General features: G+C 72.6%; 51 protein-coding genes and 1 tRNA gene (1 of these 52 cut by a window edge). 29 read left to right on the forward strand and 23 right to left on the reverse strand.

The window, feature by feature from the left end:
* Positions 1 to 128 precede the first annotated feature (128 nt).
* The 4 genes from Sru01_RS23200 (at position 129) to Sru01_RS23215 (ending at position 7387) form a co-directional block, all read left to right on the forward strand.
* Positions 129 to 2093, forward strand: a complete 1965-nt coding sequence (locus Sru01_RS23200; protein WP_239137670.1) for a hypothetical protein — start codon at positions 129 to 131, stop codon at positions 2091 to 2093.
* A 224-nt stretch (positions 2094 to 2317) separates the two neighbouring features.
* Positions 2318 to 5380 (forward strand): ATP-binding protein, encoded by a 3063-nt coding sequence (locus Sru01_RS23205; RefSeq protein ID WP_239137671.1) that lies wholly within the window; start codon positions 2318 to 2320, stop codon positions 5378 to 5380.
* 74 nt (positions 5381 to 5454) lie between these two features.
* Positions 5455 to 6684 (forward strand): MurT ligase domain-containing protein, encoded by a 1230-nt coding sequence (locus Sru01_RS23210; protein WP_203989806.1) that lies wholly within the window; start codon positions 5455 to 5457, stop codon positions 6682 to 6684.
* Entirely contained in the window at positions 6674 to 7387 is a 714-nt protein-coding gene (locus Sru01_RS23215; protein ID WP_203989809.1) for a type 1 glutamine amidotransferase, read from the forward strand. Before Sru01_RS23210 ends, Sru01_RS23215 begins: the two co-directional genes overlap by 11 nt.
* Positions 7388 to 7511: 124 nt before the next feature.
* On the opposite strand, the gene Sru01_RS23220 is transcribed toward Sru01_RS23215, so the two are convergent.
* From Sru01_RS23220 to Sru01_RS23230, 3 genes are read right to left on the reverse strand one after another with little or no spacing between them, the layout of a single operon-like run.
* Positions 7512 to 8156 (reverse strand): NADPH-dependent F420 reductase, encoded by a 645-nt coding sequence (locus Sru01_RS23220; protein ID WP_203989811.1) that lies wholly within the window; start codon positions 8154 to 8156, stop codon positions 7512 to 7514.
* A gap of 49 nt (positions 8157 to 8205) precedes the next feature.
* Positions 8206 to 8544 (reverse strand): winged helix-turn-helix transcriptional regulator, encoded by a 339-nt coding sequence (locus Sru01_RS23225; protein WP_203989813.1) that lies wholly within the window; start codon positions 8542 to 8544, stop codon positions 8206 to 8208.
* A 7-nt stretch (positions 8545 to 8551) separates the two neighbouring features.
* Positions 8552 to 8914: a DsrE family protein gene (locus tag Sru01_RS23230; protein WP_203989815.1), complete on the reverse strand. Its 363-nt coding sequence runs from the start codon at positions 8912 to 8914 to the stop codon at positions 8552 to 8554.
* 125 nt (positions 8915 to 9039) lie between these two features.
* On the opposite strand from Sru01_RS23230, the gene Sru01_RS23235 reads away from it, so the two are divergent.
* The 3 genes from Sru01_RS23235 to ygfZ all read left to right on the forward strand — a co-directional run bounded on the left by Sru01_RS23235 (position 9040) and on the right by ygfZ (position 11538).
* Positions 9040 to 9528, forward strand: a complete 489-nt coding sequence (locus tag Sru01_RS23235) for a heme-binding beta-barrel domain-containing protein (protein ID WP_203989817.1) — start codon at positions 9040 to 9042, stop codon at positions 9526 to 9528.
* A gap of 472 nt (positions 9529 to 10000) precedes the next feature.
* Positions 10001 to 10414 (forward strand): Fur family transcriptional regulator, encoded by a 414-nt coding sequence (locus Sru01_RS23240; protein WP_203989818.1) that lies wholly within the window; start codon positions 10001 to 10003, stop codon positions 10412 to 10414.
* A 35-nt stretch (positions 10415 to 10449) separates the two neighbouring features.
* On the forward strand, positions 10450 to 11538 hold the full coding sequence (gene ygfZ, locus Sru01_RS23245; protein ID WP_203989819.1) for a CAF17-like 4Fe-4S cluster assembly/insertion protein YgfZ: 1089 nt from the start codon (positions 10450 to 10452) through the stop codon (positions 11536 to 11538).
* A gap of 18 nt (positions 11539 to 11556) precedes the next feature.
* Here ygfZ and dtd read toward each other — a convergent pair whose 3' ends face one another.
* On the reverse strand, positions 11557 to 11982 hold the full coding sequence (gene dtd / locus Sru01_RS23250) for a D-aminoacyl-tRNA deacylase (protein WP_203989820.1): 426 nt from the start codon (positions 11980 to 11982) through the stop codon (positions 11557 to 11559).
* An 89-nt stretch (positions 11983 to 12071) separates the two neighbouring features.
* Here dtd and Sru01_RS23255 point away from each other — a divergent pair, with 89 nt between their 5' ends.
* The gene (locus Sru01_RS23255; protein ID WP_203989821.1) at positions 12072 to 13034 is read left to right on the forward strand and encodes an asparaginase; all 963 of its coding nucleotides are present in this window, start codon (positions 12072 to 12074) and stop codon (positions 13032 to 13034) included.
* A gap of 137 nt (positions 13035 to 13171) precedes the next feature.
* Here the strand turns inward: Sru01_RS23255 and Sru01_RS23260 are convergent, their stop codons facing one another.
* Positions 13172 to 14845 (reverse strand): DUF2207 domain-containing protein, encoded by a 1674-nt coding sequence (locus Sru01_RS23260; protein WP_203989822.1) that lies wholly within the window; start codon positions 14843 to 14845, stop codon positions 13172 to 13174.
* A 195-nt stretch (positions 14846 to 15040) separates the two neighbouring features.
* The gene (locus tag Sru01_RS23265; protein ID WP_203989823.1) at positions 15041 to 17143 is read right to left on the reverse strand and encodes an NACHT domain-containing protein; all 2103 of its coding nucleotides are present in this window, start codon (positions 17141 to 17143) and stop codon (positions 15041 to 15043) included.
* Positions 17144 to 17330: 187 nt separating this feature from the next.
* Here Sru01_RS23265 and Sru01_RS23270 point away from each other — a divergent pair, with 187 nt between their 5' ends.
* The 3 genes from Sru01_RS23270 (at position 17331) to Sru01_RS23280 (ending at position 24921) form a co-directional block, all read left to right on the forward strand.
* Positions 17331 to 17654 (forward strand): PadR family transcriptional regulator, encoded by a 324-nt coding sequence (locus Sru01_RS23270; protein WP_203989824.1) that lies wholly within the window; start codon positions 17331 to 17333, stop codon positions 17652 to 17654.
* Positions 17651 to 18640, forward strand: coding sequence for a hypothetical protein (locus Sru01_RS23275; RefSeq protein ID WP_203989826.1), 990 nt, complete (start codon positions 17651 to 17653; stop codon positions 18638 to 18640). The genes Sru01_RS23270 and Sru01_RS23275 overlap by 4 nt, the downstream gene beginning before the upstream one ends.
* 446 nt (positions 18641 to 19086) lie before the next feature.
* Complete coding sequence (locus tag Sru01_RS23280) at positions 19087 to 24921, forward strand: ThuA domain-containing protein (RefSeq protein WP_203989827.1); 5835 nt, start codon at positions 19087 to 19089, stop codon at positions 24919 to 24921.
* Between the two features lie 131 nt (positions 24922 to 25052).
* Here Sru01_RS23280 and Sru01_RS23285 read toward each other — a convergent pair whose 3' ends face one another.
* From Sru01_RS23285 to Sru01_RS23310, 6 genes are all read right to left on the reverse strand, one after another.
* Positions 25053 to 25388, reverse strand: a complete 336-nt coding sequence (locus tag Sru01_RS23285; protein ID WP_203989828.1) for a DUF2516 family protein — start codon at positions 25386 to 25388, stop codon at positions 25053 to 25055.
* A gap of 172 nt (positions 25389 to 25560) precedes the next feature.
* A complete protein-coding gene (locus tag Sru01_RS23290; RefSeq protein ID WP_203989829.1) occupies positions 25561 to 26028 on the reverse strand; it encodes a hypothetical protein in 468 nt (155 codons plus the stop codon).
* 3 nt (positions 26029 to 26031) lie between these two features.
* A complete protein-coding gene (locus Sru01_RS23295) occupies positions 26032 to 26511 on the reverse strand; it encodes a helix-turn-helix domain-containing protein (RefSeq protein ID WP_203989830.1) in 480 nt (159 codons plus the stop codon).
* A gap of 64 nt (positions 26512 to 26575) precedes the next feature.
* A complete protein-coding gene (locus Sru01_RS23300; protein WP_239137672.1) occupies positions 26576 to 27493 on the reverse strand; it encodes a M56 family metallopeptidase in 918 nt (305 codons plus the stop codon).
* A gap of 2 nt (positions 27494 to 27495) precedes the next feature.
* Positions 27496 to 27852 carry a BlaI/MecI/CopY family transcriptional regulator gene (locus Sru01_RS23305; RefSeq protein ID WP_203989832.1) on the reverse strand — a complete coding sequence of 119 codons (357 nt, stop codon included), beginning with the start codon at positions 27850 to 27852 and terminating at the stop codon, positions 27496 to 27498.
* A gap of 104 nt (positions 27853 to 27956) precedes the next feature.
* Positions 27957 to 30182, reverse strand: a complete 2226-nt coding sequence (locus tag Sru01_RS23310) for a transglycosylase domain-containing protein (RefSeq protein WP_203989833.1) — start codon at positions 30180 to 30182, stop codon at positions 27957 to 27959.
* Between the two features lie 119 nt (positions 30183 to 30301).
* Here Sru01_RS23310 and Sru01_RS23315 point away from each other — a divergent pair, with 119 nt between their 5' ends.
* The gene (locus tag Sru01_RS23315) at positions 30302 to 30820 is read left to right on the forward strand and encodes an O-acetyl-ADP-ribose deacetylase (protein ID WP_203989835.1); all 519 of its coding nucleotides are present in this window, start codon (positions 30302 to 30304) and stop codon (positions 30818 to 30820) included.
* A 95-nt stretch (positions 30821 to 30915) separates the two neighbouring features.
* Here Sru01_RS23315 and Sru01_RS23320 read toward each other — a convergent pair whose 3' ends face one another.
* A complete protein-coding gene (locus Sru01_RS23320) occupies positions 30916 to 31764 on the reverse strand; it encodes a class I SAM-dependent methyltransferase (RefSeq protein ID WP_239137673.1) in 849 nt (282 codons plus the stop codon).
* Entirely contained in the window at positions 31761 to 32507 is a 747-nt protein-coding gene (locus tag Sru01_RS23325) for an SDR family oxidoreductase (protein WP_203989837.1), read from the reverse strand. Before Sru01_RS23325 ends, Sru01_RS23320 begins: the two co-directional genes overlap by 4 nt.
* Positions 32508 to 32657: 150 nt before the next feature.
* Here Sru01_RS23325 and mshA point away from each other — a divergent pair, with 150 nt between their 5' ends.
* The 3 genes from mshA to Sru01_RS23340 all read left to right on the forward strand — a co-directional run bounded on the left by mshA (position 32658) and on the right by Sru01_RS23340 (position 35294).
* Positions 32658 to 33947 carry a D-inositol-3-phosphate glycosyltransferase gene (gene mshA, locus Sru01_RS23330; protein ID WP_275412205.1) on the forward strand — a complete coding sequence of 430 codons (1290 nt, stop codon included), beginning with the start codon at positions 32658 to 32660 and terminating at the stop codon, positions 33945 to 33947.
* A gap of 82 nt (positions 33948 to 34029) precedes the next feature.
* Positions 34030 to 34524 (forward strand): type III secretion system chaperone family protein, encoded by a 495-nt coding sequence (locus Sru01_RS23335; RefSeq protein ID WP_203989841.1) that lies wholly within the window; start codon positions 34030 to 34032, stop codon positions 34522 to 34524.
* Between the two features lie 26 nt (positions 34525 to 34550).
* Positions 34551 to 35294, forward strand: coding sequence for a phosphoglyceromutase (locus tag Sru01_RS23340; RefSeq protein WP_203989843.1), 744 nt, complete (start codon positions 34551 to 34553; stop codon positions 35292 to 35294).
* Between the two features lie 119 nt (positions 35295 to 35413).
* On the opposite strand, the gene phoU is transcribed toward Sru01_RS23340, so the two are convergent.
* Entirely contained in the window at positions 35414 to 36073 is a 660-nt protein-coding gene (phoU, locus tag Sru01_RS23345; protein ID WP_203989845.1) for a phosphate signaling complex protein PhoU, read from the reverse strand.
* Between the two features lie 157 nt (positions 36074 to 36230).
* Here phoU and Sru01_RS23350 point away from each other — a divergent pair, with 157 nt between their 5' ends.
* The gene (locus Sru01_RS23350) at positions 36231 to 37364 is read left to right on the forward strand and encodes a sensor histidine kinase (RefSeq protein WP_203989893.1); all 1134 of its coding nucleotides are present in this window, start codon (positions 36231 to 36233) and stop codon (positions 37362 to 37364) included.
* The gene (locus Sru01_RS23355; protein ID WP_203989847.1) at positions 37361 to 38050 is read left to right on the forward strand and encodes a response regulator; all 690 of its coding nucleotides are present in this window, start codon (positions 37361 to 37363) and stop codon (positions 38048 to 38050) included. The genes Sru01_RS23350 and Sru01_RS23355 overlap by 4 nt, the downstream gene beginning before the upstream one ends.
* Positions 38051 to 38059: 9 nt before the next feature.
* Here Sru01_RS23355 and Sru01_RS23360 read toward each other — a convergent pair whose 3' ends face one another.
* Positions 38060 to 38695: a copper chaperone PCu(A)C gene (locus tag Sru01_RS23360; RefSeq protein ID WP_203989849.1), complete on the reverse strand. Its 636-nt coding sequence runs from the start codon at positions 38693 to 38695 to the stop codon at positions 38060 to 38062.
* 262 nt (positions 38696 to 38957) lie between these two features.
* On the opposite strand from Sru01_RS23360, the gene Sru01_RS23365 reads away from it, so the two are divergent.
* The 3 genes from Sru01_RS23365 (at position 38958) to Sru01_RS23375 (ending at position 40438) form a co-directional block, all read left to right on the forward strand.
* Complete coding sequence (locus tag Sru01_RS23365) at positions 38958 to 39440, forward strand: CarD family transcriptional regulator (protein ID WP_184978896.1); 483 nt, start codon at positions 38958 to 38960, stop codon at positions 39438 to 39440.
* Between the two features lie 17 nt (positions 39441 to 39457).
* Positions 39458 to 39949: a 2-C-methyl-D-erythritol 2,4-cyclodiphosphate synthase gene (gene ispF / locus Sru01_RS23370; RefSeq protein ID WP_203989851.1), complete on the forward strand. Its 492-nt coding sequence runs from the start codon at positions 39458 to 39460 to the stop codon at positions 39947 to 39949.
* Between the two features lie 219 nt (positions 39950 to 40168).
* A complete protein-coding gene (locus Sru01_RS23375; RefSeq protein ID WP_203989852.1) occupies positions 40169 to 40438 on the forward strand; it encodes a GlsB/YeaQ/YmgE family stress response membrane protein in 270 nt (89 codons plus the stop codon).
* A 597-nt stretch (positions 40439 to 41035) separates the two neighbouring features.
* Here Sru01_RS23375 and Sru01_RS23380 read toward each other — a convergent pair.
* A complete protein-coding gene (locus Sru01_RS23380; protein ID WP_203989853.1) occupies positions 41036 to 42484 on the reverse strand; it encodes a DUF2637 domain-containing protein in 1449 nt (482 codons plus the stop codon).
* A gap of 324 nt (positions 42485 to 42808) precedes the next feature.
* On the opposite strand from Sru01_RS23380, the gene cysS reads away from it, so the two are divergent.
* The 4 genes from cysS (at position 42809) to Sru01_RS23400 (ending at position 46390) form a co-directional block, all read left to right on the forward strand.
* The gene (gene cysS / locus Sru01_RS23385) at positions 42809 to 44206 is read left to right on the forward strand and encodes a cysteine--tRNA ligase (protein WP_203989854.1); all 1398 of its coding nucleotides are present in this window, start codon (positions 42809 to 42811) and stop codon (positions 44204 to 44206) included.
* 21 nt (positions 44207 to 44227) lie between these two features.
* The gene (rlmB, locus tag Sru01_RS23390; RefSeq protein ID WP_203989855.1) at positions 44228 to 45193 is read left to right on the forward strand and encodes a 23S rRNA (guanosine(2251)-2'-O)-methyltransferase RlmB; all 966 of its coding nucleotides are present in this window, start codon (positions 44228 to 44230) and stop codon (positions 45191 to 45193) included.
* 76 nt (positions 45194 to 45269) lie between these two features.
* The gene (locus Sru01_RS23395) at positions 45270 to 46229 is read left to right on the forward strand and encodes a Rossmann-fold NAD(P)-binding domain-containing protein (protein WP_203989856.1); all 960 of its coding nucleotides are present in this window, start codon (positions 45270 to 45272) and stop codon (positions 46227 to 46229) included.
* A gap of 88 nt (positions 46230 to 46317) precedes the next feature.
* A tRNA-Thr gene (locus tag Sru01_RS23400) sits at positions 46318 to 46390 on the forward strand.
* A 65-nt stretch (positions 46391 to 46455) separates the two neighbouring features.
* Here Sru01_RS23400 and Sru01_RS23405 read toward each other — a convergent pair.
* Entirely contained in the window at positions 46456 to 47052 is a 597-nt protein-coding gene (locus Sru01_RS23405; RefSeq protein WP_203989894.1) for a tyrosine-type recombinase/integrase, read from the reverse strand.
* A gap of 36 nt (positions 47053 to 47088) precedes the next feature.
* The gene (locus Sru01_RS23410; protein ID WP_203989858.1) at positions 47089 to 47787 is read right to left on the reverse strand and encodes a site-specific integrase; all 699 of its coding nucleotides are present in this window, start codon (positions 47785 to 47787) and stop codon (positions 47089 to 47091) included.
* A gap of 171 nt (positions 47788 to 47958) precedes the next feature.
* On the opposite strand from Sru01_RS23410, the gene Sru01_RS23415 reads away from it, so the two are divergent.
* Positions 47959 to 50661: an RICIN domain-containing protein gene (locus tag Sru01_RS23415; RefSeq protein WP_203989860.1), complete on the forward strand. Its 2703-nt coding sequence runs from the start codon at positions 47959 to 47961 to the stop codon at positions 50659 to 50661.
* A 261-nt stretch (positions 50662 to 50922) separates the two neighbouring features.
* Here the strand turns inward: Sru01_RS23415 and Sru01_RS36640 are convergent, their stop codons facing one another.
* From Sru01_RS36640 to Sru01_RS23435, 3 genes are read right to left on the reverse strand one after another with little or no spacing between them, the layout of a single operon-like run.
* Complete coding sequence (locus tag Sru01_RS36640; protein ID WP_373869540.1) at positions 50923 to 51840, reverse strand: GNAT family N-acetyltransferase; 918 nt, start codon at positions 51838 to 51840, stop codon at positions 50923 to 50925.
* The gene (locus Sru01_RS23430; RefSeq protein ID WP_203989862.1) at positions 51837 to 52622 is read right to left on the reverse strand and encodes an aquaporin; all 786 of its coding nucleotides are present in this window, start codon (positions 52620 to 52622) and stop codon (positions 51837 to 51839) included. Before Sru01_RS23430 ends, Sru01_RS36640 begins: the two co-directional genes overlap by 4 nt.
* On the reverse strand, positions 52619 to 52990 hold the full coding sequence (locus Sru01_RS23435) for an ArsR/SmtB family transcription factor (protein ID WP_203989864.1): 372 nt from the start codon (positions 52988 to 52990) through the stop codon (positions 52619 to 52621). Before Sru01_RS23435 ends, Sru01_RS23430 begins: the two co-directional genes overlap by 4 nt.
* Positions 52991 to 53078: 88 nt before the next feature.
* On the opposite strand from Sru01_RS23435, the gene Sru01_RS23440 reads away from it, so the two are divergent.
* The 4 genes from Sru01_RS23440 to Sru01_RS36315 all read left to right on the forward strand — a co-directional run bounded on the left by Sru01_RS23440 (position 53079) and on the right by Sru01_RS36315 (position 55255).
* A complete protein-coding gene (locus tag Sru01_RS23440) occupies positions 53079 to 53552 on the forward strand; it encodes an ArsI/CadI family heavy metal resistance metalloenzyme (RefSeq protein WP_203989866.1) in 474 nt (157 codons plus the stop codon).
* Between the two features lie 64 nt (positions 53553 to 53616).
* Positions 53617 to 53982 (forward strand): ABC transporter ATP-binding protein, encoded by a 366-nt coding sequence (locus tag Sru01_RS23445; RefSeq protein WP_203989868.1) that lies wholly within the window; start codon positions 53617 to 53619, stop codon positions 53980 to 53982.
* Positions 53979 to 54869, forward strand: a complete 891-nt coding sequence (locus Sru01_RS23450; protein WP_203989870.1) for an ABC transporter ATP-binding protein — start codon at positions 53979 to 53981, stop codon at positions 54867 to 54869. Before Sru01_RS23445 ends, Sru01_RS23450 begins: the two co-directional genes overlap by 4 nt.
* A 257-nt stretch (positions 54870 to 55126) precedes the next feature.
* Positions 55127 to 55255: a hypothetical protein gene (locus tag Sru01_RS36315; RefSeq protein WP_275412206.1), complete on the forward strand. Its 129-nt coding sequence runs from the start codon at positions 55127 to 55129 to the stop codon at positions 55253 to 55255.
* Between the two features lie 91 nt (positions 55256 to 55346).
* On the opposite strand, the gene sbnB is transcribed toward Sru01_RS36315, so the two are convergent.
* Positions 55347 to 55675 carry the end of a 2,3-diaminopropionate biosynthesis protein SbnB gene (gene sbnB, locus Sru01_RS23455; protein WP_203989872.1) on the reverse strand. It continues 667 nt past the right edge of the window, so the window shows 329 of its 996 coding nt (coding positions 668–996); the start codon falls outside the window, past its right edge — the gene reads right to left on this strand; it ends in the stop codon at positions 55347 to 55349.

The raw sequence follows: 55675 nt of genomic DNA on the forward strand, positions 1-55675 counted from the left end.
ACCGAACGCAGCGCGAGCGGAGCGAGCGCCAAGCAACACAGCGTACGCTGTCTCCCGTTGGAGACCGAAGTCCACGCGGCGGCAGGCTCCCCCCAGCAAGCGCGACCATTGGGACAGGTGGAGGTCCGGTGGCGGACGTGCACCCAGAGCACGCGCAGCTGCAGGCCGACCGGGTCTACCTCGGCTGGCAGTACGCGATGATGTACCCCGACCCGGGGCCGCCGCCGCGCCGGCCGTCTCCGGAGGAGGTCCCGGCGGCCGAGCCCGAGGCGGCTGTCGATCCGACCTGGGTGCGTCGTGAGCGCCTGCAGGAGGATCTGCTCAACCGGCCGGTGAAGATCGTCGGCGTTTTCATGGCCCTGCTGTCGGTGCTGATCCTGGGCTTAGGGATCGGCGAGGTGATGGCGTGGTCGTTCGTCGCGGTGGGGCTGACGGTCAGCGCGGGCGTGGCCGCCATCTGCGCGTACGCCGTCCACCAGGGGGAGCGCGCCCTGCGTTCGCGGATCAGGGAGCAGGAGGATCGGTCGGCCCGCCGCCGGGAGCGCCGCGAGCGGGAGCTGGCCGACGCGCAGGAGGAGCACGCCCGGCGCTACCGCGAGTGGGCGGCCCGCAAGCAGCGGTTCGACCGGCAGCTCACCTGGTACGCCGTTGCGGTGCCCGACGAGATCGACCGGATCGACGTGGCGGGCGGCACCCTGCCGGGCTGGTCGGCGCTGATCACCCTGCTCGGCGCGACCCGGCTGTACAGCGGCGGCCATCTCACCGTGCTGGACCTGTCGGAGGGGGCCATCGCCAAGGACCTGATCGAGCTGGCCCGGCGCGGCGGGGACGATCCGCTGGTGTGGGTGCTGCCGACCGACCTGCCGCGGCTGGACCTGGGCTCGACGCTGCCGCCGGAGGCGTTCGCCGACGTGCTCGCGCACGTGGTCAGCGTGAGCGAGGAGCACCGCACGACCCGCGATCTGAGCTTCGACAACGCGATCCTGGAGCGGGTGCTGGAGGTGCTCGGCGAGAACGCCACGATCAACCAGGTGACGGCCGCGCTGCGGGCACTCGCCCAGGTCGGCGATCCCCGGGACGACCTGCGGTTCGGCCTGCTGACCGCGAGCCAGCTGGAGCGGATCGGCACGTTGTTCGGCCGTGGCGTCACCGACCGGGTGGTGATCGAGCGCGCCTGGGCGCTGGAGTCCCAGCTGCGCAAGCTGGAGACGCTCGGCTCGGAGGCGGTGCGGCTGCCGCCCGCCCGGCTGCGGGTGGTATCGATGGACCGCCAGGCCGGGGTGTTCGGCAACCGGGTGCTCGGCACCTACGTCGCCACCGCGCTCACCCACATCCTGCGCCGGTCGCCCGCCTCCGAGCGGCCGTGGTACCACACGATCATCGTGGCGGGCGCGGACAAGCTGCGCGGCGACGTGCTGGACCGGTTGATGGACGCCTGCGAGACCTCGCAGACCGGGCTGGTGCTGACCTACCGGTCGCTGACCCCCACGGTGCGGGAGCGCCTGGGCCGCGGGCACGCCGCCGTGGCGTTCATGCGGCTCGGCAACGCCGAGGACGCCCGGGTGGCCAGCGAGCACATGGGCACCGAGCACCGCCTGGAGCTGGCGCACCTGACCGAGACCATCGGCCAGGCGGTGGACGGGCTGAACGGCTCCTACACCTCGACCGTGGGGGAGGGCGCCGGCCGGGCCGGGCCGGGGGAGGGGAAGGGTGCGGGCGGCCTGATGGAGGGCATCACGGAGTCCACCGAGTGGGTGCGCAGCGCCAGCAAGGCCATGGGGGAGGAGCGGGTGCTGCAGCGCAGCCGCGAGTTCCTGATCGAGCCGCACCAGCTCCAGCAACTGCCCACCACCTCGGTGATCGTCACGCACGCCACCGCGGAGGGCCGGCAGGTGCGGCTGGCGGACGCCAACCCGGCCATCCTCACCTTCCCCAAGACCACGCTCGGCGAGTTCGAGGAGGTCCGCCGGGTCATGCTGTCCGCGCCCGAGTCGCCCGAGCCGCCCAAACGGCCCGAGCGCCCCGAGCAGGACCCGTTCCCGCCGAACCTGGGCCCCCCGCCGGAGCGGCTGGACTGGCGCCGCGGCCACTGATCCCCGGTGCCGGCCGGGCCGGCGACGGCACATCCGGCAGCGGACGCCCGGCGAGGAGTGGACCTGTGAAGCGAGGGCCGGCACCGGAAGTCTGGTGACGCGTAGATCGGATGAGGCGTGGACGCATGACGCGACGCCCGGGACGCGACGCCGGGGACGTGGCGCCGGGGACGTGACGGAGCAGGGCGGTGGCGCCGGGCGGCGCGGCTTGATATGCAGTCTGGGTGTCCTCCCCAGCGCCGAGCACGCCGTTACCGCTGAGCGGTCCCTGGTATCGCATCCAGGCGATCACCGCGCCCTCGCGCACCTCCTCGGCCGAGTGGGATTTCGTCACCGTGCTGCCGGCGGTGCTGTCCGCCGCCCAGCGCGCCCGCCCGTTCGTCATCGCCTGGCTGTCGCGCGGCGCGGGCGCGCCGCTGGAGTTGATCACGAACGCCGGGCCGCTCACCCCGCCCCGGCCGCCGCGCCGGGCCGCGGTCGCCAGCGTGGACGGCCCGCCGTACGGGCCGCAGCCGCTGCTGTTCCCCGGTGGCGCGCGCGGGGTAGAGGTGGGCGCGGACTGGCTCGCCGACCTGGCCGACCTGGCCTGGACGCCCTGCCCGGGGCGGCAGGCGCCGCCGCTGGGCGGCCGCCGCGAGCCCGGTCCCGATGACCTGCTGCGGCCCACGCTGTTCGAGTCCACCCTGGTCACCTTGATGTCCCGCCCGTTCGCCTGGCTGGTCGTCGCCGAGCCCACCGACCTGCTGGACGCCGAGGTGGCCCATCTGCGCACCCAGCTCAACGTGCTGCGGCAGTACGGCGACGCCTCTGAGCGCAGCCGGTTCGACGCCGAGCGCGCCGAGCGGCGCATGCAGGAGCTGGACGCCTTCCGCGAGGCGGGGTTGTGGAACGTCCGGGTGCTGGCCGGCGCCGCGGGCCCGGACGAGCTGCGGCAGATCGCGCCGGTGCTGGTCGGTTCGGTCGAGATGAGCCACCACCCCTACCGGCTGCGCAGCGCGCTGTCGTTGCCGATGTCGGGCGGGCAGGGCCGTCCGGGCGCCGCCGAGCCGGTGTACGGCCTGGCCGAGGCGCTCGGCGTCAACCGGCAGGACCCGGCCGACGGCGCGGCGGCGCCGTTCGCGGCCACCGCGGGCGCGCTCGCCGCGCTGGCCGGGCTGCCCCGGCGCGAGGTGCCCGGCGTCCGGGTGCTGGACGCCGGGTTCTTCGACGTGACCAGCGAGGCGGACGTGCGCAGCACCGGCGAGCCGGTGCTGGACCTCGGGGCCATCGTGGACGGCCAGGACCGCCCGGTGGGCTCGTTCCGGGTGCCGCTGGCCACGCTGAACCGGCACGCCTTCGTCACCGGGGCGACCGGTTCGGGGAAGTCGCAGACCGTCCGCCACCTGCTGGAGCAGCTCACCGAGGCGGGCATTCCGTGGCTGGCCATCGAGCCGGCCAAGTCGGAGTACGCGGCGATGGCCGGGCGCATCGAGCGGGCCGCCCCGCTGACGGTCATCAATCCGTCGGCGCCGGACGCGGTGCCGTTCAGCGTCAACCCGCTGGCCCCCGAGCCCGGCTACCCGGTGCAGGCGCACATCGACATGGTGCGGGCGCTGTTCATGGCGGCCTTCGACGCCGAGGAGCCGTTCCCGCAGATCGTGTCGCTGGCGTTGCAGCGGGTCTACGAGGCCAACGGCTGGGACGTGGTGACCGGCGGCGGGGTGCCCGGCGCGGCCGTCCAGCCCGCGGTGCCCACGCTGGCCCAGCTGCAGGCGCACGCCCTGGAGGTGATCCAGGAGATCGGCTACGGCAACGAGGTGCAGGCCGACGTCGAGGGGTTCATCAGCCTGCGCCTGCGCAGCCTGCGGGTCGGCTCGGCGGGCCGGTTCTTCGAGGGCGGGCATCCGGCCGACGTCGGCGGGCTGCTGCGGCGCAACGTGGTCTTCGCGATCGAGGACGTCGCCAACGACGAGGACAAGGCGTTCCTGATGGGGACGCTGATCATCCGGATCGTCGAGCACCTGCGGATGCGCGCCCGGCGCGAGAAGGTGCGCGGCCTGCGGCACGTGATCGTGATCGAGGAGGCGCACCGGCTGCTGCGCGACCGCGGCGCGCAGCGGGCCAGCACGCACGCGGTGGAGCTGCTCGCCGGCATGCTGGCCGAGATCCGGGCGTACGGCGAGGGCATCGTGGTGGCCGAGCAGATCCCCACCAAGCTGGTCGCCGACGTGGTGAAGAACACCGCGCTGAAGGTGGTGCACCGGCTGCCCGCCGAGGACGACCGCCGGCTGGTCGGTGCGGCGATCAACCTCAGCGAGGAGCAGTCGCGGCAGGTGGTCTCGCTGCAGCCGGGCACCGCCGCGGTCTTCGCCGACGGCATGGACCGGCCGTTGCGCATCCAGGTGCCGCTCGGCGAGGACCGCGAGCGGGCGGTGGCCGGGCCGATCCCGCCGATCCAGGGCCGCCGCTCGGCCGCCTGCGGTCCGGAGTGCGCCAAGGGCACCGCGTGCACGCTGGTCGAGCTGCGCGAGGCCGACCTGCTGGCCGACGCGCCGGAGTGGGCCTGGCTGCGGGTGTGGACCGACACCCTGGTGCTGGCCTTCTGCGTCAACCGGTCGCTGCCCGGCGTGCCGCGGGCGCTCGCCGCGAGCTGGGCCGGGCTGCCGGCCCGGCGCCGCGAGTGCCTGCTGGCCACGCTCACCGAGCGGGCGGTGGCCCGGCGGGCCTGGTCGCTGCGCACCTGCCACGACCCGGCCCTGCTCACCGGCCGGGCCGCCGAGGCCGCCGCCGGGCTGCTCGACCCGTCCGGCGCGGACCGGCCCGCCCCCGGCGAGCGGCCGGGGGACACCTGGGTGATCCCGCAGGTGCGGTGGCTGCACGAGATGGACCGGCTGTTCCCCTACGGCCGGCCGGCACCGGATCTGCGCGCCCCGGCGCCGCGGATGGAGTACGCCCTGTTCGGCGCCGACCCGGACGGCCGGCCGCGCCCGGGCGGCGGCCCCCCGGGCGGTGCCGAGTTGCTCGGCCACCGGGTGCGGGCGCTGCGCCATCACCCGCTGTCGCTGGAGGTGGACCGCAACCGCGCGCTCGCGTTCCGCGTCCTGCTCGGCGACGACGGGTACGCGGGGGTGCGCGGCGACCTGGCGGGGGTCGCCATCGGCGTGGAGCCGCGCGACCGCGTCCGGCACGTCGCGCAGACGATGGGCGCGGCCTGGCTGGAGACGGTGCTGTCCTGGCCGGACCGGTTCGGCCCGGCCTTCGCCGGCGGCCCGGACGGCGCGCCCGGGCCGCCGATCGCCGGCACCTGACCGGACGGCGAGGTCTGCCCGTCTTTGGACGCTCGTGAGGGACTCTTCGCGCGGGCCGCACTAGGATCTCGGGCATGACCCAGCTACCGCTGCGCGCCCAGCTCGCGAGCGCCCTCGGGCGGACGGCCGCCACCCTGTCCCGGGTGACCGGGCGTGGCGACGGATCGGTGATCGGCGGCCGGGTCGGGCTGATCCTGGAGCCCGACCTGCTGCGCCGGCTCGCCGCGGATCGCAAGCTCGTGCTGGTGAGCGCCACGAACGGCAAGACCACCACCACCCGGTTGATCACCTCCGCGCTGCAGGAGCTCGGCGAGGTGGCCACCAACGCGTTCGGCGCCAACATGCCGGCCGGCCACGTGTCGGCGTTGTCGCAGTCCAAGCAGGCGCCGCTGGCCGTGCTGGAGGTCGACGAGAAGTACCTGCCGGAGGTGCTGGCCACCACCGGCGCCGGCGTCGCCTGCCTGATGAACCTCAGCCGCGACCAGATGGACCGCGCCGCGGAGATCTGGCTGCTCGCGCAGAAGTGGCGGCGGGCGCTGGCCGCCAAGAACACCCACGTGGTCGCCAACTGCGACGACCCGCTGGTCACCTGGGGCGCGGCCACCGCCGGCCAGGTGACCTGGGTGTCGTGCGGGCAGCCGTGGAAGGAGGACTCCTGGTGCTGCCCGGAGTGCGGCGGCCCGCTGGATCGCAAGGGTGACGACTGGGCGTGCCGCGAGTGCACCTTCCGCCGCCCGGAGCCGGCCTGGGTGCTCGACGACGACGCGGTGGTCGACCCGCGCGGGCGGCGCTGGGTGCTGGACCTGCGGCTGCCCGGCCGGGCGAACCGGGCGAACGCCGCCATGTCCCTGGCCGTCGCCGAGGTGTTCGGGCTGCCGGTGGAGCAGGCCCTGCCGCGGCTGCGCGAGGTCACCTCGGTGGCCGGCCGCTACACCATGGTGGAGCGGGACGGGCGGTCGCTGCGGCTGCTGCTGGCCAAGAACCCGGCGGGCTGGCTGGAGGCGTTCGAGGTCGCCGACCCGGCCCTGCCGATCATCCTGTCGGTGAACGCCCAGGGGCCGGACGGCCGGGACACCTCGTGGCTCTGGGACGTCGACTACCGGGTGCTGCGCGGCCGGCCGGTGTACGTGACCGGCGAGCGCCGGCTGGACCTGGCGCTGCGGCTGGACGTCGCGGACGTTCCGTTCCGGCTCTGCGACACCTTCGAGCAGGCGGTGGGCGAGCTGCCGCCCGGCCGGGTCGACGTGATCGCCAACTACACAGCCTTCCAGCGGATTCGAGCGGAGTTCGGACGTGCCCTCTGACAGCGCCGTACGCATCGTATGGATCTACCCGGACCTGCTGAGCACCTACGGTGACCAGGGCAACGTCCTGATCCTGGAGCAGCGGGCCCGCCGCCGCGGCATCCCGGTGGAGACCGTCCACGTGCGCTCCGCCGACCCGGTGCCCGACTCCGGGGACATCTACCTGATCGGCGGCGGTGAGGACCGGCCGCAGATCCTCGCGGCCGAGCGGCTCCGCCGGGACGGCGGCCTGGCCCGCGCGATCGACCGCGGCGCCGCGCTGCTGGCGGTCTGCGCCGGTTACCAGATCATGGGGTCGACGTTCGGCGGGGAGGAGGGCCAGCCGGTGGCCGGCATCGGGCTGCTGGACATCGAGAGCACCCGCGGGCCGGCCCGCGCGGTCGGCGAGCTCGCCGCCGAGGTGGACACCGGGCTCGGCGGGCACATCCTCAGCGGGTTCGAGAACCACATGGGCGTCACCCGGCTCGGGCCCGGGGTCCGGCCGCTGTCGCGGACGATCGTCGGCACCGGCAACGGCGACGGCACCGAGGGCTGCCACGCCGGGAAGATCGTCGGCACCTATCTGCACGGCCCGGCGCTGGCTCGCAACCACTGGCTGGCCGACGTCTTCCTCGGCTGGGTCACCGGCCCGCTGGCCCCGCTGGACGACGCCTGGCACGAGCGGCTGCGCGCCGAGCGCCTCAAGGCCGTCCTGCCCGCCTGACGGCGCGGATCCGCGGCGTCCGGACGGTCCGGGACCCCGCCGCATCGGGCCGGCGGCGTGGGCGGGCCCGTCCCGCCGCCGGCGGCGCCCGGTCCGAGCTGCCGGACAGGGCGCCACCGACGGGCTAGCTCGTGGGCGGAACGGGCTCGGCGGTGACCAGGTTGAACGCGCTGAGCGGGTCATGTCCGCCGAAGAGCAGGCGGATCATGATCGCGGCCATCGCCTCCAGGTGGTGCGCGTGCCGCAGGTCACCGGCGGCCAGCGGCTCGCAGCCCAGGTCGCCGATCAGGCGGGCGACCAAGGCGCAGGCGGCGTCGTCGTCGCCGCAGTAGGGCACCACCAGGCGCCGGCGGTCGAAGACCGGCGGCTGCATCTCCCACACCCTGGCGTGGCACAGGTTGAACGCCTTCACGACGTGCCCGCCGGTGGCCGTGGCGATCTGCTGGGCCATGGACCGGCCCGGGGCGGTCACCAGGGTGAAGTCCCGCACCTCCACCGGGTTGTTGCAGTCGACGATGGGCTTGCCGCGCAGCCCGTCTCCGATCATGGAAAGCGTGCTGTCCATGCCCTGGTAGAGCACCGCGATCAAGGCGACCTCCGCGTGCTCGGCCACCTCCGCGAAGTCGCCGGCGCGCGCGCCCAGCTTGCCGGCCAGCGCCCGCGCGTTGGCCGGCGTCCGGCCGGTGACCATCAACTCGTGCCCGGACGCCGCCCATCGGGTGCCCAGCGCGTCGGCCATGGCGCCGGCTCCGAATATTCCGATTCTCATGGCGAGGACGGTAGACGGCCGTGGGGAACCGCCAGGTTCCCCACGCGTGTCAGTCGTCGCCGCCCAGCTCGTCGGCGTGGTCCTCGGCCCAGCGGGCGAGCACCGAAACCGGGTCCAGCAGGCTCCGCCCAAGGGGCGTCAGCCGGTACTCGGCGCCGGGCGGTGCGGTGGCGAGCGGCCGCCGCTCGACCAGGCCGCCGCGCTCCAGCCGGCGCAGGGTCTGGGTCAGCACCTTGTTGCTGATCCCCCCGATCCGCCCGGCCAGTTCGCTGTAGCGCAGCGGCCCCTGGCCCAGTCCGTAGACCACGACCACCGACCAGGCGTCGGCGATCAGCCGCAGCGTGGTGCGCGCGGGGCAGTCGGCCAGGAAGACGTCGTTGTCGCTCATGCGCCCGTCAGTAGACCAAGGCCTGGGCGCCTTCGGCGAGGGCCTCCTCGACGAACGTCGGCGCGCCGGCGATCCGCACGCCGTCGATCAGGTCGCCGGGGGTGATGGACCGCCGGGCGGCGCACTGGGTGCAGACGGTGACCCGGCCGCCGGCCAGCACCGCGTCCAGCAGGTCGGTGAGCGGCACCGCCTCCGGCAGGCTGAACTCCTTCGCCCGGCCGGGAAGCCCGAACCAGGACGCCTCGCCGGTCAGCCACAGCGAGACCGGGACCCCGCTCGCCAGCGCGGCGGCCGCGACGGTGAACGCCTGGTTGCACCGCTCCGGCGCGTCCAGCCCCGCCGTAACCTTTATCACCATTGATCGTGCCATGATCTGAGCCTAGGCGGCCGGGCCGCGGATCCACCAGCGGGTCCGCCGCACCGGCGCGGCACGCCGGGCGGCGCACCGGGCGGCACGGCGCGCGATGCCCGGCCGGGCATCTAGGCTCGGATCCCATGGAGTCGCAGTCAATTCATCCTGACCTCGAGCCGATCGCGTTCCTGCTGGGCAGGTGGGAGGGGGCCGGCGTCGGCGGCTACCCGACGATCGAGAGCTTCCGGTTCGGCCAGGAGATCGTCTTCGAGCACGACGGCCGGCCGTTCCTGGCCTACCAGAGCCGCACCTGGCTGCTCGACGACGAGGGCACCATGGTCCGGCCGCTGGCGACCGAGTCGGGGTACTGGCGGGCGCTGCCCGAGCGCCAGCTGGAGATCCTGCTCGCCCACCCGACCGGCGTCACCGAGATCTACCTGGGCGAGGTCGCCTTCCACAAGATCGAGATGCGCACCGACGTGGTGGCCCGCACCGCCACCGCCAAGGAGTACACCGCCGGGCACCGGCTGTACGGCCTGGTCAACGGCAACCTGATGTACGCCTACGACATGGCCGCCGAGGGGCAGCCGCTCACCTCGCACCTGTCGGCTGAGCTGAAGAAGGTGGGCTGAAGAAGGTGGGCTGAGCCGCCGTCCGGTGCGGCGCGGGAGCGCCCGGCGGGCGCCGGGCCGGTCCGCCCGGCCGGGGCCGGGCACAGAAGAACCCCGGGCGTGCTCCGCCTCGTGGTGAGACGGGCCGGCTGGACCAAGGGAGGAGCGTGCGCTCCTCCCGCCGGCTGCCCGGGGTTCCGGTGTCTGTCTTGGATTCGCCGGACGTCACCCGTGCCCTCAGGGAAGGCACGACGTCGGGACGACAGGTCCTGACTGGCGATGTCCTAGCGGACAGCCACCTCGCTAGCCCTATGACAATCAACCATTGTTTCGGACCACCTCCCTTCTGCGTGCTTCGCAGGCTATGCGACCGGTCGATCAACGGGCAAGCGAATATCCCTCGACTGATCCCGCGCAGGTCAGAGCCTTGCGGCCCGCCCCGCCGGCCGTCACCCCGTCCGGGAGGCGCCGGGCGGCTCGTAGACTTCAGAGCATGACCGGGACTTGGCACGAGCAGCTGCGCGCCCGCGGTTACCGGGTAACGCCGCAGCGGCAGCTGGTGCTGGAGGCGGTCAGCCGGCTCGGCCACGCCACCCCCGAAGAGATCTGCGGCCGCGTCCAGGAGACCGCCCGCGGCGTCAACATCTCCACGGTCTACCGCACGCTGGAGCTGCTGGAAGAGCTGGGCATGGTCACCCACACCCACCTCGGCCACGGCGCCCCCACCTACCACCTGGCCAGCGAGGCCGACCACGTCCACCTGGTGTGCCGCGGCTGCGGCGAGATCACCGAGGTCGGCCCGGAGCTGGTCGAGGGCCTGGTCAGCCGGCTGGAGGCCGATCTCGGCTTCGGCACCGACGTCCGGCACCTGACCGTGTTCGGCCGCTGCCGCAACTGCCGGCCCTGAGCACGCCCGGCCGCGCGGCGCAATAGCCTTGGGGCATGCGTAGCCCTCTGCTGGACCTGCCGGGCGCGGTGGCCGCCGACGCCCCGGACGAGACCGTCGCCGCCCACTACGGCGAGCCGTACGCCGAGCAGCGCGCCCTGGTCGCGGGCCAGGCCCTGGTGGACCGGAGCGACCGCGAGGTCGTGCGGATCACCGGGCCGGACCGGCTCGGCTGGCTCAACAGCCTGACCTCGCAGAAGCTGGACGCGTTGCCGCCCGGCACGGCGACCCAGACGCTGTTCCTGGACGCCCAGGGCCGGCTGGAGCACCACCTGACCCTGGTGGACGACGGCGAGGCCGTCTGGGGGCATGTCGAGCCGGGCGCCGCGGCCGCGCTGATCGCCTTCCTTACGAAGATGCGCTTCATGCTGCGCGTCGAGGTGGCCGACCTGACCGCCGACTATGCCGTGGTCACCGTCCGGCCGCCGGTGCCCGCCCCCGGCCCCGGCGAGCCCCCCGCCGGCGAGCCGGTCCCGGACGCCGTCCCGGCGGGCGCGATCGCCGTCGGCGGCGACCTGCTGGTGCCGCGCGAGCGGCTGGCCGGCCTGCCCGCCGAGCTCGGCCTGCGCCCGGCCGGCCTGTGGGCCTACGAGGCGCTGCGCGTCGCGGCGCACCGGCCCCGGCAGGGGTTCGAGACCGACCACAAGACTATCCCCCACGAGGTGGGCTGGATCGGCGCCGCCGTGCACCTGACCAAGGGCTGCTACCGCGGGCAGGAGACCGTGGCCCGGGTGCACAACCTCGGCCACCCGCCGCGCCGGCTGGTCTTCCTGCACCTGGACGGCAGCGCCGACACGCTGCCGCCGCACGGCGCCCCGGTGACCCTCGGCGTCGGCGCGCCGCGCGAGGCCGACCCGGAGGCCGTGGTGGAGGGCACCGCGGAACCGGGCCAGGTGGGGTTCGTCGGCACCGCCGTCCGGCATTACGAGCTCGGCCCGATCGCGCTGGCCGTGGTGAAGCGCACCGTCCCGGTGGACATCGACCTGCTGGCCGGCGGGGTCGCCGCGACCCAGGAGGTCGTCGTGCCGCCGGACGCCGGCCGCAACGTCACCATCGACCCCGCGCTGCGCCGCCGCGTCCGCTGACCGGCCGCCCGGGGACGGTCAGACCTCCAGGATCAGGGTGATCGGGCCGTCGTTGACCAGCGAGACCTTCATGTCGGCGCCGAACACCCCGGTGGCGACCCGGGCGCCGAGCGCGCGCAGCTCGGCCACCACCGCGTCGACCAGCGGCTCGGCGACCGGGCCGGGGGCCGCGGCCTGCCAGGTGGGGCGGCGGCCCTTGCGGGCGTCGCCGTAGAGGGTGAACTGGCTCACCACCAGCAGCGGGGCGCCGATGTCCGAACACGATTTCTCGCCGGACAGGATGCGCAGCCCCCAGAGCTTGGCGGCCAGCCGGGCGGCCTGCGCCGGCCCGTCGTCGTGGGTCACCCCGACCAGCACCAGCAGGCCCGGCTCGTCGATCTCGCCCACGGCCCGCCCGTCGACCACCACGGACGCGGAACTCACCCGCTGAACAACGGCACGCATGGTCCCTGATTCTCGCACGCCGGTCCCCCCGGGCGGCCCGGTGCGGCGCGCCGGGCCGCCGTCCGTACACTCTGGGGGCACGAGAGGAGATGGACGTGGCGAGTGCGGCGTTGGTCGTGGAAGTGGTCCGGTCCGGGTTCGTGGAGTCGGTCCACCATGCCCGGGTGTTCACCATGGACGCCGCGGGCGCGCCGGCCATGGTGCACGGGGACGTCACGGCGGCGGTCTCGCCGCGCTCGTCGATGAAGCCGCTGCAGGCGCTCGGCATGCTGCGCGCCGGGCTGGACCTCGACGGCGAGCCGCTCGCGCTCGCCTGCGCCAGCCACGCCGGCGAGGAGTTCCACGTCGAGGGCGTCACCAAGATCCTCGCGGCGGCCGGGCTGGACGAGACGGCGCTGCGGTGCCCGCCCGCGCTGCCGGGCGACGAGGAGGCCGCCCGGCGGGTGCTGGCGGCCGGCGGCGGCCCGGCGCCGATCACCATGGACTGCTCGGGCAAGCACGCCGCGATGCTCGCCACCTGCGCGGCCAACGGCTGGTCGGTGGCGGACTACCTGCACCCGGCGCATCCGCTGCAGCGCGCGATCCGCGGCACGGTGGAGGAGCTGACCGGAGAGCGGGTCGCGGCCACCGGGGTGGACGGCTGCGGCGCGCCGCTGTTCTTCTCCTCCATGGCCGGGGTGGCCCGCGCCTTCCGCCGGCTGGTGCTCGCCGAGCCGGGCTCACCGGAGCGGCGGGTCGCCGACGCGATGCGCGCCCACCCCGAATGGACGTCGGGCACCGCCCGCCCGGAGACGGCGGTGATGCGGGCGGTCCCCGGGCTGCTGATCAAGTCGGGCGCCGAGGCGTTCGAGGCGTTCGCCCACCAGGACGGGGCGGCCGGCACCCTCAAGATCGAGGACGGCGGCCGGCGGGCCCGGATGCCGGTGCTGGTCGCCGCGCTGCGCGCGCTCGGCCTCGGCCACGACCGGCCCGAGCTGGACGCGCTGGCCGCCCCGCCGCTGCTCGGCGGCGGCCGCCCGGTCGGCGAGATCAGGGTCCGCCGGGCGGGGTGATCCTGCCCCGCTCACCGGGGCCCGGCGGCCGGTACCACCGGGCGGGGGCGACCACGGTGACATCACCGGGCGGCGTCCGGGTGGTGTCCCGGGATCCGCCGCCACCGCGGTGGCGCCGCCCGGTCACCGGGCCGGCATCACAGCGGGCGGCGGAACTGGCGGCTGGTGGAGATCGCGCCGGAGGTGGTCAGCGTGAAGGTGCGCATCGAGTCGGCGAACCTGGACAGGTCCCACTCGGCCGGCCCGTGGTACCAGTACAGGTTGTCGGCCTGCTGCCCGTTGCCGTTCACCGATGCCACCACCCGCGCCCACCGGTCCACGTTGTCGAACACCACGGCGTAGGGCAGGTAGCGGGAGAACAGCTCGACCCGCTGGGCCGCCGGCACGTCGCCGAGCTCGCCGGAGGCCAGATGGTCGCGGAAGCCGAGGGTGTGGGCGAGCGCCGCGGCGCCCTTGGCGGTCTTGGCCGGCATGTACTGCCCGCCGGCGGCCAGCGCCCCGCCGGCGATGATCAGTGCCAGGCCGAGCAGGCCGTAGGTGGTGAACCAGGCGAGCAGCACGGTGGCCAGCACGCCGAGGCCGATGAGCGCGATGCCGATCGTGGTCCACCGGGTGCGCACCGAGTCGGGCCGCCGGGCGAACCAGCCCTGGGCGACCACGTCGCGGTACAGGGCGTCGCGGACCTTGCCCAGCCCGGCGGCGAACGAGCCGTGCAGCTCCGACAGCAGCACCGAGTCGCGGCCGTCGAAGATGGCGCGGTACAGCGCCCGCTCGTAGTCGAGCAGCTCCGCCAGCGGCGCGCCGGGCACCTTGACCAGCAGCCAGTCCGGGGTCTCGTAGGTGGTGCGCTGCTGCTCCTCGATGTGCACGAAGCCGCGGACCGCCAGGTCGACGATGCTGGCGGTGACGTCGATCACGTCGGCCTGCTCGTCGATCAGCGTGCCGATCTGGCCGGGGCGGACGCCGTCGGGCGGGGCGAAGTGGCCGCCGCTCACCCCGGTCACCTGGCCGCTCTCGCTGCCGAGGACCCGGGCGTCCCGGCCGCGCGTCCAGTACAGCAGGCCGACGCCGCCGAGCAGCAGCACCAGCAGGCCGAGCAGCGCGCCGCCGGTGACCGCGTTGACGGTGAAGGCGTTGGCCAGCTCGAAACGGCGCTCCAGGATCGGCCGGCCGCCGGTCGCGCTCTTGGGGAAGCCCGCGACGACGGTCAGCGCCTGGCCGGGGCCGAGCCCCTGCTGCTCGAACTCCGCCCGGGTGCCGCTCTCGTCCATCGAGGCGGCGGTGCAGCCGATGACCGAGGTCAGGTCGCCGGCGAAGCAGGACAGGCTCTGCAGGGGAGCCGGGCCGGTGAGGTGCACCACCGCGTTCTGCACCGGCACCGACCAGCCGTTCACGGCGTACCACCGCAGCTCCTCGCCGCCGCCCACCGGGGTGACCGTGCCGGCCACGTCGTACTCGATCGTGGCACTGCCGTTGCCGGTGAGGGTGATGGTGTCACCGGCCAGCCGGCCGTCGCCCTTGAAGCCGGTGACCCGGTAGAGGCGGTCGTCGGAGTCGTCGTGGCGGGTGCGGGTGAGCAGGGTGCGCCGGACGTCACCGGTGTAGGTGATCTGTTCCTTGACGTGCAGCACGCCGCCGCGGCGCAGCTCCAGGGTGAGGTCGGTCCGGCTCACGGCGCCGGCCGCTGCCGCACCCGAGCCGTTCGCCGGACGGGCGCTCGCCGCCCCGGCCGCCGCGGCGGCCGGGGCGGCGACAAGGGCGGCCAGCGCGAGGGCCACCGCGGGCACGAGTCGACGGGGGAGATCCACCATGGCCCGTCAGCCTAGCGGCCCGTACCCGGCCCTCGTGGTTCGACCGGCGGTTCCCGCGAACGGTTCAATCATCCTTGAAAGGTGCTCAGGTCGATCTCCGCCGTACGAGACCTCCTCGAATCGGCGAGCCGGTGCGTGTCCCAGGAGCGATCACTTGATCGGCCTTCTGGATCGCCGCCGCCGAGGGCGGCAAGGTCAGCGGGAGGGAGGGCCGGCTCTGGCGGCGAGGTGGGCCTGCAGTTCGGCGTGCCGGAACTGGTAGAAGGGGCCCACGGCCCGCAGGACGCCCAGCCGGTGCAGGTCGTGCAGGAACGGCATCAGGCGCAGCGGCAGCCGGCCCGCGGGCGCGAGGTGCAGCAGGGCGATGGTGGATTTCAGCCAGGTGTGCTGGCGCTTGTTCACCAGGCCGAACGCTATGCCGAAGACGATGCCCATGCCCGCGTCCACCGACGCGGACGGGTTCGTCGGCACGAGGTCGGCCTCGTTCATGAAGTCGACGGCGAAGCCGACGGCCGCCCCCAGCAGCAGCGCGTTCATCAGCTGCAGGCCGACCAGGCCCCGGTTGACCCGCCAGGTGGACCGCGGGGTGACCGCGGCGGTGAACGGCGGGAGGTGGTCCTCGTCGGCGCGGCCGGGTTTCCGGTTCTGCCGCCGCCAGACCCGTACGGTCACCCAGCCGACGCCGAGCGCCGACATCAGGCCGGCCACGCCCATCTTCCAGCCGTACTCCAGCGCGTAGTACACCGCACCCGGCAGCCCGAGGCCGGCGGGCAGCAGGATGAGGATCATCCACATGTCGGATCTCAGGCCGCGGCTGAAGTCCCGCAGCCGCCGCCGGACGCGGAGCGGGGCGAAGTCGGGGGTGCGGGCGGCCTCTACTGCGGACAGGCCGTAGCAGGCGCCGAAGGCCGCGCCGAAGAGCGGCCCGTAGGTCAGCATGGCGGTCAGCGCGGCCGGGAGCGCGAACGCCAGGCCGGTCAGCGCGCCGATCGAGGTACGGATGAGGGCTCGCGGTAATCGGGAGGCGGGCAGCGCCTGGTCGGTCAGCCGCCACCAGGCCAGGTCGTGATCGCCGGATTCGGCGGGCAGGCGGGCCAGCCGGTGCGTCCACGCGGTGACGGCGGCCGGGTCCCAGGCAGCCGGCCGGATCGTGGCGCGGGCCGCCAGCAGCGCGCCGAGGGCGTTGTCCAGCAGGTGGGCGCGCAGCGCCGGCGCGTCGCGGGCGTACTCGCCCGCCAGCGGGGCGGGGTCGACGTCCGGCCGGTCGGCGTAGACGGCCCGGACCAGCCACAACCCCAGAGCGATGGAGGTGACCTCGGCCAGGGCCGGCGCGTCTCCCTCGCGCAGGGCGCGCAACACCCGGGTCCACGCCGGCGAGGGCGCGGGCAACGCGGTGGCCAGGTAGTCGGCCACCGCGTCGCGGGGCAGCGCCTTGGGGGCGATGACGGCGGCGGCCCGGAGCGGGCGCCGGGCGGCGGCGACCGCGTCGCCGTACTCGGTGGTCCGCGAGGTGATGATCAGCTGGTCGCGTGGGCGGAGGGTGGTGGACAGCTTCTCGATGACCTTGGCACGGGCGGGTTCGGGCAGCTCGTCCAGGCCGTCGAGAACGGCCAGGATCGCGCCGCGGTCCGCCAGGACGTCGGCGCCGTCCTGCCGATTGCCCGGGTCGGGCAGGGCGGCGTAGTCGGTGCGCACCCGCCGGGCCACCCAGTCCTGGAACCGGGGGTAGGCCTCGATGTCCCAGTCGGCGGCGGGCAGCAGCACCGGGACCGGGTCGTCGTCAGCCCGCGTTTCGATCAGTCTCAGCATCAGCTGGATGGCCAGGGTGGTCTTGCCGGTCCCCCGGCCGCCGGTGATGACCAGGCGGCGGGGGCGCAGCCTGCGGAAGGCGACGGCGAGCGCGGCGATCTGGTCCGATCGGCCGGACACCGCCGGCTCGCGGTCGATGATCAGGTGCGGGCGATCCATGAGGTCGCTCTTCTGGGTCAGGTGCCAGGAGATCGGGATGGGCGGGTCGCCCACGGAACGCGTCACCACCTCGTCGCTCCACCGCTCCTGCACCAGCCGGGCGAGATCCCGCTTGGTCTCGGTGACGCTCCTGGCGGCGGGGGCGAGCGTCCGGCCGGCCCGCTCGACGATCAGGCCGGCCGCCACCGCCGCGACGATGGTGCCGGCCAGCCAGGGGCCGCTCCACACGCCGTCGTTGAGCACCTGGTTGGCGGCCACCGACACCGCGACCGGCGCCAGCACCATGGACAGCCATAAGAGCCGGGCCCGCGGCCTTCCCTCGCCCACCATGCCGGCCATCGTAATGATCGCGACGGCGACCGGTGACCTCCCGCGAAGCCGGCGCCGCCCGGCCCGGCCGCCGCCGAGCCTGGCACGAGGCCCGACGACCGCCTGGTCTGGAACCCATGAGGCGGCTCGGTTCGGTGCCGGCCTCCTAATAATAAGATCATCTGTATATATTGATCATATGAGACAGATGCAGGAGCCGAGCTTCCTGATTTTGACCGCGCTGGCCGCCGGTCCACAGCATGGATACGGCGTCATTGCCGACGTGGCGCGCATCTCGGACGGCCAGGTCCGCCTGCGCGCCGGCACCTTGTACGCCGCTCTCGACCGGCTTCGGGAGGAAAAGCTGATCACCGAGGATCGGGAGGAGATCGTCGACGGCCGGGTACGCCGCTACTACCGGCTGACCGGTGACGGGGCGGCGCGACTGGCGGCGGAGGCCGAGCGGATGCGCAGGCACGCCACGGCGGCCGCCACGCGCCTGCGGGCGCTCGGTTCGGGAGGGGCGGCATGAGCCCGCTCGAAGCCGCCTACCGTCGCCTCCTCGCCGTTTATCCGCGCGATCACCGGGCGCGGCACGAGGAGGAGATGATCGGCGTGCTGATGGCCGGTGCGCGGCCCGGTCAGCTTCGCCCGCACTTCCTCGATGTGACCGACCTGCTGTGGGGGGCGTCGCGCGTGCACGCCCGCCGGGCTTTCGGGCCGGGTTCGGCGGGTGCCTGGCGCGCGGGCCTGACCGTGGCCATGGCGCTGTGGCCGCTGCTGATGCTGGCCGCCGCGCTGGCGATGACCCTGATGATGGTCGTCGACCTCGTGGCATCCCCGGCGAGCGTCGGCGTCGTTCCGTCGCGAGAACCGATCGTGGCCCTTCTGGGCCTGGTCGAGCCGGTCATCGTCGCGGCCCCACCCGCGCTGGCTGTGCTGCTCGGCCGCCGGTGGATCGCCGTTCTCGGCGCGCTCGCGCTCGCCTGCCACCTGGTGCTCCCCTGGTACGGGTCGGGCGTGGTCGCCCTGTCGCTGGACGGTGTGGCGATCGTGCTGCCGGACTTCCGGCTACCGACCACCGGCTGGTTCTTTACGGCCCAGGTGGTGGCCGCCGTCATCGCCTTCCTGCCCGCCGCGCGCCGGGCGCTCGCGCTGGTTCCCCGGCGAGGGTTCCTGCGGTGGACGCCGCTCGCGCTGGCCGGGCTGATCGCGGGCCATGCCATGGTGCGCCTGGCGGGCGTGATCGACCATCAGATCATCATCTGGAAACCCGTGCCCTGGCTGGTAGTGGTCGGGCTGGCCGCCGGGTTCGCCTGCCGGTCGGCGTCCGGCAGGCGGGCGGCGCTGGTGCTGTTCCTGCCCGCGGCGGCCCTGGGTGATCTAGGGAATCCGCCGTGGACGCCCGCCGTCGTGGTCTTCGCCCAGCTCGGCTGCGCGGTCCTGGCCTTCGCCGCCGCCGTTTCGACGCGGCGCCGCGGCGGCCGCCGGGTGGCCGAGGTCACGCCGGGCCGGTGACGGCCTGCTGGTAGGCACGCGGCGCGTCGACGTCGTCGATGCCGCGGGCAAACGCCGAATGATCCTGACAAATGGCGACAATCTCGGCTATTTGGGGGTGGTGAGACCTAGGCAGCCTGCGGGGGCTGTGTTACAACCTGGTTGATCGCTTCTCACCATCACCAACCCGGGATCGCTACAACCACGGCAACCCCTCGTCCGGTCACGTTCCCGCCGGCGAGCCAGCACCTCCTCTCGAAGCTCCGACCAGGTGACGGCACCACGGAGAGCGCACCCTCCGCTGCCGGCTCCAGCACGCCCTGGCGACGGCGCGGCGTCGCCAGCCTGCCTGAAACCTGGCCACCAGGCCTGCCTGAAGCCTGGGGGACCTGCTCCATGCCCGCATGCCCGGAAACGGGCGTGCCAACGTGCCGCATTTCCCATTGCCCCACTTCGAGGACCTGACGATGCGCATCGCCCCCCGCCCTGTTCGCCCACGCCCGGCACGCCGGGCGAGATCCAGATACGGCCTGCGGCCACTGATCGCCCTGCTGGTCGCGTTCGCCACCGCGCTGTTGGCGCCCGTCCCGGCGGCCGGTGCCCAGGCCGCGGGCACCGCCGCCGCGCCCGCCGCCGCGACGGCCGCGTCCGGAAAGACCGCGTACGGGAAGACCGCGGCCGCCGCGGACCCCGCGTTCGCCGCGCTGGTCTTCTCCAAGACCGCCGGCTTCCGGCACACCTCCATCCCGGCCGGCGTCGCCGCCATCAAGAAGCTCGGCCAGGACAACAACTTCACCGTGGACGCCACCGAGGACGCCGGGGCCTTCACCGAGGCCAACCTGGCCAAGTACGACGTGGTGGTCTTCCTGTCCACCACCGGTGACGTGCTCGACGCCGCCCAGCAGGCGGCCTTCGAGAAGTACATCAAGGACGGCGGCGGGTACGCCGGCGTGCACGCCGCCTCCGACACCGAGTACGACTGGCCGTGGTACGGCGAGCTGGTGGGCGCCTACTTCAAGCAGCACCCCGCGATCCAGCAGGCCACGGTCAAGGTCGAGGACCCGGCGCACCCGTCCACCGCCGGGCTGCCCACCCGCTGGTCGCGCACCGACGAGTGGTACGACTTCCGGGCGAACCCGCGGGGGAACGTCCACGTGCTGACCTCGCTGGACGAGACCTCCTACAGCGGCGGCACCATGGGCGCCGACCACCCGAACAGCTGGTGCCAGAACTACGACGGCGGCCGCTCCTGGTACACCGCGCTCGGCCACACCGACGAGTCCTTCGCCGAGCCGGAGTACCTCAAGATGCTGCTCGGCGGGCTGCGGACCGCCGCCGGGGTGGCGCCGGCCGACTGCACGGCCGGCCTGGACGCCTCCTACGAGAAGGTCACCCTCGACGACAACACCTCCAACCCGATGATGCTGGACATCGCCCCGGACGGCACGGTCGTCTACATCGATCGGCTCGGCGACGTGAAGGCGGTCAAGCGGGACGGCGGCGTGATCACCGCCGGGCACCTGCCGGTCTTCACCGCCAACGAGAGCGGCCTGCTCGGCATCGCGCTGGACCCGGCGTTCGCCACCAACCGGTGGGTCTACCTGTACCACTCGCCGCAGGACAAGGTCGTCGACCGGCTGTCGCGCTTCACCCTGGGCACGGACCTGAAGCTGGACACCGCCAGCGAGAAGGTCGTGCTGGAGGTGCCGGTGCAGCGGGCCGAGTGCTGCCACCACGGCGGCGGCATGGTGTTCGACAAGGCCACCGGTGACCTGTGGCTGGGCAACGGCGACAACACCAACCCGTTCGCCTCCGACGGCTACAGCCCGATCGACGAGCGGTCCGGCCGGTCGTCGTGGGACGCGCAGCGCAGCGCGGCCAACTCCGACGACCTGCGCGGCAAGATCCTGCGCATCCACCCCGAGGCGGACGGCACCTACACCATCCCCGAGGGGAACCTGTTCCCGCCGGGCACGCCGAAGACCCGCCCGGAGATCTACGGCATGGGCTTCCGCAACCCGTTCCGGATCGGCATCGACCCCAAGACGCACAAGCTGCTGGTCGCCGACTACGGGCCGGACGCGGCCACCGCCAACCCGGCGCGCGGCCCGGAGAACACCGTCGAGTGGAACATCCTCAACGCCCCCGGGTTCTACGGCTGGCCGTACTGCGTCGGCAACAACAAGCCCTACGTCGACTACGACTTCGCGACCGCCACCTCCGGGCAGCCGTTCGACTGCGCGGCGCCGAAGAACACCTCGCCCAACAACACCGGCATCACCGACCTGCCCAAGGTGATCCCGGCCACCGTGTACTACCACTACGCCCCCGACCCGGCCTTCCCCGAGCTCGGCGGTGGCGGCGCCCCCATGTCCGGCCCCGCCTACCGGTACGACCCCGAGCTGAAGTCGGACCGCAAGTGGCCCGCGTACTGGGACGGCAAGGTGGTCTTCGGCGAGTGGAACCAGGACAACCTGTACTCCTTCCAGCTCAACGAGGACGGCTCCCAGCTCGTCGACATCAACCCGATGCTCGGCGACATGTCCTTCAAGAAGCCGATGGACATGAAGTTCGGCCCGGACGGCGCCCTCTACATCATCGAGTGGGGTTCGGGGTTCGGCGGTGACAACACCGACTCCGGCGTCTACCGGGTGGACTACATCCAGGGCGACCGGTCGCCGATCGCCAAGGCGACCGCGGACCGGACCTCCGGCCCGGCGCCGCTCACCGTGAAGTTCGACAGCACCGGCTCGACCGACCCGGACGGTACGGCGATCACCCTGGCCTGGGACTTCGACGGGAACGGGACCACCGACTCCACCGAGGCCAAGCCCACCCACACCTACACCGACCACGGCGACTTCACCGCCGTGCTGACCGTGACCGACCAGGACGGCCGGACCGGCACCGCGAGCATCCCGATCACGGTCGGCAACACCGCCCCGACGGTCAAGATCGTGCTGCCGCCGGACGGCGGGCTGTTCGAGTTCGGCGACCAGGTAAAGTACGAGGTCACCGTCACCGATCCCGAGGACGGCACGGTGGACTGCGCCGGCGTCCAGGTGAAGGCCTACCTCGGCCACGACTCCCACAGCCACCCGCTGGACGAGTACACCGGCTGCACCGGCACCGTGCAGACCACGCTGTCGGCCGGGCACGGCGAGGCCGACAACATCTTCTACGTGCTGGAGGCGACCTACACCGACAAGGGCGGCGCCGGGGCGTCCAAGCCGCTGACCGGCCGCGGGCTGGCGATCCTGCAGCCCAAGCGCAAGGAGGCCGAGCACTTCTCGGCCACCGGCCGCGTCTCCGGCGCGGCGGGCACCGGTGACCCCGGCGTCAAGGTGGAGCAGGCGTCCGACCCGCTGGGCGGCGGCAGCGACATCGGCTCCATCGAGGACGGCGACTACTGGACCCACGACCCGATCAACCTGAGCGGGATCGGCGGGCTGAGCTTCCGGGCGGCGTCGGCGAGCACCGGCGGCACGATCGAGGTGCGCGCGGGCGCGGCCGACGGGCCGCTGCTCGGCAAGGCCGAGGTCGGCAATACCGGCGGCTGGCAGTCCTACCAGGACTTCCCGGTCACCCTGGACGACCCGCCGGCGACGAGCGGGCCGCTGTTCTTCGTGGTCCGCCGGCCGGCGGGCAGCGACAACACCGGCGGGCTGCTCAACGTCAACTGGACCGAGTTCGTCGGCAAGGGCGTCACCGTCAACCAGCGGCCGGCGGTCACCGTCACCGCGACCCCGGCGCAGGGGCAGGCGCCGCTGCAGGTCAGCCTGCACGCCGAGGCGACCGACCCGGAGGGCGACACCCCGCTCACCTACAAGTGGAACCTCGGCGTGGCCGGGGCCCCGGCGCCCACCACGCCGGACGCCTCCTACACCTACCAGGTGCCCGGCACCTACACCGCGTCGGTCACCGTGACCGACGCCAAGGGCGCCGCCCGCACCGAGAAGGTCACCATCACGGTGGACAGCCCGGGCACCACCTGCCTGAGCGGCCGGTCCGACGGCTTCGACGGCACCACGCTGGACCGCTCGCGGTGGAGCGTGCTGCGGGAGAACCAGGACCTGCGGATCGAGGGCGGCGCGCTGCACCTGCCGACCAGCGCCACCGACATCTACGGCACCGGCAACGCCACGCCCATCACCAACATGGTGCTGCAGCCCGCCCCCGAGGGCGCCTGGCAGGCCACCGCCAAGGTGACGGCGCCGGTCCGGGACGCCTACCAGCAGGCGGGCCTGATCCTGTACGGCGACGACGACAACTACGCCAAGATGGTCATCGAGGCACGCGGCACCAACGACGCGGCCGCGCGCATCTTCCAGTACGTCCGGGAGGAGGCCGGCGCGCCGAACGAGGTGTCGGACTCCAACACCGCCAACCTCGGCGCGAGCTTCCCCGACACCGCCTACGTCCGGCTGGCCAGCGACGGCACCGACCTGACCGCGTCCTACTCGGCCGACGGGGTCACCTGGACCCAGATGCCGCAGAAGGACAAGAAGATCGCGGGCATCACCAACCCGCGCATCGGCCTGGCCGCCTTCGCCTCCACCGGGAACCGGCCGGTGGTGGACGCGGCGTTCGACTGGTTCCAGATCACGCCGGACGACACCGCGGGCCCGGTGCCGCCGGACGACGAGTTCGACGGCGACCGGCTGGACGGCTGCCGGTGGACCACGATCGTCCGCCCGGACGCGGCGGCGACCCGGGTGACCGGCGGCAACCTGGAGATCGACACCAGCAAGGGCGACATCTACGGCTCGGGTAACAGCGGGCCGAAGAACTTCATCCTGCAGAGCCCGCCGGCCGGCGACTGGACCATCGAGACCAAGGTCGACGCCTCGGCGTTCGACGAGGCCTACCAGCAGGCCGGGCTGATCGTTTACGGCGGCGACGCCGACTACGTGAAGCTCGACTACATCGCCGAGGGGTCGACCCGCCGGCTGGAGTTGCGCAGCGAGGTCGGGGACGTGGTCCAGGACCCGCAGCCGCAGGTCACCGGCATCACCGACGGCGTGTGGTGGCTGCGGCTGACCCGGACCGGGAGCACCTACCACGGGTTCTCCTCCGCCGACGGCGAGACCTGGACCGAGATCGGCTCCGGGGTGATCAACCAGGCGCTGGGCGGGGCCAAGGCGGGACTGTTCGCCTTCGGCGTCGACCAGGCGGCGTCCAAGACGGCCAAGTTCGACTTCTTCCACGCCTCATGGGGAGAGACGGCCGACACCACGCCGCCCACCGTCTCGGCGAAGACCACCCCGTCCGCCCCGGACGGGGCGGGCGGCTGGTTCGTCTCCAGCGTGGCGGTCGCGGTGACCGCGGCCGACGAGGGTTCCGGGCTGGCCTCGACCGAGGTCAGCGTGGACGGCGGCCCGTGGACGCCGTACACCGACCCGGTGACCGTCGCCAATGACGGCGTGCACACGGTCGCCTACCGGGCCACCGACAAGGCGGGCAACAGCGCCGACGGCACCGTGGAGGTGAAGAAGGACGCCACCGCGCCGCTGACCACGGCGCAGTTCGCGCCCGCCAACGACGACGGCTGGCACGGCGCCACCGTCCCGGTCACCCTCGCGGCCGCGGACGGCGCCTCCGGGGTGGCCGGCGTCGAGTACTCGCTGGACGGCGGCGACTGGAAGGCGTACACCGAGCCGGTGAACGTCTCCGGGGACGGCGACCACACGCTGCGCTACCGGGCCAAGGACAAGGCCGGCAACGTGGAGGCCGAGAAGGCCGCGGCCCTGAAGATCGACGGGACCCGGCCGACCGTCCTGGTGTCCGGCATCTCCGACGGCCAGATCTACGGCGACAGCCAGGACCTGCGCATCACCTGGCAGGCCGTGGACAGCACGTCGGGGGTGAAGACGCTGACCGGCACGCTGGACGGCGCCGGCTACTCCGGCCGGCTCCAGGCGCTGTACGAGCTGGCGCTCGGCACCCACGCGCTGTCGGTGACCGCCACCGACCACGCGGGCAACACCACCACCCAGCAGGTCACGTTCGGGGTCACCACCTCGACCCGCGACCTGGCCAAGCTGATCGACCGGTTCGTCGCGACGAGCATGCTCGGCCAGGCGAGCGGGAACCGGCTGCAGGCGCAGCTCACCAAGGTCCGGAAGGCGGAGGCGAACGGCAACGACACCAAGACGATCAAGGAGTTGCGGGCCTTCCGCACCCTGGCCACCGACCCGACGGTGGTCCCGGTGGCCGAGGTCCGGGACGTGCTGGCCCGCGACACCGACAAGCTGATCGCCCAGCTCAGCGGCCCGGTGGCGAACCGGAAGACGAAGGACTGACCCGGTCCGCCCGCACGGGGACGCCCGGCGTTCCCGTGCGGCGCGGTCCATGACGCGGTGCGTCCGGTGCCGAGGAGGCCGGGCGGGCCGGCGCGACGCCGACCTGCCCGGCCTCCGGCGTTCCGCTCAGCTCACCAGGGGCCGTACGGGCCGTTGTTGCCACCGCCGCCGCCCTTGCCGATCTCGCCCACCGCGGGCTTCACGTCGGCCAGGTAGATGCCGGCGCCGATCACCGAGGCGATGGTGAAGATGCTGAGCACCGAGAGGTACTGCACCGCGGTGGCGAAGGTGAACAGGCTGGCCAGCCCGAGGATCAGCAGCCACAGTTTCTTCGACAGCTTGCCCGCCACGGCGAAGGCGCGCGCCGGCGTCCGGAGGGCGTGCACCAGCGCCCAGGCGCACAGCGCGAACGCGCCGATGGCGAGCAGCCAGAAGATGAGATCCAGGAATCCGTGAATCTGGAACATCGTCTCTCCAGGGGTGACGGGGCCGGCCGGGGTTCAGCCTAGCCGGGGAACGGCGCCGGGGGGCCGGCGGACGGCCGCTCCTACGCACAACGCGCGCGGCCCGTCCCCGGTTCCGGGAACGGGCCGCGTGATGCGCCGGCCGAACCGGCCCGCGCGGCGGGCCGGCGGGCCGTCAGGACTTGGCGCGGGTGCCGGTGGTCTTGCGGGTCTGGGCCGGCCGGGTCTGGGTCGGCCGCGTCTGGGTCGTGCGGCTGGCGATCGCCGGCTCGGCGGTGGTGGAGACCTCCTCCAGCTCCAGCGCGGCCTCGCCGGTCACCCGGCTGACGACCTTGCGCCCGCGGTTGGCGAACTCGTCGTAGAGCCCGGCCGCCCGGGAGCCGATCGTGTCGGCGTACTCCTTGGCCCGCTCCGGCAGCTCCTTGGCCACGGCCTCGGCCCGCACCTGCAGGGTGCCGGCGTACTTGCGGGCCACGGACGGCAGGTCTCGGGCCGCGGTGCGGACCTCCGGCCGGCGGGCCTGCAGGCGCTGCAGCTGCTCGGGCAGCTCGCGGAGCTTCTCGACCGCGAAGTCGCCGGCGCCGGCGACCGCGTAGAACGGCTTGGACTCGGCGAGCTTCTTGACCTCGTCGTTGATGGGCATGGGTTAACCTTCCTTGGGTTCCGGTTGACTGCGCTCGTCCGCCACGGAGGTGGCAGCCTCCTGGGCGACCGCGTCGGCTTCGTCGGTCTCCGGCCAGGGCCGGGCGTCCGCTGCGGCGGGCTCCGTCCCGGCCGGAGCCGCGGCGCGGTTCTCCTTGCGGAAAGACTCGTAGATATCGATCAGCACCTGCCGCTGGCGCTCGGTGAGCGAGCGGTCGGCGCGGACCGCGGCCAGCACGTCGCTGTCCGGCTCGCGGTCGTCGATCAGACCCGCCTGCACGTAGAGCGCCTGCGACGAGATGCGCAGACCTTTGGCTATCTGGTTCAGGATCTCCGCGCTCGGCTTGCGCAACCCGCGCTCGATCTGGCTCAGGTAGGGGTTGGACACCCCCGCCTGGCTGGCGAGCTGGCGAAGCGAGATCTTCGCCTGCTTCCGCTGGTCGCGGATGTACTCGCCGATCGAACCGACCTTCGGCAGTTCCATGCCTCCATTGTGCCGCGCCGTGCTTGCAATTGCAAACACATCCGCTAGCGGGAGCAAGCGGCGGTCAGCCCGGATAGATCCACAGCAGCGGCCCGGAGACCGACAGCAGCATCGAGAAGGTGACCAGGCCGTACCGGCACCGCCGGGGGAGCGCCGGGCCGGGCCGGACCAGCCGGTCCACCCGGGCCATCACCTGCGCGCCGGCCGCGCCGAGCGCGCCGCTCGGCGCGGGCAACTGCCCGGCCGCCCCGAACCGCAGCAGCGCGGTCGCCAGCCGGCGGGGGCAGCAGTAGCGGCGGGCCCGGTCGTCGGCGGCCATCTCGATCAGCAGCGCGACCGAGGAATGCGCGTCGCGCACCACCCCGACCCAGGGCAGCAGCCACCTCAGCGCGGTGAACGGCAGCAGCACCAGGTCGTGCCGCTCGCGGACGTGCGCGGCCTCGTGGGCCAGCACCGCCTTGAGTTCGTCCGCGCTCAGCAGCGACAGGGTGCCGGCGCTCACCACCACGTCCGACGACATGATGCCGGGCAGGCAGTACGCCGCCGCGCCCGGGTGGTCGACCACCCGCACCCCCGGCACGCCCGGATCCTCGCGGGAGATCAGCGCCAGCAGCGCGCGGTGCCGCCGCCGGGCGCGCACCGTCCGCGCGGTGGCCACCAGCAGCACGCTGACCAGCACCGCCAGCAGCATCAGGCCCGCGGCCAGGGCCAGCGCCCGCGGCAGGTCGGCCAGGGTGAAGGGGCCGTGGCCGAACGAGACGACCGCGTCGGCGAAGGCGCCCAGGCCGTACACCACGCCGCCGCCGTAGGGCGCGAGCGCGAACGCCAGCAGCGCCCCGACGCTGGCCAGGCCCCAGGTGACGCCGAGCGACTGCCAGAAGAAGATGGCCGCCCGCGGTGCCCGCCACGGCCATCTGGCGAGCGACAGCCGCCACGCGCCCACCGCGCACGCCGTGGCGAGCGCGGCCAGGACAGCGGCCATGATCACTCTTCTTCCAGCTCCGTGAGTGCTTTACGCAGGATTTCGGCTTCGGTGCCGGAGACCGTCTGGGCGAACCGGGTGAGCGCCGCCGACCGGTCGCCGGTCATGTCGAGTGCTTCCAGCATAAGCTCGGCGACGTACGCGTCGCGGCTCGCACCGGGTTCGTAGCGCCAGGCGCGCCCGTCGCGGGTGCGGTTGAGAAAGCCCTTGCGGGTGAGGCGGTCCAGCACGGTCATGACCGTGGTCGGCGCGAGATCGCGGTCGGCCATCAGCCGGCCGACCTCCCGGGCGGTCAGCGGCCCGTCATGCGCCCAGAGGATGTCCATGATGCTGCGTTCAAGCTCGCCGAGACCCTTCACGTCCCAAGCCTACCTCGGGTAGTACTACGTCGTGTAGAGGTGGGTCGGCGCGCCGGGGGTGAGACGCGTCACCCGGGCCCGGCCGGCCGGGCCCGGGGTGCGGATCAGGGCACCACCACGATGTTGCCATCGCCGTTACCGGCGCCGTCGCCGCCGCCGTCGGGGCGGGGCTTCTTGACCGGCGCGCATCCGCCGCCGCAGCCGCCGAACCGCTCGGTGTCCAGCGGCTCGAACTCGGTGGCCGGCACGCCGCGCAACGCCGCGATCATGGTGTCCCGCCAGATCGGGCCGGGGATCGAGGCACCGAACACCGACCCGTACCGCTGGCCTCCGATGACGATGTTGTTGAGCTTGTGCGCGATGGCACCCCGCGGGTCGCCGATGCTGACCGCGCCGGCCAGGTCGGGGGTGAAGCCGGCGAACCAGGCGGAGGCCTGATCGTCGGTGGTGCCGGTCTTGCCCGCCGCGTCCCGGCCGGGCAGGCCGCCCACCGGGCGCATGGTGCCCTTGGTGAACACCCCGGACAGCACGTGCGCGGCGGCGTCGGCGACCGCGGGATCCACCGCCTGGCGGCACTGCGGCCGGTACCGGGTGACCACGCCGTTCCGGTCGGTGATCTGGGTGATCGCCATCGGCGCGCAGTACTTGCCGCGCGCGCCGAGCGCCGCGTAGGCGTTGGCGACCGTCACCGGGTCCATCTCGTTGGTGCCGAGCGTGAAGGTCTCGAACTCGACCAGCGGCTTGCCGTCCGCCCGGTGGATGCCGAGCGACTTGGCGGTCTGCACCACATCGCACAGCCCGACCCTGCGCTCCAGCTCCATGAAGAACGTGTTCACCGAGCCCCAGGTGCCGGTCTGCAGCGTCTTGAACCCGGGCGAGCCCTCGTCGTTGGTCACCGTGTGATTGATGTCGCCGATGGGCTGGCCCTTGCAGTTCTTGAAGTCGGCGTAGCCGGACGCCCGGAAGCCGGCGCCCGCGGTCAGGCCCTGGTTGACCTTCCACCCCTTCTTCAGCGCGGTGACCAGCGTGAAGGTCTTGAACGTGGACCCGGCCTGGAACCCGCCGAGCCCGCCGTGCGCGCTGTCGGCGACGATGTTGTACGACATCTGGTTGCGCCTCTTGGAGACGCCGAAGTCGCGGCTGGCCGCCATGGCCCTGATAGCGCCGGTGCCCGGCTGCACCAGGGCCTCGGCCGCGACCGGAGCATCGGAGGCGAACACCCGCTTGCGAATGGCCCGCTCGGCCGCCGCCTGCATCCGCGGCTCGATCGTGGTCTTGATGGTCAGCCCGCCCCGGTACAGCAGGTTCCGCCGGGCCTTGGCCGACTTCCCGAACGCCGGGTTGCTCAGGATCTCGTTGCGCACGTAGCTGCAGAAGTACGGGTAGCGGGCGGTGGCGCACTCGCCCGGCAGCGGGGTCCCCTTGTACCCGAGCTTGGTGGCCTTGGCCTCGGCCGCCTGCTGCGGGGTGATCTTCCCGAGCTCGGCCATCCGGTTGAGCACCACGTTGCGCCGCTCCAGCAGGCGCTGGCGGTACTTCTTGCCGAGGTTCGGGTCGGTGCGGTTGGGATCCTGCACCGCGCCGGCCAGCGTCGCGGCCTGCGCCAGGGTCAGCTCGGCGGCCGGCACGCCGAAGAACCGCTTGGCCGCCGCCTCGACCCCGTTGGCGCTCGCCCCGAAGTAGGCGATGTTCAGGTACTTCTCCAGGATCTCGTCCTTGGTGTACTTCTGCTCGACGCCCATCGCGAACCGCAGCTCGTTCAGCTTGCGCGCGTAGCTGGTCTCCAGGGCCTTCTCCTTGCCCTGCTCGGTGGCGGCCGAGTTGAGCAGGACCTGCTTGACGTACTGCTGGGTGATGCTGGACCCGCCCTGGCTCACCCCGCCGGACTTGAGGTTGCTGGCCAGCGCGCGCAGCGTGCCCTCCGGGTCGATCGCGCCGTGCTCGTAGAACCGGAAGTCCTCGATCGCGATGATCGCCTGCTTCATCACGCCGGCGACCTTCGCCAGCGGCACGACCTCGCGGTACTCCTCGTAGAACTGCGCCATCGGCCGGCCCCGCGCGTCCAGCACGGTGCTCTTCTCGGCCAGCGGCGGCTCCACCAGATCCACCGGCTTGATGTTCAGCTCGTCGGACGCACCGACCACGATCGCGCCGGCGCCGCCGACGGCCGGCAGCGCCAGCCCGGCGACCAGCACGCCGGCCGCCAGCGCCGCGGCGATCAACCGCCCGAGGTTGGAGTGCAGCGCGCGGTGCACCGGCGAGGCGTCCCGGCCGGGGGTACGGCGCGTCTCGTCCGCCTGGTCACGTCCGCCTTCGTCGAAAATGGTCATCGGTCGCTCCGGGGGTACTTCGAGCTGATCACCGGGATATTCTCCCGCAAGCCGGGTACGGACGCGTCCCGCCGGACGGACCGGCGGCAGCCGGACGCGCGCGAGGAAAGAGCCGCCGCATGGAGATTACGCTGGTCCAGGGGGACATCACCGAGCAACGGGTGGACGCCGTGGTCAACGCGGCGAACTCGTCGCTGCTGGGCGGCGGCGGGGTGGACGGCGCCATCCACCGGCGCGGCGGGCCGGAGATCCTGGCCGAGTGCCGGGCGCTGCGCGCCGACCGGTACGCCGGCGGGCTGCCGGCCGGCCAGGCGGTCGCGACCACGGCCGGACGGCTGCCCGCCCGCTGGGTGATCCACACCGTCGGCCCGGTGTACGCGAAGTCCGAGGACCGCTCGCACCTGCTGACCTCCTGTTACGCCGAGTCACTCAAGGTCGCCGACTCGCTGGCCGCCCGGGTGGTCGCCTTCCCCGCGGTGTCGGCCGGGGTGTACGGCTGGCCGATGGACGACGCGGCGCGCATCGCGCTGGCCACCGTGCGCGCGGCCGGCACCCGGGTGACCGAGGCGCGCTTTGTGCTGTTCGGCGCGGAGGCGTATCGCGTCTTCTCCGACGTGCTGGCCCGCCTCGACGGGTAGTACGGCCGGCGCCGGCCGGGCGTTCCCTGCCCGAGGCGGGCGGTCCGCGGCGGAAGGTTCCCTGCCCGAGATGGGCGGTCCGCGGCGGAAGGTGGTCAGGCCGTCGCGTCGCGCGCGCGGGCCGGCGGTCCGGCCGGGGCGAGCGCGGACCAAGGCAGGGTGACCTCGCCGAGCCGCCAGCGGCGCCGGCCGCCGAGCGGCGGGACGGCGGCGACCGGCCAGCTGCCGGCCAGCAGTTCGACCGCGGCCGTCCAGCGCGGGCGCGCCCCGTAGGCGCCGTAGGGCGCGCACACCTGCCAGGCGTGGTCGAAGTCCCGCAGGAAGGCGTGCACGCGCTCGCCGGGCACGTTGCGGTGGATCAGCGTCTTGGGCAGCCGTTCGGCCAGCGCCGACGGCCGGTCGAACCCGGCGAGCCGGGCGGCGAGCGTCACTGTGCGCGGCCCTCGCGCGTCCAGCGCCACCCAGCAGGCGCGGTGCCCGATCTCCGAGCAGGTGCCCTCCACGATCACCCCGCCCGGGGCCAGCCGGGAGCGCAGCAGGTCCCAGGCGGCCCACGCCTCGCTCTCGCCGTACTGGCGGAGCACGTTGAAGGCACGGACGATCACCGGTGGCCGGTCCACCGGCAGCTCGAAGCCGCCGCGTGCGAAGGTGAGCCCCGGGCGCTCGTGCGGCCGGGCCGCGGCGACCCGGGCCGGGTCGATCTCCAGGCCGACCACCTCCACGTCGGGACGCACCCGGCGCAGCCGCCGGAACAGCTCCGAGGTGGTGACGTGCGACGCCCCGTACCCGAGGTCGACCACCAGCGGCCGGTCCGCGGCGACCAGCAGCGGCCGGTAGACCGCCGCCGTCCACCGGTCGCAGCGGCGCAGCCGGTTGTGGCCGGTGGTGCCCCTGGTGATCTCGCCGACCGGCCGGCCGGGCCGCCGCCGCGGCCCGGCGGTCACGTTCCGGAGATCCGGTGCACCTTGTGCTGCGCCGCCTGGGCGCGGGGGCGGATCACCAGGCGGTCGATGTTGACGTGCGCCGGCCGGGTGACGCACCAGGCGATGGCGTCGGCGATGTCGTCGGCGGTCAGCGGGTCCGGCACCCCCGCGTAGACCTGCTCGGCGCGGGCGGCGTCGCCGCGGAACCGGGTGAGGGCGAACTCGTCGGTGCGCACCATGCCGGGCGCGATCTCGACCACCCGTACCGGCTCGCCGCACAGTTCCAGGCGCAGCGTCTGCGTCATGGCGCTCTGCGCGTGCTTGGCCGCGCTGTACCCGCCGCCGCCCTCGTAGTTGACGAAGGCGGCGGTGGAGGTGAGCATCAGCAGCACCCCGTCGCCGGATTCGATCAGCCGGGGGAGCAGTGCCCGGGTCACCCGCAGCGAGCCGAGCACGTTCACCTCGAACATCTGCCGCCAGTCGTCGGTCGCCGCGTCGGCGACCGGCTCCGCGCCGAAGGCGCCGCCGGCGTTGTTGACCAGCACGTCGCACCGGTCCACCGCGGCGGCGAACTCGGCGACCGAATCGTCGGAGGTGACGTCCAGGATCACCGGGCGGATCGCCGGGACCTCGGCCGCCAGCCGCTCCAGGCGATCATGACGGCGGGCCGCGGCCACGACGTCGAAGCCCTCGGCCGCCAGGCGGCGCGCGGTGGCCTCGCCGATGCCGCTGCTCGCTCCGGTGACCACCGCTGTCCTGTGCATGTGCCGCCCCTCTGGTTCGCCGCTTTCGGGTACTCCGCCGGTAATCCTGCCAGGGCGGCCGTGGGACCATCACCGTGGGGCCTTTTCAACCTTTGTCGGGGAATCTCACGAAGTATGGGTCGGTTGTATCCCGTCTGGAGGTGGTGTCACGTGCCGCGGATCCCGGTCACCCACCGGATCAACCGGGTGGCGACCATCAGCATGCACACGTCCCCGCTCGACCAGCCGGGCACCGGCGACGCGGGCGGCATGAACGTCTACATCGTCGAGGCGGCCAGGCGGCTGGCCCGATACGGCGTCGAGGTCGACATCTTCACCCGGCAGACGGCCCGCGATCTCCCGCCCACGGTAGAGATCGAACCCGGGGTGACCGTCCGGCACGTCACCGCCGGCCCCTACGAGGAACTGGACAAGGGCGATCTGCCCGCCCAGGTCTGCGAATTCCTGTCCGGCGTGCTGCGCACCGAGGCCGGCTACGAGCCCGGGCACTACGACGTGATCCACTCGCACTACTGGCTGTCCGGCCAGGTCGGCTGGCCGGCCCGGGAACGCTGGGGCGTCCCCCTGGTGCACAGCATGCACACCATGGCCAAGGTCAAGAACCTGCTGCTCGCCCGCGACGACCGGCCCGAACCCGTCGCCCGGGTGCTCGGCGAGCAGCAGGTCGTCGAGGCCGCCGACCGCCTGGTGGCCAACACCACCGCCGAGGCCGCCGAACTGGTGGATCTCTACCACGCCCCCGCCGACCGGGTCGCCGTCGTGAACCCCGGCGTCAACCTGCAGGTCTTCCGCCCCGGTGACCGCCGCGCCGCCCGCCGGGCGCTCGGCCTGCCGCCGGACGCCCACGTCATGCTCTTCGTCGGCCGCGTCCAGCCGCTCAAGGGACCGGACGTGCTGCTGCGCGCCACCGCCGCCATGCTCGCCGCCGACCCGGCGCTGCGCTCCCGGCTGGTCGTCGCGTTCGTCGGCGGGCCGAGCGGCAACGGCCGCGCCCGGCCCGCCCACCTGGCCGAACTGGCCGACGGGCTCGGCATCGCCGACGTCGTCCGGCTGCTGCCGCCCGCCCCGCAACCGGAGCTGGCCGAGTGGTACCGGGCCGCCGACGTCACCGTCGTCCCCTCCTACAACGAGTCCTTCGGCCTGGTGGCCCTGGAGTCCCAGGCCTGCGGCACCCCGGTGGCCGCCGCGTCGGTGGGCGGGCTGCGCACCGCCGTCCGGGACGGCGTCTCCGGCGTCCTGGTCGACGGGCACCGGCCCGAGACCTGGGCCGCCGTGCTGCGCACCCTGGCCGACCGGCCCCGCCGGCGCGCCGCGCTGGCCGCCGGGGCCAGGGACCACGCCACCGCCTTCGGCTGGCACGCCACCGCCGCCCGCCTGCTGGAGGTGTACGCCGAGGCCCGCGCCGCGCTGTGCCGCGTCCCGGTGTGCGCCAACCCGTGACAGCCGGGGCAAGTCCCCGCGAAAAGCCCGGACCGGCGGTGAAGCCGCGCCAGACGGGTAGGAAGGCCAGGTGCGTACGCCCATGGATCACGAGACGGTCATCGAGTCCGCGCTGAAGGCCGCGGAGATTTCCTACGAACGCCCCAAGCCCGGCGCCTTCCTGGTCAAGCTGCCCGGCCACCACAAGCTGCAGACCATGACCTGGCTCAGCCTGTCGGATCAGGCGCTGCACGTGGAGGCGTTCTTCTGCCGGCAGCCCGACGAGAACCACGCGGAGTTCTACCGCTGGCTGCTGACCAAGAACGGCGCCATGTACGGCGTCCACTTCGCGCTGGACGACGTGGGCGACGTCCACCTGGTCGGCCGGCTGCCGCTCGACGCGATCAGCGAGGCGGAGATCGACCGGCTGCTCGGCTGCGTGCTTACCTACGCCGACGAGTGGTTCGACCGCGCGCTGGAACTGGGGTTCGCCACCTCCATCCGCCGCGAGTGGGAATGGCGCGTCAAGCGCGGCGAGTCCCTGGCCAACCTGCGCGCCTTCGAGTCGTTCATCAACCGGACCGGCCCCACCGGCTGACCCGCCGAGACCCTAAGCTTGGCCGCATGGCTACTTTGGTGCTATTGCGGCATGGCGAGAGCGAGTGGAACGCGAAAGGCCTGTTCACCGGCTGGGTCGACGTCACACTCTCGCCCGCGGGCGAACAGGAGGCCCGGCGCGGCGGCCGGCTCCTGGTCGAGTCCGGCGTGCTCCCCGACGTCCTGCACACCTCGGTGCTGAGCCGGGCGATCCAGACCGCCGAACTGGCCCTGGGCGCCGCCGACCTGCGATGGCTGCCGGTCTCCCGCTCCTGGCGGCTCAACGAGCGCCACTACGGCGCGCTGCAGGGCAAGAACAAGGCCCAGACCCGCGAGGAGTTCGGCGACGAGCAGTTCACCCTGTGGCGCCGCTCCTACGACGTGCCGCCGCCGCCGCTGCCCGACGACGACGAGTTCTCCCAGGCCGGCGATCGGCGGTACGCCACCCTGCCGCCCGAGCTGCTGCCCCGGACCGAGTGCCTGAAGGACGTCGTGCAGCGGATGCTGCCCTACTGGTACGACCGGGTCGTGCCCGATCTCGCCGCCGGCCGCACCACCCTGGTGGTGGCGCACGGGAACTCGCTGCGCGCCCTGGTCAAGCACCTGGACGGCGTCGGCGACGAGGCCATCGCCAAGCTGAACATCCCGACCGGCATCCCGCTGCGCTACGAGCTCGACGACGAGTTCCGGCCGGTGAAGCCGGGCGGCGAGTACCTCGACCCGGAGGCCGCCAAGGCCGCCATCGAAGCAGTGGCCAACCAGGGGCGCTGACCTTCGCAGATCTTCCCGACCGGCCCCGCGTCCTCCGACCGGCCCCGCGCCGCCCGGGCGCGGGGCCGGCCCACGCTCCGCCCCCGGCCGCTCCTGGGCGTGCCGGGGCGCCCGGCCGGTCAGGACGCGGCGGCGCTCTCCGGCCGGTCCCCGGTGACCAGGTAGACCACGTCCCGGGCCACCCGGACGGCATGGTCGGCGTACCGCTCGTAGTAGCGGCCGGTGAGCGTGATGTCGATCGCCGGCTCCACGCCGTGCGCCCAGTCCTTCGCCAGCAGCACCCGGAACAGCCGGCGGTGCAGCCGGTCCATCGCGTCGTCGTCGTCGTCCAGCTCCTTGGCCTGCTCGACGTCGTGCGAGGCGATGCAGCTGCCGGTCTTGGTGACCAGCCGCTCGGCGATCTGCCCCATCTCCAGGATCGTGTCGCGCACCTCGGCGGGGATGGCCGACTCCGGGTGGCGCATCCGGGCGATCTTCGCCACGTGCACCGCGAGGTCGCCCATCCGCTCCAGGTCGCCGCCCATCCGCAGCGCGGTGATCGCGACGCGCAGGTCCACCGCGACCGGCTGCTGGGTCGCCATCAGCGCGAAGATCGAGCGCTCCATGTCCTGGTAGATCTGGTTGATGTCCGCGTCATGGGAGATCACGCTCTCGGCGAGGGACAGGTCGGCGTCCAGCAACGCCGTGGTCGCCCTCGACATGGCCGAGCGCACCAGGCGGGTCATCTCGACCAGCCGGTCGTTGAGAGCGTCTAGTTCTTGATGGAAGGCGTCGCGCATGCGGCTCACGCTACGCGCGCGTTCGTGAACGAACTTCGTCCACCAGATGAACTCTCCGGGAAAGAGGTGTGATCGGGGTCCTGACCGGCGGAAAGCGCCACCTACCATCGGAAGCGTGAGTGAACTCGTGACGAGCCTGGCCGCGCTCGCCGGCTTCATGGTCGGGGCGATCGCCATGATGGCGGTCCGCACCCGCGCCGGCGGCGAGCCCCACCCGGTGGAAGCCGGCGAGAGCGCGCTGCCGCAGGGCGTCGCGTCCGTGCTGGCCGTACTCCCCTCCTCGGCGGTCGTCCTCGACCGCGATGACCGGGTGCTGCGGGCCAGCTCGGCCGCCCGCGCCTTCGGGCTCGTCCGCGGTGACCGGCTGATGGCCGCCGAGCTGCTCGCCCTCGCCCGGCAGGTCCGCCGGGACGGCGAGATCCGGGAGAGCGAGTTCGAGGTCGCCGCGCACAAGTTCGGCATGGAGGCCACCAACTTCGCGGTGCGCGTCGCCCCGCTCGGCACCCACGGCCAGGTGCTGGTGCTCGCCGAGGACCAGACCGAACGCCGCCGCGTCGAGGCGGTCCGCCGCGACTTCGTCGCCAACGTCAGCCACGAGCTCAAGACCCCGGTCGGCGCGCTCAGCCTGCTCGCCGAGACCGTCCGGGCGGCCGCTGACGACCCGGTGGCGGTCACCCGGTTCGCCGGCCGCATGGAACACGAGGCCGCCCGGCTGACCTACCTCGTGCAAGATCTGATCACGCTCTCCCGCATCCAGGGCGGCGACCCCATCCCCACCCCGGCCTGCGTACCGGTCGATGAGGTGATGCACGAGGCCATCGACCGCTGCAACACCAGGGCGGCCGCCAAGGCCATCACCCTGGTGGCCGGCGGCACCGAGGGCCTGCGCGTCTGGGGCGACGACGAACTCCTGGTCACCGCGCTGCGCAACCTGATCGACAACGCCGTCGCCTACAGCCCGGAGAGCACCCGGGTCGTGGTCAGCGCCCGCCCCGCCGGCGAGTCCGTCGAGGTCAGCGTCAGCGACCAGGGCATCGGCATCCCCGAAAGCTCCCAGGAGCGCATCTTCGAGAGGTTCTTCCGGGTGGACGCGGCCCGCTCCCGGGCGACCGGCGGCACCGGCCTGGGCCTCGCCATCGTCAAGCACGTCGCCGTCGCACACGGCGGTGAGGTGAGCGTGTGGAGCAAGGAAGGCTCCGGCTCCACCTTCACCCTCCGCCTGCCGGCGTTCGGCGGTACGGCACTGGCCGTGCCGAGCACACCGATCATCCCCCTGGAGGCCGCGCAGTGACCCGCGTGCTCGTCGTGGAGGACGAGGAGTCCTTCTCCGACGCCCTTTCCTACATGCTCCGCAAAGAGGGCTTCGAGGTGGCCGTCGCGGCCACCGGGCCCGAGGCGCTGGAGACCTTCGACCGCAACGGCGCCGACCTGGTGCTGCTCGACCTGATGCTGCCCGGCCTGCCCGGCACCGAGGTCTGCCGCTCGCTCCGCCAGCGCTCCAAGGTGCCGGTGATCATGCTCACCGCCAAGGACAGCGAGATCGACAAGGTCGTCGGCCTCGAACTCGGCGCCGACGACTACGTCACCAAGCCGTTCTCCTCCCGCGAACTGGTCGCGCGGATCCGGGCCGTGCTGCGCCGCCAGGGCGACGTCGAGGAGCCCGAGCCCGCCGTCCTGGCCGCCGGGCCGGTCCGGATGGACGTGGAACGCCACGTCGTCGCCGTCCGCGGGCAGCAGGTACAGCTGCCGCTGAAGGAGTTCGAGCTCCTGGAGGTGCTGCTCCGCAACGCCGGTCGCGTCCTCACCCGCGGCCAGCTGATCGACCGCGTCTGGGGCGCCGACTACGTCGGCGACACCAAGACGCTGGACGTGCACGTCAAGCGGCTGCGCGCCAAGGTCGAGTCCGACCCGGCCAACCCCAGGTGCATCGTCACCGTCCGCGGTCTCGGCTACAAACTCGACCCGGTGGGCGGGTGACGCCGGGGCCTACTCGCTCGGGGTGGGGGTCGCGGTCGCGGTCGTGGTGGCGGTGGGCGAGGGGGTGACCACCGGGCCCGGGGTGGGCGAGCCGGAGGGGGACGCCTCGGGGGCCGGCGAGAGGCTGGAGAACTCGCGGCTGCGCGTGACGACCGGGACTCTCATCCGCACGTCACCGGCGCCCGAGAAGCGCAGGGTGAGGACGAGCGACTCGCCGCCGCGCAACGGGGCCCGGACGCCCTCCACGGTCACCTGGGAGGCCGGGCGGCCGGTGTTGACCAGCTTGCCGGGCGGCATCGAGATGGGCGAGGGCAGCTTGACCGACGACGCGCTCTTGTCGTCCGGCGCGATGGCCTCCAGCGTCTCGGGCCGGCCGGTGGAGTTGACCATGGTGAGGTAGAGCGGCGCGGAGCCGCCGGCCGGGATCTGGGCGCCCGACTCCGGACCCAGGACGAACGCCTGAGGGATCTTGATGCCGCCGCGGCCGTAGCCGCCCCCGTCGCCGTCGAGCAGGATGCCGGCCTCGGTGGGGGCGTACGGAGTGCTGGTGTTGGCCGTGGCGCCCGAGCCGCAGCCAGCCAGCACCGGGGCGGCGCCGAGCAACGCGGCGGCGACGATCAGTCTGCGGCGGCTGGAGCTGGTCACGGTTACGGATCTCCTTGTACACATGAATAGGGCCAGTGGCAACCTTATCGATGCGCTGGACCCCCCGTGGACCGGGGGCCGGGGGGCCGGAAGGAGGCTCAGCACCGCAGGTCATCGGGCATGTCAGGATTTGCGATGCATAAAGTCGACAGCATGTCAAGTCCCAAATCGAGGCTTTGACCTGCAGTTATGTTGATTTCACTGTTCCGGGAGGGGACTGGCGCGTGGTATCCTGGAGGACAGCGGAAGGGGTACTTGTCACATGACTTTCCAGGTCGGCGACACTGTCGTCTACCCCCACCACGGGGCTGCTCGGATCGAAGCCATCACCACCCGCACGATCAAAGGCGAGGATAGAACCTATCTGGTGCTGAAGGTCGACAAGGGCGACCTTACCGTTCAGGTGCCGGCGGACAACGCCGAGTTGGTCGGTGTGCGTGACGTTGTAGGCCAGGAAGGCCTGGAGCGTGTCTTCGATGTCCTGCGCATGCCGCACACGGAAGAGCCCACCAACTGGTCCCGCCGCTACAAGGCCAACCTCGAGAAGCTGGCGTCCGGCGACGTCAACAAGGTGGCCGAAGTGGTGCGCGATCTGTGGCGGCGCGACAAGGAGCGCGGTCTGTCCGCCGGTGAGAAGCGGATGCTCGCGAAGGCCAGGCAGATACTGGTCAGCGAGCTGGCGCTGGCGGAGAAGACCAACGAGGACAAGGCCGAGGCCCTGCTCGACGAAGTCCTCAACTCCTGAACACGATATTGCCAAGGGTGGGCGTCGGAGTCGACGTCCACCCTTTCGCGTCCGGCCGGGAGCTCAACCTGGCCGGCCTGCGGTGGCCGGGTGAGCCCGGCCTCGCCGGGCATTCCGACGGTGACGCGGTCGCGCACGCCTGCTGTGACGCCCTGCTGTCCGCCGCGGGCCTCGGCGACATCGGCGGCCTGTTCGGCACCGCCGACCCGCGCTGGTCCGGCGCCGCCGGCGTCACGCTGCTCGCGGAGGCCGCCCGGTACGTCCGGGAAGCCGGGTTCGACATCGGGAACATCGCCGTGCAGGTGGTCGGCAACCGCCCCAAGCTCGCCCCCCGGCGGGCCGAGGCCGAGAAGGTGCTCGGCGAGGCGGCGGGCGCGCCGGTGTCGGTCAGTGCCACCACGACCGACGGGCTGGGGCTCACCGGCCGCGGCGAGGGGGTGGCCGCGATCGCCACCGCACTCGTCGTCCAGATCTCTCCCCCGTCGCGGGCGGATCGTGCCAACCGATGAGCCGGCACGCACGTCTTAGTGAGCGGAATCCTGTCGGCGAGTGGAGTCCGGACCGCTCGCGAAACAGGGGGGCGGTGCCCTGTAGCCGGCGCGGCGCGGGGCGCCGCCTTCTTTTTTACCGTGTCTGACCAGCCTCTTTTTAATTTCCTGGATTAGACCCCGCGTTGGGGGTAGCCCGGTTGTCAGCGTGAAGGTGCGACCCCCAAACGGAGGCTCAATATGGGTATCGAAACCATTCTCGGCGCGATCGTCATCGGCGCCATCGTCGGTGCGCTGGGCCGGCTGGTGCTGCCGGGCCGTCAGCCGATCGGCTGGCTGCTGACCATCGTGGTCGGTATCGTCGCCGCCCTGATCGGTACCGCGATCGCCCAGGTGCTCGGCGTCGCCACGACCGACGGCATCGACTGGATCGAGCTCGTCATGCAGGTTGTCCTCGCCGCCGTCGGTGTCGCCCTGGTCGCGGGTATCCGTGGCCGCAGCCGGGTCTGACCCGCGGCAGCCGAAGCGCCGCCCCCGCGGCCCCGGCACAGGATCGACCCGCCGAGAGCGATCTCCGGGCCGTAAGGCTCTGAAGCGCGGCGGAGTCCCGCACCGGTCCCCAGGACCGGGCGGGGAGGAACCCCGAAGACCCGCCAGGTCTGCCAAGACCCGGCGGGTCTTCGCGCTGTCCGGCGCCGGTATCCGGCGGCCGCCCGCCCGGCACCGGCGTGTCGCGCCGGCGCGGGCCGAGGCCGTGTCCGGCGCCGTGCCGCGTCCGGTCCCGGGACCGCCTGCCGGCAGGCCGCCTACGGCGTGGCCCGTCGAGCGGGACGCGCCGTCGACCCTCGCCGGATGGCGCGCCGGGTGTCTGGGACAGGCGTGGCCGGATGGAGAACGGTGCATTGTCGTGGCGGCGGTCGGCGAATGGGACGTGCGGCATCGGCCCACTGGCCGACGTGCCCGAAATCTTTCGGCCGGGAACGATCCAACAAAGCCCTTCATGCCGCAGAATGGTGACATCTCCACACGACACGGCAGGCTCGCCGATTTGTTATCGAAAAGTACTAACGGTGTTATCCGTCATATACGGATTTAACGCTTTACGGGCTACTCCTCCGGAGGGAGCGGGGTGCTGCGCATCCGCACCGAGGGCGGAGCCCCGGTCGCCTCTGGGCCGCGCTCGTCCGGGTCGGCGAGCTCAGGCCCGTGCGCGGGGTCCGGCTCCGGCGTCGGCAGCGCGGCGGCCTCCTCCCGCAACCGGGGGTAGGGCCTGGTGCCCTCCTCCATCGCGCCGCCCGGCGTGCCGAGGGCGGGGTAGGGCTGGGTGTCCCCGCCATCGCGGTCGCGCCTCGGCGGCCGGGGGAGCGGGTGCACCAGCACGTCGCCGGCGGGCGGCCGCACCAGGTCGCCCCAGCGCACCGGCGGGCCCGGCTCGGGCGGCCCGGCGACGTCCCGTTCGGCCCGCCCCCGCGGTTCGGGCACCAGCCGGTCCTGCGGCGGCGGCACCGCGTGCTCCTGCCGTGGCACCGGAACCGGCGGGGTCACGTCCCGCTCGGGGGCATCCGGGCGGGGACCGGCCGCCGGCCGCGAGGCGACCTCGGGAGCCTCCGGAGAAGAGTCCGGTACGGGGGCCTCGTGCACGATGGGCGACTCGCCGGCCGGCTCGTCGAACCGGCCGGGCCGGTCGACGTGCTGGGGCCGGTCATGGTGGTCGGGCCGGTCATGGTGGTCGCGATCGTCAGCCGTGGACGGCGGGTGGTCGTGGTCGTCGGCGAGCGGCGGCAGTTCGTCGACCGTCGGGGTCTCCGGGGCGGCGGTCGGGGGCACCACCGGCGTGTTCTCCGGCTCGTCCTCGGCGGCCGGCGCCTCGCCGCCGCCCGGGGCGGCGGGATGGTGGCCGGGCCCGTGCGCGGCCTCCAGCGGCGGCGCCAGCTCGGGGTCGCGCACTTCGGCCGCGAACGGCAGCACGGAGTGCTCGCCCTCGTCGTCCTGGTGCGCCTCGCGGGCGGCGTCCGGCCCGCGCCTCCGGTAACCGGGGGCGCGGCGCCCGCCGGCCGGTCCGGCGCCGTGTCCCGCCCGGCCCGGAGCGGGCAGCGCGAAGAGCCACAGCCCGATCAGCAGCATCACCCAGGGCGCGACGGCGACGCCGACGGCGGCCTGGCGCGGCCCGATGGGCAGCGCCGTGGCCACCGCGACGTTGGCGGCCGCGGCCGCGGCGATCAGCAGCCCGAGGACCGCCCAGGCCTGCGCCCGGCGCGGCCGGCTCGCCGGACGGAGCAGGAACACGCTGAGCAGCCCGATCGTCAGCAGCGTGTCGAAGCCGGCGGGATAGAGGTAGGCGAGATCACCTCGCGCGCCGCCGGTGACCGCGAGCGCGCGAAGCGCGTCGAAGGAGAGCACGCAGGCGGCCGCGGCGAGCGCGGTCAGCGCGAGGGCCGCGAGGACGAGGCCCAGGCGGCGGAGCGCGCGGGCGGCGCGGGTCGGCGGCGCGGGGTCGGGCTGGGGCGCGGCACGGCGCGGCGACCGGCCGGCCGGCGGCGGGGGAGTGACGTCCATGACGGTTCGAGCCTACAGAATCGGTGATCCCCGCCCGCGGCGAACGCCCGCGCCACGCGGGCGCCGGCGGGCACCGGCCCGGCGGAGTCGGTGGTGGATGACCGGAAGGTCGGGTTCCGGGCCGACCGCAGGGCGTTGCGGAGGATCCGCCAGCTATAGGTAGATATAAGGGTATAAATCATCCAGGCCGAAAGGGATGCACCACCGGAAACCGTCATCGTCTCTCGGATGCCCGAAACCCCCGCCGGCTTCACAATGCCCGGATGCCGCTGTGAGGTCGGGCAACGCGACCTGCCGCGGCCGTCGAGGCATTAGCCTTGCGGTGTGAGCTTGCGCCTATACGACACCAGCACTCGCGCGATCCGCGACTTCGTCCCCATCAAGCCGGGCCGGGTCACGATCTACCTGTGCGGGGCCACGGTGCAGGCTCCGCCGCACATCGGGCACATCCGGTCCGGGGTGAACTTCGATGTGCTGCGCCGGTGGCTGCTGCGCTCCGGCCAGGACGTGTGGTTCTGCCGCAACGTCACCGACCTGGACGACAAGATCCTCCGGGTGGCGGCCGAGGAGGGCGTCCCCTGGTTCATCGTCGCCGAGCGCAACCAGCGCGCGTTCACCTGGGCCTACGACGTGCTGGGCTGCCTGCCCCCCACCGTCGAGCCGCGCGCCATGGGCCACATCCCCGAGATGATCGAGCTGATGCACCGCCTGATCGACAAGGGGCACGCCTACGCGGCGGGCGGTGACGTCTACTTCGACGTCATGTCCTACGCCGAGCGGTACGGCCGGCTGTCCAACCAGCGGCCGGAGAACATGCGCGCCGCCGCCGACACCGACACCGACTCGGCCAAGCGCGACCCGCGCGACTTCGCCCTGTGGAAGGGCGCCAAGCCCGGCGAGCCGACCTGGGCCACCCCGTGGGGGCCCGGCCGTCCCGGCTGGCACCTCGAATGCTCCGCCATGGCCACCAAGTACCTCGGCGAGACCTTCGACATCCACGGCGGCGGGGTCGACCTGATCTTCCCGCACCACGAGAACGAGGTCGCCCAGTCCCAGGCGGCCGGCGACGGCTTCGCGCGCTACTGGCTGCACAACGGCATGCTCAAGATCGGCGCGGAGAAGATGAGCAAGTCGCTCGGCAACTCCCTGCTGGTGCCGGCCATGCTCACCAAGGTGCGCGCCGTCGAGCTGCGTTACTACCTGGTGGCCGCGCACTACCGCTCCGCGATCGAGTACTCCGAGGAGGCGCTGGCCGAGGCGGCGTCGGCCTACCAGCGCATCGAGGGCTTCGTCACCCGGGCCGCGGAGGTCATCCACGACGTGGACGCCGCGGCGCCGCTGCCCGCGGCCTTCGTCCAGGCGATGGACGACGACCTCGGCGTGCCGCAGGCCCTCGCCGTCGTGCACGAGGTGGTCCGCGAGGGCAACGTCGCGCTGGCGGCCGGCAACAAGGAGCAGGTGGCCCGGCTGCTCGCCGAGACGCAGAACATGCTCGACGTGCTCGGCCTGGACCCCCGCTCCCCGCGGTGGCGCGACACCGCGGCCGGCGGCGGCCTGCACGACACGGTGGACGCCCTGGTCCGGGTGGCACTCGACCAGCGCCAGGCCGCCCGGGCGCGCAAGGACTACGCCGCGGCCGACGCGATCCGTGACCGGCTCGCCGCGGCGGGCGTGACCGTCGAGGACACCCCCCAGGGTCCTCGATGGGAACTGGCGCGCTGATCCCGCCGGTAGGCTTGGCCCATGGCTGGTGGCGGTAGTAAAGGGTCCGGCAAGGGCGGCAGGCGGCAGGGTGCCACCCGGGGCACCGGGGGCAAGGGCCGGCGGAGCCTCGCCGGCAAGGGAGCCACCCCGCCGGCGTCCGAGCGGCACTGGTTCAAGGACAAGCAGCGGTCGGCGTCGGCCGCCCGCCCGGAGGCCGCCAGGCCGGCCGGCCGGCCGGTGGCCCGCGGCCCGCGGCGGGACGACGCGCCGGAGGTCATCGGCGGGCGCAATCCGGTGGTCGAGGCGCTGCGCGCCGAGGTCCCGGCCACCGTGCTCTACGTGGCACCCCGCCTCGACAACGACGACCGGGTCCGCGAGGCCATCAAGATCACGGCCAACCGCGGGATCGCGATGCTCGAAGTGAGCCGCGAGCGGCTGGACCGGATGACCGAGGGGGCCGTCCACCAGGGCATCGCCCTCCAGCTGCCGCCCTACGAGTACGCCCACCCGGCCGACCTGGTGCGGCGGGCGCAGGACGCGGCCGAAGTACCGCTGATCATCGCGCTGGACGGCGTGACCGACCCGCGCAACCTCGGCGCCATCGCCCGCTCGGCCACCGCGTTCGGCGCGCACGGCCTGCTGGTGCCTTCCCGCCGCTCGGCCGGCGTCACCGCCGGCGCGTGGAAGACCTCGGCGGGCACCCTGGCCAACCTCCCGGTGGCCCGGGCCGCCAACCTCACCGCCGCGCTGCGCGAGTACCGCGAGGAGGGCCTGTTCGTCGTCGGCCTCGACGGCGCCGGCGGCACCGACATCGGCGATGTCGAGCTGGCCACCGAGCCGCTGGTCCTGGTGGTCGGCTCCGAGGGCAAGGGCCTGTCCCGCCTGGTCGGCGAGGCGTGTGACGTGGTGGCCCGCATCCCGATGTTCGCCGCCGCCGAATCCCTCAACGCGGGCGTCGCCGCCGGCATCGCCCTGTACGAGGTGGCCCGGCACCGCCGCCGCTGACCCGCCGGCCGCTGACCGGTTTGCGCTCGAAGCGAAGGCAGCGAGCCGATCGCGAGGTATCGGCCAGGATGGCGGCATGCGCACACTCATTCTTGGCGGTACCAGATTCCTGTCCAGAGAGACCGCGCGTCAGGCGCGCGACCGCGGCCACGAGGTGGTGTGCGCCGCCCGCGGTCTGGCCGGCGACCCGCCGCCGGGGGTCGAGTTCGTCCGGGTCGACCGGAGCCAGGACGGCGGGCTCGCGCCGGTGGAGGGCACGTTCGACCTGGTCATCGATGTGGCCCGGCATCCGAGCGTCGTGCGGCGCGCCATCACCGAGCTGGCCGGTCGCGCCGGTCACTGGACGTTCGTGTCGTCGATCAGCGTCTACGCCGATCCGAGTTCGGTCAACCAGGTGCTGTACGAGCCGCTGGCCGCCGACGCCGACGAGACCGACCCGGAGAACTACGGGCCGGCCAAGGTGGCGTGCGAGCGGATTCTCGGTGACCAGACGTTCCACGTGCGCGCCGGGCTGATCGTCGGGCCGGAGGACGAGTCCGACCGGTTCACCTACTGGGTCGACCGGCTGGCGCGCGGCGGCCCGGTGCTGGCTCCCGGCTCCCCCGAGGACCCCGTCCAGCTCGTCGACGTGCGTGATCTGGCCGCCTGGACCCTGGACGGCGCGGAGAACGGCCTGACCGGCCCGTACGACGCGATCTGCCCGCCGTTCCCCCGGGCGGAGCTGTTCGCGCGGATCGCCGACGGGCTGGAGGTGCGCCCGGAGCTGGTCTGGGCCGGCCAGGAGTTCCTGGCCGAGCAGAAGGTGGAGCCGTGGACCGGCCCCCGGTCGCTGCCCATGTGGCTGCCGCTGCCGGAGTGGAGCGGGCTGATGGCCCATGACGCCTCCGCCGCCCTGGCCGCCGGGCTGCGCATCCGCCCGGTCGCCGACACCGCCCGTGACACGCTCGCCTGGCTGCGCGAGTCCGGCCACCAGGTGAGCCGCAGCGGCCTCACCTCCGCCGAGGAGACCGAACTGCTGCACCTGCTCAGGCGATGATCCGCCGCCGCCGGTCGCCGGCCCGGCCGGCGGCCGGCCGATCGGTAACGCCCACCCGGTGCCGTACGACTAAACTCGTGGAGGTACCGCCGACGTAGCTCAATCGGCAGAGCAACGGTCTTGTAAACCGTAGGTCAGGGGTTCGATTCCCCTCGTCGGCTCCCAGCTCAAAGGCCCCTTGCGATCATCACAAGGGGCCTTTTGCTAACACCTTTGCTAACAGTGGCTATGCGGCGGCGTCCTTGACGACGGTCGCGAAGATGTCCGCCGCCGTCGCCAGCTGCTCGTTGATCACATGTGCGTACACCCGGAGGGTGATCGCGGGATCGGCGTGGCCGAGCCGGGCGGTGACCACGTGAACCGGCACGCCGGCCAGCAGGAGCGTCGTCGCGTGGACGTGCCGGAGGTCGTGCAGCCTCGCATGAGGGAGCGGCGTCTTCGGCTTGGGGCGATCCTTGGGAGCGTTGTACGTCGCGATGAGCTTCGGGACCAACGATGTGACGGTGTCCGGGTAGATCGGCTCCCCCCAGCCGGTCGTGAACACGTAGTCGTCCGTGCCCTTCCACTCGTCGCCAGCCATCAGCTTCTCGGCGATTTGGCGGGCGCGGTGCTCCCGGAGGATCTGTGTCGTCTCCTCGTCCAGGCTCACCACGCGCGACCGGCCGCTCTTGGTGGTGCCTTCCACCCGCTTGCCGTCGATCACGGACGAGCTTCCCTTGATCCGGACTTCCGGTACGTCGAGGTCGATGTCTCGCCATCGAAGGTTGAGCAGCTCCCCGCGCCGAGCACCGGTGTACGCGGCGAGCCGGTAGAACGCGAACAGCCGATGCCCTTCGGCGACCTTGAGGAAACCCCGGAGCTACGCCGGAGTCCAGATGGTTCCCGGTGCGGCACGCTGGTTGCGCGGGAGCTTGGCACGTTCGGCGGGATTGTTCGGCAGTACCTCGTCAATGACGACCGCGTCCCGTAGCGCCTTGCGGAGGACCGTGTGAACGTGCGCGACCGTCGTCGGTGACAGCGGCTTGCCGTTCTTCCCGCCGCCGTTCAGCAGGTCCCGGTACAGCTTCGTGATCGTCGCCGGCCGGACCGCCTGGAGCCGGAGGCGTCCGATCCGAGGGGCGAACGCCGCGGCCTCCTTCGCCAGGAGCTCGGCGATGTAGGTCTCTAGAGCCGAGAGGGGTCGCCCGAGTTCGACGGTGAAGACGCAACCGCTGTCGCCGCTGTTGTAGCGGTGCAGGAAGTCTCCGAGGGCATCGGTCCGTTCGTCATTGCGGCGTAGGGCCGTAGGTGGGCCGATTCCCTTACCAGGCGCCCGACGGGTCGAATCGATCCGTCCAACTGTGAAAGTTCGATACAGGCCTGGATGGTCCGGAGCATGCCGATTCTCGATCTTGGAACCGTGTTCGAGGCGCCAAGGCGGCCTGAAACTTACACGACGTCTAGGACCGCCTGATCTCATCAGGCGTGATGGGAGCCAGCCGACCGAAGTGATCCGATCTCTGTAGAACCCTGAGCATTGACGGGTGGGAGCCCGGGCCTTATGTGTGATGTCGGTCATGTCGTCGAACCGATACGACGATCCCCTTACGAGGAGACAGGATGCCCCCTCAAGCCGTCGGCCTTCGCCGACGAACGGGGACGGCCTGAACGGCCGGGCGGTGGCGCCCGCGGAGGGGTGGCCGGCCCCGGGAAGTGCCTCACAAATGGGATTCACCCGAAAGGATCACCGATGAAGCGGAGCGACCCCTCCTCCCGTCCTCGACGTACGGCGAGCAGGTGGCCGGCTGTGATGGCGGCCCTGCTGGTCGCGACGATCGGGGCTCAGCCGGCTGCGGCGGAACAGCGGTCCGCGCCGTCGGAGTCCACCGCGACGGTCGCCGCCGCCGCTGGGGACATCGACGGCTTCACCGCGGGCAATGCCGCGATCGCCTCGGTCGATCTCGCCGGGACGTGGAGCTTCACCCCGGCGGGCCGGTCGACGACGTCGATCAAGGTGCCTGGAGGCGGCTGGTACAAGCAGGGGTTCACTGATGTGTCCCAGGCGGTGTACTCGCGTACGGTGACGGTGCCGGACTCGGGGCAACCGCAGTCGGCGTGGATCGAGTTCGGCGCCGTGAACCACCAGGCGACGTTGTCGGTGGACGGCCGGGTGGTCGCGACGCAGACCACGGCTTTCACCCCGTCGAAGTTCGACATCAGCGCCTACGCCGCGCCGGGCACCACTCATACGATCAGCGTCGACGTTAAGGGCCGCGGCGCGTTGAAGGCATCCAACGGCCGGTACCTGGTGCCCGACGCCGCCGAGTGGTCCGAGGCGGTCCCGCAGGGCATCTACCGCTCCGCGTTCCTACGGGTATATCCGGCCGTGTACGTCAGTGACACCTTCATCCGTACGTCGGTGGCGAACCAGACCCTCGGCTACGACATGTGGGTGACCAACACCTCGACCAGCGCTCGATCGGTGACGGTGACCGGCGAGCTCTCCTCCGACGGCGGCGGGACGTTCTCCTACCCGGCGCTGCCGTCGCGCACCGTGAACGTGGGGGCGCGGTCGACGGCCAAGGTCACGGTCGATTCCGTCGCGTGGAACCTCGGCAGCGCCTCGTACTGGTGGCCGAACGTCCCCTACCGGTCGGGCTACCGAGCCCAGCTTCACCGTCTCACGGTTCACGCCGCGACCGACGACGGCCGGACGAGTGACGCGACCTACCGGTTCGGGTTCCGGGAGGCCACCCAGAACGGGGAGTATTACTACATCAACGGCGTCCGCACGAACTTCCGTGGCGACAACCTTCAGGGTGCCGACTACGACCGGATCAACAACGGCGGCAAGGGCGACGCCTACGACACGCTGCCCGGCTTCCTTCCGCCTTCGTCGGGCAACGGCGGCTGGCCGCAGGCCGTGGACAACTACCAGCGGCTCAACTACAACGTGGTGCGCATCCACCAGGAGCCGGCCAGCCCGTACATGCTCGACGTGGCCGACGAGATGGGCCTGATGATCATCGATGAGGTCGCGATCCGCGGCTCCCAGTCCGGGCAGGATTGGATCACCGGGCACGACAACATGGTCAACCACGCCCGTGCGCTGGTCCTGCGCGACCGCAACCACCCCGCGGTCATCCGCTGGAGTCAGAACAACGAGCCGAACCAGAGCGGCCAGGATTCCGAACAGTTCGAGAAGGACCTGTACGCGGCGATGAACGGCGCCGACGGCACCCGGCCGATCATCGTCGAGCTGGGCGTCGGCGCGAATCTCAACATGTATCCCGGGATGACGTACGCCAACTTCGCCGTGATCTCGCACTACGTCGACGGCTTTGGCAGGTACGGGGAGGGCCTGATCACCGTGAATGGGCGGCCCGAGGGTGAGGGCGAGTACATCTGGCCGGCATGCAACAACAAGCAGGGCTTTGAGTGGTTCGCCACGGCGACCCTGGCCAAGCGCGGCAAGGGCGCCGCTGATCTGCGTCCGTACACGCTGCTGTCCGCGTGGGCCAGCGTCGTGCCCGGCGTGCGGAGCACCGACTTCACCCCGGAGGAGGGCGGTCATCCTATCTACGGCGCGGACAACCTCCCGAACCCCTGGAGCAACCCGCAGATCCAGCGCGTGCAGGCGGCGTTCAACCCGGTGGCAGCGGTCGATCTGCCGTACTGGTCGGCCTCCGGCGCCTCGGACTCCAACGGCACCTTCCCTCTGCCGCAGGCCGTGCCCACCTACGCCCGGAACGCCACGGTCACCCGGAACATCACCGTCTTCAACGACGACTTCGCCGACACTTCGGTGGGCTTCACCTGGACGGCGCGGCTCGACGCGCCGGACGGCGCGGTCGTCGCGTCCGGAAGCACGACCCTGACCGTCCCGCTCGGCTCGCGGGTCACCCAGCCGGTGTCCTTCACCACCCCGGCCACCGGCAACCGCGTGTACCTGCAGCTGTCGACCACGAAGTCCGGTAACCCCGTCTTCACCGACGCGGTGGAGTACTTCAACCTCAGCGGAAGCGGCGGAAGCGGACCCGCACCGGGCACCTACCGCATCGTCAACCGCAACAGCGGCAAGCCGCTCGCCGTCGCGGGCAACTCCACCGCCGACGGCGCCAAGGTGGTCCAGCAGAGCGGCACCGCCACCTGGACCATCGCCACAACCTCCGACGGCTCCTATACCCTCAAGTTCGTCCCGAGTGGAAAGGTGCTCGACGTCAACGCCGGCAGCAGCACGGCCGGGCTGCAACTGCAGCAGTGGACGGCCAACGGCGGCACCAACCAGATGTGGTATCTGCGTTCCACCGGCAACGGCTACTACACCATCGTCAGCCGCAACAGCGGACTGGTGGCGGACGTCTCCGGTGCGTCGACGAGCGACGGGGCACAGGTCGTGCAGTGGGCCGCCAACGGCGGGAACAACCAGCAATGGCAACTGAACCCGAGTTGACCGGGCGACCCGGTTCGCGCCTGCTGCCGCGGCGTTGACCGTTATCCCTGGCCGCTCGGCCCTGCGGCCAGGGGTAACGCGAGATGTCGACTTTGAACGTCGGCAAGCGACCACCACCGGGCAGGCTCCCAGCTCAAGGCCCCTTGCGATCTTCACAAGGGGCCTTTTGCTAACACCTTTGCTAACACCTTTGCTAACAGCGGCCATGCGGCGGCGCCTTTACGACGGCCAGATGTCCGTGGCCGGCCTGCGGGTGAGCCGTCAGATGAGCGGGCTACGCCGCTCGATCATGGTGACGTCCCGCCAGACACCGTGATGGCGGCCGATGCGCTCACGAGTACCGACGACCCGGAAGCCGGCGCGGGCGTGCAGGGCGAGGCTGGCGGAGTTCTCGGGAAAGATGCCGGACTGGATCGTCCAGAGGCCCGCCTGCTCGGTGGAGGCGATCAGGGCGTGCAGCAGGGCGAGGCCGACACCCCGGTTCCGGGCGTCCGGGTGGACGTAGACCGAATGCTCCACCACCCCCGAGTAGACGCAGCGGTCGGAGACGGCGGAGGCCGCGGCCCAGCCGAGCACGCGTCCGGCCTCGTCCAGGGCGACATGTCGATGATCCGCGAGCTTGGCGGCGTCGAACTCTTCCCAGGTGGGAGCGGCCGTCTCGAAGGTGGCCTGACCCTCGTCGATGCCGAGCCGGTAGATCGTGAGCACCTCGGCGGCGTGTTCGGGCGTCATGGCCACGATGCGCGGCGACGCCGTGCCCGTCTCAGGCCCGGCCGAGGGAAGGATCTCGGTGATCAGGGCACGGATCCGCGTCTCGATCTCGTCGCGGATCGGCCGGACGGCGTCCACCCCTTGCCCGGCGGGATCGTCCAGTCGCCAGTCCAGGTAACGCTTGCCGGGGAAGAACGGGCAGGCGTCCCCGCAGCCCATGGTGATGACCACGTCGCTCGCCTGGACCGCTTCCGCGGTGAGCACCTTGGGGATCTCGGCGGAGATGTCGATGCCCACCTCCTTCATCGCCTCGACCACGGCCGGGTTCACCGTCTCGGCGGGGGCGGAGCCGGCGGAGCGGACCTGGACCCGGCCTCGCGCCAGGTGGGTGAGGAACGCGGCGGCCATCTGCGAGCGCCCGGCGTTGTGCACGCAGACGAACAGCACGGACGGAGCGGTGGTGCTCATGGGCGGGAACTTCCTTGCTCGGCGAGGGCGGGTGAGGCGGCGTCACGGGGAGAGGATCGGCGGGTATCCGTGGTGTCGTGGGGTGCTGGGCTCGCGGGAGAGGAGCCGAAGACTACGTCGACCAGGACCAGGCCGGCAACGGCGCCGAGGAGCTGGGCGACGATGAACGGGCCGATCGAGGCCGGAGCGATGCCCGCGTAGGTGTCGGTGAACGCCCGGCCGACCGTGACGGCCGGGTTGGCGAAGCCGGTGGAGGAGGTGAACCAGTAGGCCGCCCCGATATAGGCGGCCACGGCGGCGGGCGCGAAGCGGGCGTGACCCGTGCGCGCCAGTCCGAATATCACCACGATCAACCCGGCGGTCGCCACCACTTCGGCAAGCCAGAGATGACCCGCGTACCGCGGATGGGCGGACCAGGTCACCAGGGGGCGAGCGAACATCGCGTCGGCCAGCACCGATCCACCGACCGCACCGCCCACCTGAGCCGCAGCGTAGGCGGCGACCTCACGCAACGGCGGCCCCTGACCGTCTCGGCGTCCGGTCCACCAGGCCGCGAGCGAGACCAGGGGGTTGAAATGCGCGCCGGAGACCGGCCCGAACACGGCGATCAACACGCCGAGCCCCAAGACGGTGGCCAGCGAATTCGCCAGCAGGGCGACGCCGCCGTCCTGCGTCAGCTCGGCGGCCTGGATGCCCGAGCCGACCACCACCGCGACCAGCGCGCCCGTGCCGATGACCTCGGCGGCCAGGCGCCGGCCCAAGGGAATGTCGTTCCCGGTCACCCGCGGGTCGCGGTGGAGGCGGGAGCCTGGAGCAGGGTGGACAGGCGGTTCAACGCGATCGGACGCACCCAGTAGTAGACCCATGTGCCGCGCCGCTCGGAGCCGACCAGACCCGCCTCTCGCAGGACTTTGAGGTGGTGGGAGATCGTCGGCTGGGACACGTCGAACGGGCCGGTCAGGTCGCACACGCATGCCTCCCCGCCCTCGTAGGAGGCGATCAGGGAGAGCAGCCGAAGCCGTACCGGGTCGGCCAGGGCCTTGAACATGCGTGCCAGCTCGGCCGCGTCCGTCTCGCCCAGCGGTTCACGGGCGATCGGGCTACAGCACGCCGCTGCCAGGTCGAGGACCGGCAGTTCTTGTTTCGACATGGCTCTATGTTGACATGAGTCGAATCAGCATGGCAATCTCGCTGTATCGACAATCGTCGAAACAGCCCATCTCCGAGGGGAGACCGCCATGTCCCGTGTTCAGCTCGCGCTGCGTGTCGCCGACCTGGAAGGCTCGATCGCCTTCTACTCGAAGTTGTTCGGCACCGAGCCCGCCAAGCTCCGCCCCGGCTACGCCAACTTCGCCATCGCCGAGCCGCCGCTGAAGCTGGTGCTCATCGAAGGCGAGGCCGGCCAGGAGACCCGCATGGACCACCTCGGCGTCGAGGTCGAGGACACCGCCCAGGTCGAGGCCGCCACCCGGCGGCTGAAGGACGCCGGGCTCGCGACGTTCGAGGAGAACGACACCTCCTGTTGCTACGCCCTGCAGGACAAGGTCTGGGTGCACGGCCCTGGTGCCGAACCCTGGGAGGTCTACGTGGTCAAGGCCGACGCCGGCACCCTCGGCAAGTCAGCCGTGGCCGACTCGCAGGCGTCCTGCGTCTGCGGGCAGGACGACAAGGCCGAGGCGGCGCCGTCCGCCGCCCGAGGCGGATGCTGCTGAAGGCTGGGAGATACTTGCCCGGCAGCGGTTCGCCCCCCTGCCGGCTACCACGTCGGGGCTGGCATTGCTGCTCGACCCTCAGGTCGTCATCCTGGACGAGCCGACGACCGCGCTCGACGTCGTGGTGCAGCGCGCCATCCTGCGCGAGATCCTCGAGTTCCGTGGGCGGTTGGGGTGTGCGGTCCTGTTCATCACGCATGATCTGCCGTTGCTGCTGGAGGTGAGCGACCGCATCGCGATCATGCGGGACGGGGAGATCGTCGAGTTGGCCCCGGCCACCAAGATCCTCGCCGACCCGGAGGACGCCTACACCCGGCACCTGCTGGACTCGTTCCCCAGCCTCACCGGCGAGCGTGATGACCTGATCCGACCCGCCGCGCCGGAACCCGCGCCCGCCGGCGAGGCGGCACCACCGGGAGGTGACCGATGAGCATCACGCTCGAGGTGGCCGGGCTGGTCAAGGACTTCCGCGTTCGCGGTGGACCACGCCGCACCCGGCTGCGTGCGGTCGATCACGTCTCGTTCACCATCCCGCCCGGCCGCACCCTGGGCCTGGTGGGCGAGTCGGGTTCCGGCAAGTCCACCATCGCCCGCATGATCACCGGGCTGGCGGAGCCGACCGCCGGTCACGTCGTGCTGCGCGACGCGGCCGGCCGGCCGGTGCCGCGCGGCGCCCACCAGGAACACGTGCAGATGGTGTTCCAGGATCCCTTCGCCGCGCTGAACCCCTTCCACACCGTCGAGCACCACCTGGCCCGGCCGCTGCGCCTGCACCGGCGTGCCCGGGACCGGGTGGACGCCTCGCGGCGGGTGCTGGAACTGCTGGACCGGGTCGCCCTCCCGGCCGAGCAGATCGTGCACCGCAGGCCGCACGAGCTGTCCGGCGGGCAGCGCCAGCGGGTCGCCATCGCCCGGGCGCTCGCCCCCGGGCCGCAGGTGATCGTCGCCGACGAGCCGGTGTCCATGCTCGACGTCTCCGTCCGGCTCGGCATCCTCCGGTTGCTGGCCCGCCTGCAGCGGGAGGAGGACCTCGCGGTCCTGTACATCACCCACGACCTGGCCACCGCCCGGCACTTCTCCGACGACATCCTCGTCCTCTACCAGGGGCGCGTCGTCGAGCGGGGACCGGCCGACGACGTGATCCTCGGTCCGCGGCACCCGTACACCAGGCTGCTGGCCGCCGCGTCGCCCGATCCGCGGGGCGGGCGCCGCGCGCTGGACGTCGATCCCGCCGCGGTCGTCGCGTCCGGCGAGATGGGGGTGTACGACCATCACACCGGACGATGGGAGGATCACAGCGGCCGCCCGATGACCTGACCGGGGCCCGGTGACGGGCGGCGCACGTCCCGGGCCTTCGCGGTGATGGAGCACCGGCACGTCGGGGAGTCCGCGGGTCTTGTCCAGCCGACGGCTCGGTACTGCTTTCCGCCGTCCGGCCCGCCTCCGATACGACGTAGTTCGTCGCGTGGCCGCGGGAAATCGTCCACCATGGAAGCATGGCGCTCTTACCGTCTCCCGGTCCTGGCCGCGGACCCGCCTTCGCGGGCCTCTGGCAGGCATATGCCGTCACGGCGGTGACCTTCTTCGGCCTGACGATCGTCGCCGCGGCACTCGACCTCCGTGGCGCGGCCACGATCTGCATGCTGCTGTGCGGCGCCTTCACCGTGCGCTTCGCCCTGCACTACGCGAACCGCCGGAGATAGCCCGATCGGCCTGGCGGCCGCGGCGGTCCGGCGTCTCGATCTCGGCCTGGCTGAGGCGATCCCGTTCACGGTGCCGGCCCGCGGCGGGGGGTCAGGGGAGGAAGTCGGGGACCGGGACGCCGAGGCCGGCCTTGGCGGCGTCGTCCTGGACCAGGCGGGCGAGGGCGAGGTCCAGGACGCCGAGGCCGAACGGGGAGAAGACGGTCACCCGATCGGGGTCGCGGCGCACATCGTTCTCCGGGGCCCGGAGCAGGTTCCCGATCTCGTCGTGGATGAACCCGCGGTGCCCGGCGAGCTGCTCGGCCAGGTGGACCGAGGTGCGTTCCCGGCAGACGTGGTCGGTGTCGTCCACGACGTTGCGGGCGGCCAGGATCGCCTCGGGGGTGAGGTCGCGCAGCGAGACGTGCAGGAGCAGGGTGC

It is taken from the genome of Sphaerisporangium rufum (assembly GCF_016863395.1).
GTDB lineage: Bacteria > Actinomycetota > Actinomycetes > Streptosporangiales > Streptosporangiaceae > Sphaerisporangium > Sphaerisporangium rufum.

Bases quoted from the DNA above. Each gene is read 5' to 3' on its own strand.
- Sru01_RS23300 (WP_239137672.1), bottom strand. From the start codon at position 27,493: ATGGCCGCTGTCCTGGCCGCGCTCGCCACGGCGTGCGCGGTGGGCGCG.
- Sru01_RS23340 (WP_203989843.1), top strand. From the start codon at position 34,551: ATGGCTACTTTGGTGCTATTGCGGCATGGCGAGAGCGAGTGGAACGCG.
- Sru01_RS23285 (WP_203989828.1), bottom strand. From the start codon at position 25,388: ATGTTCCAGATTCACGGATTCCTGGATCTCATCTTCTGGCTGCTCGCC.
- Sru01_RS23335 (WP_203989841.1), top strand. From the start codon at position 34,030: ATGGATCACGAGACGGTCATCGAGTCCGCGCTGAAGGCCGCGGAGATT.
- Sru01_RS36640 (WP_373869540.1), bottom strand. From the start codon at position 51,840: ATGAGCACCACCGCTCCGTCCGTGCTGTTCGTCTGCGTGCACAACGCC.
- ygfZ (WP_203989819.1), top strand. From the start codon at position 10,450: ATGCGTAGCCCTCTGCTGGACCTGCCGGGCGCGGTGGCCGCCGACGCC.
- phoU (WP_203989845.1), bottom strand. From the start codon at position 36,073: ATGCGCGACGCCTTCCATCAAGAACTAGACGCTCTCAACGACCGGCTG.
- Sru01_RS23315 (WP_203989835.1), top strand. From the start codon at position 30,302: ATGGAGATTACGCTGGTCCAGGGGGACATCACCGAGCAACGGGTGGAC.
- Sru01_RS23375 (WP_203989852.1), top strand. From the start codon at position 40,169: ATGGGTATCGAAACCATTCTCGGCGCGATCGTCATCGGCGCCATCGTC.
- Sru01_RS23395 (WP_203989856.1), top strand. From the start codon at position 45,270: ATGCGCACACTCATTCTTGGCGGTACCAGATTCCTGTCCAGAGAGACC.
- Sru01_RS23380 (WP_203989853.1), bottom strand. From the start codon at position 42,484: ATGGACGTCACTCCCCCGCCGCCGGCCGGCCGGTCGCCGCGCCGTGCC.
- Sru01_RS23265 (WP_203989823.1), bottom strand. From the start codon at position 17,143: ATGGTGGGCGAGGGAAGGCCGCGGGCCCGGCTCTTATGGCTGTCCATG.
- Sru01_RS23290 (WP_203989829.1), bottom strand. From the start codon at position 26,028: ATGCCCATCAACGACGAGGTCAAGAAGCTCGCCGAGTCCAAGCCGTTC.
- Sru01_RS23415 (WP_203989860.1), top strand. From the start codon at position 47,959: ATGAAGCGGAGCGACCCCTCCTCCCGTCCTCGACGTACGGCGAGCAGG.
- rlmB (WP_203989855.1), top strand. From the start codon at position 44,228: ATGGCTGGTGGCGGTAGTAAAGGGTCCGGCAAGGGCGGCAGGCGGCAG.
- Sru01_RS23220 (WP_203989811.1), bottom strand. From the start codon at position 8,156: ATGAGAATCGGAATATTCGGAGCCGGCGCCATGGCCGACGCGCTGGGC.
- Sru01_RS23295 (WP_203989830.1), bottom strand. From the start codon at position 26,511: ATGGAACTGCCGAAGGTCGGTTCGATCGGCGAGTACATCCGCGACCAG.
- Sru01_RS23230 (WP_203989815.1), bottom strand. From the start codon at position 8,914: ATGGCACGATCAATGGTGATAAAGGTTACGGCGGGGCTGGACGCGCCG.
- Sru01_RS23350 (WP_203989893.1), top strand. From the start codon at position 36,231: ATGGTCGGGGCGATCGCCATGATGGCGGTCCGCACCCGCGCCGGCGGC.
- Sru01_RS23275 (WP_203989826.1), top strand. From the start codon at position 17,651: ATGAGCCCGCTCGAAGCCGCCTACCGTCGCCTCCTCGCCGTTTATCCG.
- Sru01_RS23225 (WP_203989813.1), bottom strand. From the start codon at position 8,544: ATGAGCGACAACGACGTCTTCCTGGCCGACTGCCCCGCGCGCACCACG.
- Sru01_RS23410 (WP_203989858.1), bottom strand. From the start codon at position 47,787: ATGACCGACATCACACATAAGGCCCGGGCTCCCACCCGTCAATGCTCA.
- Sru01_RS23240 (WP_203989818.1), top strand. From the start codon at position 10,001: ATGACCGGGACTTGGCACGAGCAGCTGCGCGCCCGCGGTTACCGGGTA.
- Sru01_RS23310 (WP_203989833.1), bottom strand. From the start codon at position 30,182: ATGACCATTTTCGACGAAGGCGGACGTGACCAGGCGGACGAGACGCGC.
- Sru01_RS23235 (WP_203989817.1), top strand. From the start codon at position 9,040: ATGGAGTCGCAGTCAATTCATCCTGACCTCGAGCCGATCGCGTTCCTG.
- Sru01_RS23440 (WP_203989866.1), top strand. From the start codon at position 53,079: ATGTCCCGTGTTCAGCTCGCGCTGCGTGTCGCCGACCTGGAAGGCTCG.
- dtd (WP_203989820.1), bottom strand. From the start codon at position 11,982: ATGCGTGCCGTTGTTCAGCGGGTGAGTTCCGCGTCCGTGGTGGTCGAC.
- Sru01_RS23325 (WP_203989837.1), bottom strand. From the start codon at position 32,507: ATGCACAGGACAGCGGTGGTCACCGGAGCGAGCAGCGGCATCGGCGAG.
- Sru01_RS23450 (WP_203989870.1), top strand. From the start codon at position 53,979: ATGAGCATCACGCTCGAGGTGGCCGGGCTGGTCAAGGACTTCCGCGTT.
- Sru01_RS23280 (WP_203989827.1), top strand. From the start codon at position 19,087: ATGCGCATCGCCCCCCGCCCTGTTCGCCCACGCCCGGCACGCCGGGCG.
- Sru01_RS23210 (WP_203989806.1), top strand. From the start codon at position 5,455: ATGACCCAGCTACCGCTGCGCGCCCAGCTCGCGAGCGCCCTCGGGCGG.
- Sru01_RS23270 (WP_203989824.1), top strand. From the start codon at position 17,331: ATGCAGGAGCCGAGCTTCCTGATTTTGACCGCGCTGGCCGCCGGTCCA.
- Sru01_RS23435 (WP_203989864.1), bottom strand. From the start codon at position 52,990: ATGTCGAAACAAGAACTGCCGGTCCTCGACCTGGCAGCGGCGTGCTGT.
- Sru01_RS23260 (WP_203989822.1), bottom strand. From the start codon at position 14,845: ATGGTGGATCTCCCCCGTCGACTCGTGCCCGCGGTGGCCCTCGCGCTG.
- Sru01_RS23365 (WP_184978896.1), top strand. From the start codon at position 38,958: ATGACTTTCCAGGTCGGCGACACTGTCGTCTACCCCCACCACGGGGCT.
- Sru01_RS23255 (WP_203989821.1), top strand. From the start codon at position 12,072: ATGGACGTGGCGAGTGCGGCGTTGGTCGTGGAAGTGGTCCGGTCCGGG.